The organism is Streptomyces sp. SID5643 (assembly GCF_009872555.1).
GTDB classification, from domain to species: domain Bacteria; phylum Actinomycetota; class Actinomycetes; order Streptomycetales; family Streptomycetaceae; genus Streptomyces; species Streptomyces iakyrus.
Map to the genome: position 1 here is coordinate 57,672 of NZ_WWIC01000203.1, position 41,040 is coordinate 98,711.

At 71.5% G+C, this 41,040-nt stretch carries 42 protein-coding genes and 4 pseudogenes (1 of these 46 cut by a window edge); 27 read left to right on the forward strand and 19 right to left on the reverse strand.

The window, feature by feature from the left end:
• The 8 genes and pseudogenes from GTY56_RS22925 to GTY56_RS22955 all read left to right on the forward strand — a co-directional run.
• On the forward strand, positions 1–242 hold the end of the coding sequence (locus GTY56_RS22925; RefSeq protein WP_161367210.1) for a crotonase/enoyl-CoA hydratase family protein. Its footprint begins 559 nt before the window's first position; 242 of the gene's 801 nt are visible here — the last part of the coding sequence; its start codon lies beyond the left edge, outside the window; it ends in the stop codon at positions 240–242.
• 30 nt (positions 243–272) lie between these two features.
• Positions 273–1,214 carry a Zn-ribbon domain-containing OB-fold protein gene (locus tag GTY56_RS22930; RefSeq protein WP_161367211.1) on the forward strand — a complete coding sequence of 314 codons (942 nt, stop codon included), beginning with the start codon at positions 273–275 and terminating at the stop codon, positions 1,212–1,214.
• Positions 1,211–2,275 carry a thiolase family protein gene (locus GTY56_RS22935; protein ID WP_161367212.1) on the forward strand — a complete coding sequence of 355 codons (1,065 nt, stop codon included), beginning with the start codon at positions 1,211–1,213 and terminating at the stop codon, positions 2,273–2,275. Before GTY56_RS22930 ends, GTY56_RS22935 begins: the two co-directional genes overlap by 4 nt.
• Positions 2,272–3,438: a thiolase family protein gene (locus GTY56_RS22940; protein ID WP_161367213.1), complete on the forward strand. Its 1,167-nt coding sequence runs from the start codon at positions 2,272–2,274 to the stop codon at positions 3,436–3,438. The genes GTY56_RS22935 and GTY56_RS22940 overlap by 4 nt, the downstream gene beginning before the upstream one ends.
• Before the next feature lie 82 nt (positions 3,439–3,520).
• Entirely contained in the window at positions 3,521–3,763 is a 243-nt protein-coding gene (locus GTY56_RS22945; RefSeq protein WP_161367214.1) for a DUF397 domain-containing protein, read from the forward strand.
• A 186-nt stretch (positions 3,764–3,949) separates the two neighbouring features.
• Positions 3,950–4,852 (forward strand): universal stress protein, encoded by a 903-nt coding sequence (locus GTY56_RS22950; protein WP_161367215.1) that lies wholly within the window; start codon positions 3,950–3,952, stop codon positions 4,850–4,852.
• Positions 4,853–4,903: 51 nt separating this feature from the next.
• Positions 4,904–5,056, forward strand: a pseudogene (locus GTY56_RS41385) (hypothetical protein); the annotation flags it as partial.
• A 135-nt stretch (positions 5,057–5,191) separates the two neighbouring features.
• Positions 5,192–5,689 (forward strand): glycosyltransferase family protein, encoded by a 498-nt coding sequence (locus GTY56_RS22955; RefSeq protein ID WP_062931252.1) that lies wholly within the window; start codon positions 5,192–5,194, stop codon positions 5,687–5,689.
• 69 nt (positions 5,690–5,758) lie between these two features.
• Here GTY56_RS22955 and GTY56_RS22960 read toward each other — a convergent pair whose 3' ends face one another.
• The gene (locus GTY56_RS22960) at positions 5,759–6,898 is read right to left on the reverse strand and encodes an aminoglycoside phosphotransferase family protein (protein WP_161367216.1); all 1,140 of its coding nucleotides are present in this window, start codon (positions 6,896–6,898) and stop codon (positions 5,759–5,761) included.
• A 232-nt stretch (positions 6,899–7,130) separates the two neighbouring features.
• On the opposite strand from GTY56_RS22960, the gene GTY56_RS22965 reads away from it, so the two are divergent.
• Positions 7,131–8,624 (forward strand): DNA-binding protein NsdB, encoded by a 1,494-nt coding sequence (locus GTY56_RS22965; protein WP_161367217.1) that lies wholly within the window; start codon positions 7,131–7,133, stop codon positions 8,622–8,624.
• Positions 8,625–8,654: 30 nt separating this feature from the next.
• On the opposite strand, the gene GTY56_RS22970 is transcribed toward GTY56_RS22965, so the two are convergent.
• The 3 genes from GTY56_RS22970 to GTY56_RS22980 all read right to left on the reverse strand — a co-directional run bounded on the left by GTY56_RS22970 (position 8,655) and on the right by GTY56_RS22980 (position 13,075).
• Positions 8,655–10,064, reverse strand: a complete 1,410-nt coding sequence (locus GTY56_RS22970; RefSeq protein ID WP_161367218.1) for a PP2C family protein-serine/threonine phosphatase — start codon at positions 10,062–10,064, stop codon at positions 8,655–8,657.
• Positions 10,065–10,358: 294 nt separating this feature from the next.
• Positions 10,359–11,453, reverse strand: a complete 1,095-nt coding sequence (locus GTY56_RS22975) for a baeRF3 domain-containing protein (RefSeq protein ID WP_161367219.1) — start codon at positions 11,451–11,453, stop codon at positions 10,359–10,361.
• Positions 11,454–11,503: 50 nt separating this feature from the next.
• Positions 11,504–13,075 carry an alpha/beta hydrolase gene (locus tag GTY56_RS22980; protein ID WP_161367220.1) on the reverse strand — a complete coding sequence of 524 codons (1,572 nt, stop codon included), beginning with the start codon at positions 13,073–13,075 and terminating at the stop codon, positions 11,504–11,506.
• 247 nt (positions 13,076–13,322) lie between these two features.
• On the opposite strand from GTY56_RS22980, the gene GTY56_RS22985 reads away from it, so the two are divergent.
• Positions 13,323–14,000 (forward strand): chaplin, encoded by a 678-nt coding sequence (locus GTY56_RS22985; protein WP_161367221.1) that lies wholly within the window; start codon positions 13,323–13,325, stop codon positions 13,998–14,000.
• Positions 14,001–14,009: 9 nt separating this feature from the next.
• Here the strand turns inward: GTY56_RS22985 and GTY56_RS22990 are convergent, their stop codons facing one another.
• The 3 genes from GTY56_RS22990 to GTY56_RS23000 all read right to left on the reverse strand — a co-directional run bounded on the left by GTY56_RS22990 (position 14,010) and on the right by GTY56_RS23000 (position 19,683).
• The gene (locus GTY56_RS22990) at positions 14,010–14,744 is read right to left on the reverse strand and encodes a class I SAM-dependent methyltransferase (protein ID WP_161367222.1); all 735 of its coding nucleotides are present in this window, start codon (positions 14,742–14,744) and stop codon (positions 14,010–14,012) included.
• Positions 14,745–14,751: 7 nt separating this feature from the next.
• Positions 14,752–19,029 (reverse strand): aminotransferase class I/II-fold pyridoxal phosphate-dependent enzyme, encoded by a 4,278-nt coding sequence (locus tag GTY56_RS22995; protein WP_161367248.1) that lies wholly within the window; start codon positions 19,027–19,029, stop codon positions 14,752–14,754.
• Between the two features lie 168 nt (positions 19,030–19,197).
• Positions 19,198–19,683: a nucleoside deaminase gene (locus tag GTY56_RS23000; protein WP_161367249.1), complete on the reverse strand. Its 486-nt coding sequence runs from the start codon at positions 19,681–19,683 to the stop codon at positions 19,198–19,200.
• Positions 19,684–19,832: 149 nt separating this feature from the next.
• On the opposite strand from GTY56_RS23000, the gene GTY56_RS23005 reads away from it, so the two are divergent.
• Both GTY56_RS23005 and GTY56_RS23010 read left to right on the forward strand, forming a co-directional pair.
• A complete protein-coding gene (locus GTY56_RS23005) occupies positions 19,833–20,609 on the forward strand; it encodes a GNAT family N-acetyltransferase (protein WP_161367223.1) in 777 nt (258 codons plus the stop codon).
• A gap of 60 nt (positions 20,610–20,669) precedes the next feature.
• Positions 20,670–21,596 (forward strand): NAD-dependent epimerase/dehydratase family protein, encoded by a 927-nt coding sequence (locus GTY56_RS23010; RefSeq protein ID WP_161367224.1) that lies wholly within the window; start codon positions 20,670–20,672, stop codon positions 21,594–21,596.
• A gap of 78 nt (positions 21,597–21,674) precedes the next feature.
• On the opposite strand, the gene GTY56_RS23015 is transcribed toward GTY56_RS23010, so the two are convergent.
• Complete coding sequence (locus GTY56_RS23015; protein ID WP_161367225.1) at positions 21,675–22,115, reverse strand: SPW repeat protein; 441 nt, start codon at positions 22,113–22,115, stop codon at positions 21,675–21,677.
• A gap of 239 nt (positions 22,116–22,354) precedes the next feature.
• Between GTY56_RS23015 and GTY56_RS40015 the strand changes: the two genes are divergently transcribed.
• The 3 genes and pseudogenes from GTY56_RS40015 to GTY56_RS41610 all read left to right on the forward strand — a co-directional run bounded on the left by GTY56_RS40015 (position 22,355) and on the right by GTY56_RS41610 (position 23,402).
• Entirely contained in the window at positions 22,355–22,519 is a 165-nt protein-coding gene (locus GTY56_RS40015; protein WP_490723321.1) for a DUF8839 family protein, read from the forward strand.
• A gap of 369 nt (positions 22,520–22,888) precedes the next feature.
• Positions 22,889–23,113, forward strand: a pseudogene (locus GTY56_RS23020) (NADPH-dependent FMN reductase); the annotation flags it as partial.
• Positions 23,004–23,402 carry a serine hydrolase gene (locus GTY56_RS41610; RefSeq protein ID WP_524540129.1) on the forward strand — a complete coding sequence of 133 codons (399 nt, stop codon included), beginning with the start codon at positions 23,004–23,006 and terminating at the stop codon, positions 23,400–23,402. The pseudogene GTY56_RS23020 and the gene GTY56_RS41610, both read left to right, overlap by 110 nt.
• Positions 23,403–23,545: 143 nt before the next feature.
• Here the strand turns inward: GTY56_RS41610 and GTY56_RS23030 are convergent, their stop codons facing one another.
• Entirely contained in the window at positions 23,546–24,595 is a 1,050-nt protein-coding gene (locus GTY56_RS23030; protein ID WP_161367226.1) for an acyl-CoA dehydrogenase family protein, read from the reverse strand.
• Here GTY56_RS23030 and GTY56_RS40020 point away from each other — a divergent pair.
• Together GTY56_RS40020 and GTY56_RS23035 are read left to right on the forward strand one after the other, a co-directional pair.
• Positions 24,594–24,824 carry a hypothetical protein gene (locus GTY56_RS40020; RefSeq protein ID WP_202510595.1) on the forward strand — a complete coding sequence of 77 codons (231 nt, stop codon included), beginning with the start codon at positions 24,594–24,596 and terminating at the stop codon, positions 24,822–24,824. The genes GTY56_RS23030 and GTY56_RS40020 overlap by 2 nt on opposite strands.
• Before the next feature lie 248 nt (positions 24,825–25,072).
• Positions 25,073–25,906 carry a PIG-L family deacetylase gene (locus GTY56_RS23035; protein ID WP_161367227.1) on the forward strand — a complete coding sequence of 278 codons (834 nt, stop codon included), beginning with the start codon at positions 25,073–25,075 and terminating at the stop codon, positions 25,904–25,906.
• 81 nt (positions 25,907–25,987) lie between these two features.
• Here the strand turns inward: GTY56_RS23035 and GTY56_RS23040 are convergent, their stop codons facing one another.
• The 4 genes from GTY56_RS23040 to GTY56_RS23055 all read right to left on the reverse strand — a co-directional run bounded on the left by GTY56_RS23040 (position 25,988) and on the right by GTY56_RS23055 (position 29,000).
• Positions 25,988–26,812 carry a M57 family metalloprotease gene (locus tag GTY56_RS23040; protein WP_161367228.1) on the reverse strand — a complete coding sequence of 275 codons (825 nt, stop codon included), beginning with the start codon at positions 26,810–26,812 and terminating at the stop codon, positions 25,988–25,990.
• Positions 26,802–27,062, reverse strand: a complete 261-nt coding sequence (locus tag GTY56_RS23045) for a hypothetical protein (protein ID WP_161367229.1) — start codon at positions 27,060–27,062, stop codon at positions 26,802–26,804. Before GTY56_RS23045 ends, GTY56_RS23040 begins: the two co-directional genes overlap by 11 nt.
• 35 nt (positions 27,063–27,097) lie before the next feature.
• Entirely contained in the window at positions 27,098–27,445 is a 348-nt protein-coding gene (locus GTY56_RS23050) for a hypothetical protein (protein ID WP_161367230.1), read from the reverse strand.
• Positions 27,446–27,875: 430 nt separating this feature from the next.
• The gene (locus GTY56_RS23055) at positions 27,876–29,000 is read right to left on the reverse strand and encodes a substrate-binding domain-containing protein (RefSeq protein WP_161367251.1); all 1,125 of its coding nucleotides are present in this window, start codon (positions 28,998–29,000) and stop codon (positions 27,876–27,878) included.
• An 81-nt stretch (positions 29,001–29,081) separates the two neighbouring features.
• Between GTY56_RS23055 and GTY56_RS23060 the strand changes: the two genes are divergently transcribed.
• The 4 genes from GTY56_RS23060 to GTY56_RS23075 all read left to right on the forward strand — a co-directional run bounded on the left by GTY56_RS23060 (position 29,082) and on the right by GTY56_RS23075 (position 33,092).
• Entirely contained in the window at positions 29,082–29,519 is a 438-nt protein-coding gene (locus GTY56_RS23060; RefSeq protein ID WP_161367231.1) for a MarR family winged helix-turn-helix transcriptional regulator, read from the forward strand.
• 294 nt (positions 29,520–29,813) lie between these two features.
• Positions 29,814–30,704 (forward strand): glycoside hydrolase family 19 protein, encoded by an 891-nt coding sequence (locus tag GTY56_RS23065; protein WP_161367232.1) that lies wholly within the window; start codon positions 29,814–29,816, stop codon positions 30,702–30,704.
• Between the two features lie 36 nt (positions 30,705–30,740).
• Positions 30,741–32,141 (forward strand): phosphoinositide-specific phospholipase C-related protein, encoded by a 1,401-nt coding sequence (locus GTY56_RS23070; protein WP_524540128.1) that lies wholly within the window; start codon positions 30,741–30,743, stop codon positions 32,139–32,141.
• A gap of 42 nt (positions 32,142–32,183) precedes the next feature.
• Entirely contained in the window at positions 32,184–33,092 is a 909-nt protein-coding gene (locus GTY56_RS23075; RefSeq protein ID WP_161367234.1) for an oxidoreductase, read from the forward strand.
• A gap of 7 nt (positions 33,093–33,099) precedes the next feature.
• On the opposite strand, the gene GTY56_RS23080 is transcribed toward GTY56_RS23075, so the two are convergent.
• Positions 33,100–33,558 (reverse strand): pyridoxamine 5'-phosphate oxidase family protein, encoded by a 459-nt coding sequence (locus tag GTY56_RS23080; RefSeq protein ID WP_161367235.1) that lies wholly within the window; start codon positions 33,556–33,558, stop codon positions 33,100–33,102.
• A 39-nt stretch (positions 33,559–33,597) separates the two neighbouring features.
• On the opposite strand from GTY56_RS23080, the pseudogene GTY56_RS23085 reads away from it, so the two are divergent.
• A pseudogene (locus GTY56_RS23085) lies at positions 33,598–33,699 on the forward strand (IS5/IS1182 family transposase); the annotation flags it as partial.
• A 92-nt stretch (positions 33,700–33,791) separates the two neighbouring features.
• On the opposite strand, the gene GTY56_RS23090 reads toward GTY56_RS23085, so the two are convergent.
• The gene (locus GTY56_RS23090) at positions 33,792–34,124 is read right to left on the reverse strand and encodes a hypothetical protein (protein ID WP_161367236.1); all 333 of its coding nucleotides are present in this window, start codon (positions 34,122–34,124) and stop codon (positions 33,792–33,794) included.
• A 261-nt stretch (positions 34,125–34,385) separates the two neighbouring features.
• Entirely contained in the window at positions 34,386–34,619 is a 234-nt protein-coding gene (locus GTY56_RS23095; protein ID WP_202510596.1) for a hypothetical protein, read from the reverse strand.
• A 369-nt stretch (positions 34,620–34,988) separates the two neighbouring features.
• Between GTY56_RS23095 and GTY56_RS23100 the strand changes: the two genes are divergently transcribed.
• Entirely contained in the window at positions 34,989–35,162 is a 174-nt protein-coding gene (locus GTY56_RS23100) for a hypothetical protein (protein ID WP_161367237.1), read from the forward strand.
• 526 nt (positions 35,163–35,688) lie between these two features.
• Here the strand turns inward: GTY56_RS23100 and GTY56_RS23105 are convergent.
• Positions 35,689–36,102, reverse strand: a complete 414-nt coding sequence (locus GTY56_RS23105) for a peptidase inhibitor family I36 protein (protein WP_161367238.1) — start codon at positions 36,100–36,102, stop codon at positions 35,689–35,691.
• A 158-nt stretch (positions 36,103–36,260) separates the two neighbouring features.
• Between GTY56_RS23105 and GTY56_RS23110 the strand changes: the two genes are divergently transcribed.
• From GTY56_RS23110 to GTY56_RS23125, 4 genes and pseudogenes are all read left to right on the forward strand, one after another.
• Positions 36,261–37,268: a LysR family transcriptional regulator gene (locus GTY56_RS23110; protein WP_161367239.1), complete on the forward strand. Its 1,008-nt coding sequence runs from the start codon at positions 36,261–36,263 to the stop codon at positions 37,266–37,268.
• A gap of 24 nt (positions 37,269–37,292) precedes the next feature.
• Positions 37,293–37,490: pseudogene (locus GTY56_RS41615) on the forward strand (transposase); the annotation flags it as partial.
• 97 nt (positions 37,491–37,587) lie between these two features.
• Positions 37,588–37,980, forward strand: coding sequence for a VOC family protein (locus tag GTY56_RS23120; protein ID WP_161367240.1), 393 nt, complete (start codon positions 37,588–37,590; stop codon positions 37,978–37,980).
• A 45-nt stretch (positions 37,981–38,025) separates the two neighbouring features.
• On the forward strand, positions 38,026–39,105 hold the full coding sequence (locus GTY56_RS23125) for an adenosine deaminase (protein WP_161367241.1): 1,080 nt from the start codon (positions 38,026–38,028) through the stop codon (positions 39,103–39,105).
• On the opposite strand, the gene GTY56_RS23130 is transcribed toward GTY56_RS23125, so the two are convergent.
• Complete coding sequence (locus tag GTY56_RS23130) at positions 39,087–39,602, reverse strand: mycothiol transferase (RefSeq protein ID WP_161367242.1); 516 nt, start codon at positions 39,600–39,602, stop codon at positions 39,087–39,089. The two genes, GTY56_RS23125 and GTY56_RS23130, sit on opposite strands and share 19 nt — an antisense overlap.
• A 27-nt stretch (positions 39,603–39,629) precedes the next feature.
• A partial coding sequence (locus tag GTY56_RS23135; protein WP_161367243.1) for a carotenoid oxygenase family protein occupies positions 39,630–41,040 on the reverse strand: 1,411 nt, incomplete at its 5' end.

Sequence of the window (41,040 nt, forward strand, 5' to 3'; positions counted from 1 at the left end):
ACGTCGTCCCCGACGGCACGGCACTCGACGCAGCCCTGGAGATCGCCGAGCGGATCAACTCCTGCGGCCCGCTGGCCGTCGAAGCCGTCAAGGCCTCCGTCTACGAGACCGCCGGGATGACCGAGTCCGACGGCCTTGCCGCCGAACTCGCCCGCGGCTGGCCGGTGTTCGACACCGCCGACGCCAAGGAGGGCGCCCGAGCCTTCGCGGAGAAGCGACCGCCCGTCTTCAAGCGAGCCTGACCGCGCGCCCGAGAGAAGGAGCCCTCCGGCATGCCCGAAGTCCTCAAAGCCCCCCTCGTCGTCGAGTTCCCCTTCACCCGCTCCCTCGGCCCCGTCCAGAGCGCGTTCCTGACCGGCCTGCGCGAGCGCGTCGTCCTCGGCGTCCGCACCGCCGACGGCCGTGTCCTCGTCCCGCCCGTCGAGTACGACCCCGTCACCGCCGGGGAACTCGGCGATCTGGTCGAGGTCGCCCCCACCGGCACGGTCACCACCTGGGCCTGGAACCCCGCCCCCCGCCGCGGCCAGCCCCTCACCACCCCCTTCGCCTGGGTCCTGGTCCGCCTCGACGGCGCCGACACCGCCCTCCTGCACGCCCTCGACGCCCCCGGCCCCGCCGCTGTGCACACGGGCATGCCGGTCCGCATCCGCTGGGCGGGCGAACGCACCGGCGCCATCACCGACATCGCCTGCTTCGAGCCCCACGACGGCCACCGGGCCGGACCCACGGGACACACGGGCGAGTTCGAGGACCCCGTCACCGGCATCGTCGCCGCCGCCCGCCTCGACTACACCTACTCGCCGGGGCGCGCCCAGACCGCCTACATCAACGCCCTCTCCGGCCGGCGCACCGTCGGCGAACGCTGCCCGTCCTGCCGCAAGGTGTACGTCCCCCCGAGGGGCGCGTGCCCCACCTGCGGGGTCGCCACGTCCGAGCAGGTCGAGGTGGGTCCGCGCGGCACGGTGACCACGTTCTGCATCGTCAACATCAAAGCGAAGAACCTCGACATCGAGGTGCCGTACGTCTACGCCCACATCGCCCTCGACGGCGCCGGCCTGGCCCTGCACGGACGGATCGGCGGCATCCCCTACGACGAGGTCCGCATGGGCCTGCGCGTCGAACCCGTCTGGACCGAGGGCGCCCGCTATCCCGACCACTACCGGCCCACCGGCGAACCCGACGCGGACTACGACACCTACAAGGAGCTGCTGTGACGAGCGCACCGCGGGACCGCGAGATCGCCGTCGTCGCCTTCGCCCAGACCGGCCACCGGCGCACCAGCGAGGAGCTCTCCGAGGTGGAGATGCTGATGCCGGTGCTGCACGAGGTCCTCGACTCCACCGGCCTGAAGACCGCCGACATCGGCTTCACCTGCTCCGGCTCCAGCGACTACCTCGCCGGCCGCGCGTTCTCCTTCACCCTCGCCCTCGACGGCGTCGGCGCCTGGCCCCCGATCTCCGAGTCGCACGTCGAGATGGACGGCGCCTGGGCCCTGTACGAGGCCTGGACGAAACTCCTCACCGGCGACGCCGACACCGCCCTGGTCTACTCCTACGGCAAGTCCTCGCCCGGCTCGGTCCGCGACGTCCTGACCCGCCAGCTCGACCCCTACTACGTGGCACCCCTGTGGCCCGACTCCGTGGCCCTCGCCGCCCTCCAGGCCCAGGCCCTCATCGACGCCGGCGACACCGACGAACCCGCCCTGGCCTCCGTCGCCTCCCGCAACCGCGAGGCGGCGACCACCAACCCTCACGCACAACTGCGCGGCCCCGTGCCGCAGGGCGACCACATCGTCCACCCCCTGCGCACCGGCGACTGCCCGCCCATCGGCGACGGAGCGGCGGCCGTGATCCTCGCTGCGGGCGACCGGGCCCGTGACCTGTGCCCACGACCCGCCTGGATCCGCGGCATCGACCACCGCATCGAGGCCCACGGCCTCGGCGTGCGCGATCTGACCGACTCGCCGTCCACCCGTCTGGCCGCCGAGCGGGCCGGAGCCTTCGAGCGGCCCGTGGACACCGCCGAACTGCACGCGCCCTTCTCCTCACAGGAGATCGTCCTGCGCAAGGCCCTCCGGCTGGGCGAGGACGTGGACGTGAACCCCTCCGGCGGCGCCCTCGCCGCCAACCCGATCATGGCCGCCGGCCTCATCCGCATCGGAGAAGCCGCCGCCCGCATCCACCGCGGCCGGTCCGACCGCGCCCTCGCCCACGCCACGTCCGGCCCCTGCCTCCAGCAGAACCTGGTCGCCGTACTCGAAGGGGAACCCCGATGAGCAAGGAGCCCGTGGCCGTCGTCGGCATCGGCCAGACCAGGCACGTCGCGGCACACCGGGACGTCTCCCTCGCCGGACTGGTCCGGGAAGCGGCCCTGCGCGCCCTCCAGGATGCGGAACTGACCTGGGCCGACATCGACGCCGTCGTCATCGGCAAGGCGCCCGACTTCTTCGAGGGCGTCATGATGCCGGAGCTCTACCTCGCCGACGCCCTCGGCGCCGTCGGCAAGCCCATGCTCCGCGTGCACACCGCCGGCTCCGTCGGCGGCTCCACCGCGCTGGTCGCCGCGAACCTCGTCGCGGCCCGCGTCCACGGCACGGTCCTCACCCTCGCCTTCGAAAAGCAGTCCGAGTCCAACGCCATGTGGGGCCTGTCCCTCCCCATCCCCTTCCAGCAGCCCCTGCTCGCCGGGGCCGGCGGGTTCTTCGCACCGCACATCCGTGCCTACATGCGCCGCAGCGGCGCGCCCGAGACGATCGGCGCCCTCGTCGCCTACAAGGACCGCCGCAACGCGCTCAAGAACCCCTACGCCCACCTGCACGAACACGACATCACCCTCGACAGGGTCATGGCCTCGCCCATGCTGTGGGACCCGATCCGCTACTCGGAGACCTGCCCCTCCTCCGACGGTGCCTGCGCCATGATCCTCACCGACCGCTCCGGAGCCGCCCGGGCACCACGGCCGCCGGCCTGGATGCTCGGCGGCGCGATGCGCAGCGAACCGACCCTCTTCGCCGGCAAGGACTTCGTCTCCCCGAGGGCCGGGCAGGACTGCGCCGCCGACGTCTACCGGCAGGCCGGGATCACCGACCCCCGCCGCGAGATCGACGGCGCCGAGATCTATGTGCCGTTCTCCTGGTACGAGCCGATGTGGCTGGAGAACCTCGGCTTCGCCGGCGAGGGCGAGGGCTGGAAGCTCACCGAGTCCGGCGTGACCGAGCTGGACGGCGACCTGCCCGTCAACATGTCGGGCGGCGTACTGTCCACCAACCCCATCGGCGCCTCCGGGATGATCCGCTTCGCGGAAGCGGCGCTCCAGGTGCGCGGGCAGGCCGGAGAACACCAGGTGGACGGTGCGCGCCGGGTCCTCGGACACGCCTACGGCGGCGGATCGCAGTTCTTCTCCATGTGGCTCGTGGGCGACCGTCCCCCGGCCTCCTGAAAAGTCCCCCTCACGTGCCCTGTTGGCCGTGGGACGCGATCGCTAGGCTGGCCGCGGACGACGAACCGGGAGGAGCACGGACGTGGCCGAGACCACCACCCAGCAGCGCGCGCTCACAGGCTGGGACAAGCCGGAGCTGGACCTCACCAACGCACAGTGGCAGTCCAGCAGCCGAGGGCGGGGGGATGTCCAGATCGCCTTCGTCGAGGGCTTCATCGCCATGCGGAACAGTGGCCGCCCGGAGAGCCCTTCGCTGATCTTCACCCCCGCCGAGTGGGGCGCGTTCGTGTCGGGAGCGCGGGAAGGAGAGTTCGACCTCACCTGAGGACGGGCCGGACTCTCCTCGCTCGAGGACGGACCGGACCCTTCCGGACGGCCGGGAGCCGACGGCCCATCCGTGGGTGTTCCGCTCCCATTTCCGGACACGCGACCGGAGGGGACGTCCCGGAGCGACCGCCTGAGTCAGGCTGGCTCCCAGGAGGGGACGGCCGGATCCCGGAGGTGAGGACCCATGAGCACCCTGCCCGTCGTCGCGGCGGTCGACGGTTCGGACGACAGCCTGCGCGCCCTGGAGTGGGCTGTCGACGCCGCTCGCCGGCGCGCGGCACCCCTGCGCGTGGCGCACGTCCGCCAGTACGCCCACTGGGCACAGCCCGAAATCCTCGCCGCCGGGCCCGCGAACCCGCAGGACGACCCCGTTCTCACCCAGGTCCGCACCCACCTGGAAGGCCGTGCCGACCAGCCGGACACGGAGTACGTCGGCCTGGAGGGCGCGGCCGGTGCGGTCCTGCCCGAACTGGGTGCCACCGCCCAACTGCTGGTGCTCGGTTCCCGGGGCCGCGGCGGCTTCGCCAGTCTGCTGCTCGGCTCCAACAGCATGGCCGCCGCACGCGACGCCGAATGCCCCGTCGTCGTGGTGCCCCGGCCCGGACGCGAGGTCCACGGCGAGGCACCGGGCGGTCCCGGCCCACGCGTGGTCGTCGGTCTGAAGGTGGACGGCCCCGACGAGGCCACCTTGGAGTTCGCCTTCGCCGAGGCCGCCCGGCGCGGTGCCCGGCTCCAGGCGGTCGCCGCCTACCCCTGGCCGGCGCAGCCCTGGATGATGCCCGGGGAGATGCCCCCGCCGATCGTCGACCAGGACCTCATCGAGGAGGAGACCCGCGTCCTCGCCGACGGTTTCCTCGCCCCGTACCGCGAGCGGCACCCTGACGTCCCGATCCAGCTGATCCCGGCGGCGGGCGACGCGGCCGGCCACCTCGTCGCGGCCTCCCGGGACGCCGGCCTCGTCGTCGTGGGCCGTCACCGGCGGCGTCTGCTCTCACCCGTGCGCATGATGGGCTCGGTCACCCACGCCGTCCTGCTGCACGCCGCGAGCCCCGTCGCCGTGGTCCCGCCGGCGGCTTCCGCGGGCTGACCTCGCCCTCCATGGAGACAGCCGTACCTGTGATCGACCGCAGGCCGCCTCATGCCGTGGCAGGAACCGCTACGGCTTCCCGACGGCGCCGCCGCCGGCAACGGTGGCCCTCGTACACGCCCCGACCGCGTTCTCGCGAGCCCCGGCCGCGACCGGCCGCGGGCCTGCCACGCGCCACGTCGTGTGCGGTACTTCCTCACGGAGCACCCGCGCCGTTCGTGGTGCGCACCCCGCTGCGGCAACCGCGCCCCGAGCGGCCCGCCACCACCGACGGCACAAGGCACCGCTCTGAGCCGCCCGCCCCGCACTTCGCAGGCCGGGACACGTACCATGGGCGACATGTCGTTCCTCCGCCGCCGCAGCGCCACTCCCGCCGGGCCCGACTTCGACGTACTGGCCATGGACCCGGGCGACTGGCCCGGCAACCTCGGTGCGGGACTGCTGCCCGCGCCCGACGGCACCTGCCAGGGCGTCTTCCTGCGCTACGACCTGTTCGGCGGTCGCGGCCCCGCGATGATCATCGGCAATCTGCCGGAGGGTTCCCCGGCCCGCGAGGTCCCCGAGGGCGAGGTCCCCTTCGAGGTGGCCCAGCTGCTGCTGGCCCTGGAGAACGACGAGGAGGTCACCGTCGTCAGCACCGAGGACGTACCGGTGATGCAGGGCGACAACCTCCTGATCGTGCGGCGCGTCAAGCTCTCCGAGAGCCGGATCTCCTGCGTGCAGTTCGACCGCAGCGACAACGTCCTCGTGACCATCGCCGCCTGGGACCGCCCCATCACGGACGACCTCTACGCCCTTCTCAAACCGCTGCCCGCGGAACTCTTCCAGCAGGGCTGAGCCGAACCGACCGCATACGAAAGGGCCGCTGCACGCCTCCCCCGGCGTGCAGCGGCCCTTTCGTCCCCGTCAGCGAGTGCCGACCGCCGCGCGCACGGCGCGCCGGGCCAACTGGCAGTCGTCGTGCAGCCGCCGCAGCAGCAGCCTCTGCTCCTCGCCGGACGGCGCAGCAGCCGGGTGGGCCGTGCCCGGTGCCGCCGGGGCCGCGTCGTGCATGGAACGCTGCACGGCCGTCTCGTAGGTACGGATCTCACGGGTCAGCACCAGCATCAGGTTCACCAGGAAGGCGTCCCTGGACGCGGGCCCCGCCGACTGGGCGATCTGGCTGATCTGGCGGCGGGCGACCGGTGCGTCCCCGAGCACCGACCACAGCGTCGCCAGGTCGTAACCCGGCAGGTACCAGCCGGCATGCTCCCAGTCCACCAGCACTGGACCGGCCGGTGACAGGAGGATGTTCGACAGCAGTGCGTCGCCGTGGCAGAACTGGCCCATGCCCTGCCGCCCGGCCGTCTGCGCGATGCCGTGCAGCAGCTTCTGCAGGTCGCCCAGGTCCCGGTCGGTGAGCAGGCCCAGCTCGTGGTATCGGGAGATCCGGGCCGCGTAGTCGAGCGGGGCGTCGAACGTGCCCGCCGGTGGACGCCAGGCGTTCAGCCGGCAGATCGCGCCGAGTGCCGCTCTGATGTCCGCCCGGGGCGGCGCCTCAACCGGGTGCCGCTGGAGCGCCGCCACCCGGCCCGGCATCCGCTCGATCACCAGGGTGCAGTTGTCCGGGTCCGCCGCGATCAGTCTCGGCGCCCGCACGGGAGGGCGGTGCCGGACGAACGAGCGGTACGCCGCTATCTCGTGGCGGATCCGCTCGGACCAGGCGGGGGAGTGGTCGAGTAAACACTTGGCGACAGCCGTGCTCCGACCGGTCGTACCGACCAGGAGCACGGACCGTCCGTTGCGGCGCAGGACCTGCACCGGGGCGAACTCCGGGCAGATGCGGTGCACGGACGCGATCGCCGTGCGCAGCTGCGCGCCCTGGGGGCCGGACAAGTCGAGTCTCCCGCTGAGCGGTTGGGTGCCGATGACCGCGCCGCGCCTGGCCCTGCCCGCACCGAGCACGGGAGCCGCCGGCCGCGCGGGGGCGAGGTAGGGGCCGCTGTCCGTGGGACGCGGGTGCAGCGACCGGGGCGGTGCGGACACGGAGGACGATGCTGCGTACATGGGCGAAACAGATCCCTTCGTGTGCCTGCGACGACAGCGCACCACCCGGCCCGGAGGCCCGGGAGAACCCTGGGGAGTGTCCCTGGCGACCGGGTCGGGGTGGCGCGTTCCTACCTGACACCGGATGGCCCGTGGCACACCATGTGGCGCACCCTGGCGAACCCTGGCGAATAGTCGCCCGGCAAGTCTCCTCGGGCTACTGTCAACTCAGCCGAGAACCTGGGGGCTTGACGTGAGCGGACAACCCAACACCCGGCTCGCGGACCTGTTCGGCCTGGCCGGCTGGTCCAAAGGCGAACTCGCGAGGCTGGTCAACCGGCAGGCGGCGGCCATGGGCCACCCCCAGCTGTCGACCGACACCTCCCGGGTGCGGCGGTGGATCGACACGGGAGAGATCCCGCGCGATCCGGTGCCGCGGGTGCTGGCGGCCCTGTTCACCGAGCGTCTCGGCCGTGTCGTGACCATCGAGGACCTCGGTCTGGTCCGGCACGGGCGTGCGGGGAGACGGCAGGGCGGCGGGAGCTCCGAAGCTCCTGACGGCGTGCCGTGGGCGCCCGAGCGGACGGCTGCGGTCCTCACCGAATTCACGGGAATGGACCTCATGCTCAACCGACGCGGCTTGGTGGGCGCGGGCGCCGCGCTCGCCGCGGGATCCGCACTCAGCAGCGCCATGTACGACTGGCTGCACACCGACCCTTCCCTGGCTGCCGACGCCCCCGACCTCGACCATCACCTGCACGCCGACCCCGCTGGGTTCGACCGCTACGAGGCCGCCCCCATCGGGTCGCAGGAGATCGAGGAACTGGAGCGCTCGGTCGAGGTGTTCCGCGCCTGGGACGCGGCCCGCGGCGGCGGGCTCCAGCGCAAGGCCGTGGTGGGCCAGCTCAACGAGGTGGGCGGCATGCTCGCCTACCGTCACCCACCCCATCTCCAGCGGCGCCTGTGGGGCGTAGCCGCCAACCTCGCCGTCCTCGCGGGCTGGATGTCGCACGACGTCGGTCTGGAGCCCACGGCCCAGAAGTACTTCGTCATCGCCGCGCACGCGGCCAGAGAGGGCGGGGACCGCCCCCGCGCGGGCGAGGCCCTGTCCCGCGCGGCCCGCCAGATGGTGCACCTGGGCCGGCCGGACGACGCTCTGGACCTGATGAAGCTCGCCACGTCCGGCTCCGGTGACGATGTGCTGCCGCGCACCCGGGCGATGCTCTACACCATCGAGGCCTGGGCGCAGGCGTCCATGGGCAAGGGCCAGGCGATGCGCCGCACACTCGGGCGGGCGGAGGACCTGTTCGTCTCCGACAAGGCCGACGTGCCGCCGCCGGACTGGATGCAGACCTTCAGGGAGGAGGACCTCTACGGCATGCAGGCCCTGGCCTACCGCACGCTCGCCGAGTTCGAGCCGGGGGCCGCCGCCCATGCGCAGCACTACGCGGAGAAGGCCCTGGCCCTGCGGGTCGACGGCCGGCAACGGTCGAAGATCTTCGACTACCTGTCGATGGCGTCGGCCTGCTTCATCGCGGACGACCCCGAACAGGCGGACCGGTACGCGCGACTGGCCCTGGTGTCGATGGGCTCCAACTCCTCCCACCGCACCTGGGACCGGCTGCGCCAGATGTACCGGCTCACCGCCGAGTACTCGGGCTATCCGAAGATCCAGGAGCTGCGGGAGGAGATCAAGCTCGCCCTGCCGAAGACGAAGGGCAGGGGAAGCAACCGCGCGCAGGCCTGAGTTCCCCGGTCGGTCCGGGTTCTGGTTTCCCTACGACACGACCTTGGCGACGAGCAGACAGGCGTTGTCCTCGCGCTCGCCCTCACCGAACTCCTGGACCACGGTGCGCACGCAGTCCTGCGCGGTGCGGTTCCCGGCCAGGCGCGGTGCCAGGCCGAGGAGGAGGTTCGCCGCCGCCGATCCGGTGTGCCCCGGCACCAGCCCGTCGGTGTGCAGGAGCAACAGGTCGCCCACCTGGAGCGTCTCTTCGGTCTGCCCGTAGACGGCGCCCGAGGTGGCGCCGAGCAGGACGCCGTCCGGTGCGTCCAGGACGCGCCCCGTCCCGTCGCGGAACAGCAGCGGGGCGGGGTGTCCGGCCTGCGCCCACACCAGGGTGCGGTCGGCCGGCCGGTAGCGGCAGCAGAGGGCACTGCCCAGGGCGGGTTGCACGGTGGCGTCGAGTAACTGGTTCAGCCAGGCCATCACCTGTCCCGGCTGCCCACCGGCCATGGCCATGCCGCGAACGGCACCGAGCAGCATGGCCATGTTCGACGTCACGCCGACTCCCTGGCCGGTGAGGTCCCCGACGCCGATGAGCGTTTCGCCGTCGGTCAGTTCGAGGGCGTCGTACCAGTCGCCGCCGATGAGGGTGCGGGAGGACGCCGGCAGGTGGTGGGACGCGAGGTCGAGGGCCCTGGCGCCCCGGTGCGGGAGCCGCAGGGAGCCGCGCCACGGAGGCAGTACGGTCTCCTGCAACTCGACCGCGAGCCGGTGCTCGCTCTGCGCGGCGTCCTGCCGGTGGTGCAGCGAGTCACGGGTCTCGCTCACCACCCGCTGGCTGCGGCGCAGTTCGCTGACGTCACGCAGCACGGCCCACATCGAGGCGGTGCTGCCGTCGGTGTCGAGCACGGGTTCACCCATCATGTGCACGGTCCGTACGTCGCCGGCCCGGCGGGCGATGCGGAACTCGCCGTCGATGGGCCGGGCGTCGACGAGGCAGTCGGTGACCATCGCCGTCAGCTTCGGCCGGTCCTCGTCCACGACCAGCGATGGCAGTTCGTCGAGGGTGAGCGGGGGAGCGGCCGGATCGCGGCCCAGGATCCGGTAGAGCTCGCCGGACCAACTGGCCTCGTCCGTCAGCAGGTTCCACTCGGCGCTGCCGACCCGGCTGAGCAGGGAACCCTGCGCGGGGCGGGGGGCTTCCGGGGCCGCCGCCGTGGGCAGGGGCCCGTCCCGCAGCTGGGCCAGGTGCTCGTCGAGGTCGTTGAGCTGGTGCAGGGCCAGGTCGTACAGGGCACGCTGCCAGCGCTCGCGCGGGTGGTCCGAACCCACGTCCTCGGAGTCGCGGCGCACCGCGTCCACTTCGCCCTTGAGCCGCCGCGTCTGCGATATGAGCGCGTCGACCGAGCCGCGTCCGGGCGGCTGGGCGGCTGGGCGGTCCGCGGAGAGGTGGGACGGCATGACGCACTCCGATGCGGGGACGGTTCGACCAAGGCGGACGGAGGGACCGTTACGACTGTTGCACAGCCCGCGACGGCCTGTAAGGGATTCGGCGACACACGATACGGTGGTGCTTCTGGCATATGCCACAGTCTCGCGGAGCTACTCCGGGGTAGGTGGGGAACATCCTCGCCGTAAGCTCAAGTCGTAGGTTACACAGGGCATTTGACGGCCCATCGAACACCCGCACAAGGCGCATGAAAATGTTCGATGGTTCTGTGTTCGAGTCGTGGTGGGTGCCGCGGCCCACCCCGGTCAGTACCGCAGCACCCCGGCCATGCCGTCCGCCTCCCCGAGCGTGCCGTCCGGGACGAAGCGGACATCGGCCCCGGTCTCCAGGCACTGTTCGACGATCTCGTCCACGATGTCCTCGCGGGAGTCGAGGTCGCCGCTCTCGGCGAGGACCAGATGGTCCCCGGCGTCGCGGACCGTCACACGGTAGTTCTCCTCGACGGCCAGCAGCCGGACGCGGCCGTCCCGGGCGCTCTGCCACAGCTCGTCGACACCGGCGGCGAACTCCCGTCGGCCGCGGGCCGTTTCGAGGGCGCGGGTCACGGCGTCCGTGCTGCGGCGGGCTTCCGCCTCGACCACCGGGCGCACGGCCTGCCAGACGGTCTCGTGGGTTCCGTGGGCGAGTCCGCCGTGCGGGACGTGCACCGCGCCGCGGGCGGTGCCGACGACCTCGTCCAGCAGGGACAGTGCGGCCGGCTCCCCCGTGACGTACAGCTGCCGCGGGTGGTCGCGCAGTACGGCGGTCATCGCGGTGCCCGCCTCGCGCAGGAACTGGCGGGTGCGTTCCTCCCGGAAGGCGCTCGGCGTGTCTCCGATCCGCTGCTGCCGCTCCGGGTCGAAGTTCTCCACGCGCCGGGTCATCGGGAAGCCGCCGACCCGGGCCTCGGCGACCCGGTCGACGCCGCCGTTCCACAGGGTGACGCGGTCCGCGGCGAGCGACAGGACCCAGAAGGGCCGTCCGGCCGTCTGGGCCGAGACGAGGTTGCGGGTGAGGAAGGTGTCCGAGAGCACCACGCGTTCGGGTACGGACCTCGCCACCGACCACACCTGGTGTTCGCCCGGAGCGGCGAAGATCACCAGGCCGTCCTCGGCGTGTGTCAGGTCCACCTCGGTCATGGCCCGGTCCAGGTGCCCGGCCACCTCGGTGCGCCGCTCACGGGTGACGGCCGGATCGGCCTCCAGCTGCCTCTTGGCCTCGGCCACCGCATTGCGCAGCCGAACCTGGTCCTGGGCGTTGTAGGGATCGCGCCGATGGGTCGGCGTCAGCACGGAGACCGCGGGGTAGGGGCGCGGGCGCCGCAGCTCGGCAAGGGTCGCGGGACTCAGAACGCTCTCCATGACAGAACGATAGAGCGAATTCGCCTTTAGGGCATTTGGGGCAATCGATCTCACTCGTCGTCGCGGTCGGAGCCGCAGGAGCTGCCGTCCGGCGGGAGGGTTCCGTACAGCAGGAAGGCGTCGACCTTGCCGTGCACGCACTTCGACGAGCCGTAGCCGGTGTGCCCTTCGCCGCGGTTGTCGAGCACCACGGCCGACGGGCCGAGCCGCCTGGCCGTCTCCACCGTCCAGCGGTACGGCGTGGCCGGATCGCCCCGGGTGCCGACGAGCAGCATCCTCGGCGTGTCGACGTCCTTGACCTCCTCGCGGATGTAGTCGGTGCCCTTGGGGCGGCCGTAGCACATCAGCACCTGGGTGAGCCGGTAGCGCCCGAAGACCGGTGAGGCCTGCTCGTAGCGGGCACGCAGCCGGCCGAGGTCCTCGGTGACCTCGGCGGCGGCGGGGCGGTCCGGATCGTCCGCGCAGTTGACGGCCATCAGCGCCGCCGGCAGGTTGTCGAGCGGCACGTCGGCGGGGTCGGTGAGCCCGGCGTGCGGGCCGCGCCGCGGCGGGAGGGTGAAGCCCCCGGACAGGAACGCCTCCAGGCCGCTCGGGTCGCCGTCCTCCAGCAGCCGGGCGACGGCCCGCTGCAACGAGGGCCACAGCTCCCTGCTGTAGAGGCCCTGCCCGAGGGCGCCGGCGAAGTCCTGGCCGGAGAACACCTCGCCGAAGTCGTTCGGCAGCGGATCCTTGTCGAGCGACTCGACCACCTGTACGACGTGCTTGCGGGCTTCTCGCGGATCCCGTCCGAACGGGCAGGCGATGTCCTCGGTGCACCAGGTCAGGAAGTTCTCCAGTGCGGTCTGCTGCCCCCGGGCACTCGCCACACCCTGGTCGGACAGGGGCTCGGTCAGCGTGTCGACACCGTCCAGCACCATCCTGCCGACCTTGTCGGGATGCTGGGCCGCGTACACCGCGCCGAGCCGGCTCCCGTAGGAGAAGCCCAGGTAGTTGAGCTTGTCGTCCCCGAGCGCGTCGCGTATGACGTCCAGGTCGCGGGCGGCGTTGACCGTGCCGATGTGGGGCAGAACCGGGCCCGAGTGCTCGGTGCACTCGGCCGCCGCCGTGCGCAGCTCTTCGAGTACGGCCCCCGGATCGGTCACGTCGGCGTTGCCGTCGGTGGCGTCCAGAGCGCTGTCCGAGGCGTTCCCGCAGCTGACCGGCGAGGAGCGGCCGACACCGCGCGGGTCGAAGGAGACCACGTCGTAGCCGTTCGTCAGGCCCAAGAAGTCCTTGCCGCCCATGGCGAGTTGGGCCACTCCCGGCCCGCCGGGGCCGCCGAAGTTCAGCAGGACCGATCCCCGCGAGGTGCCCGTGGCCCGGTAGCGAGCGACGGCGACGTCCAGGGTGCCCTGCCCGGGCTTGGCGTAGTCGAGCGGGACGGTGACCTTGCCGCACTGGAGATCCTTCGGCATGTCCATGCCCGCGCACTTCGACCAGGTGACCTTCTGGCCGTAGAAGCGCGTGAGGCCGGGCGGCGGGCCGTCGGCGACCGGCAGTGCCGTGCCCAGCAGGGCGAGCCCGGCCGTACCGGTGACCGCACAGCGCCGGATCGAGGGGCGCGTGGACAGCTTGGCCAGCATCGATGCCTCCAGGGCGCGGGGCGTCCCGCAGCGGACCGGGACCGGCGCCCTCGCTCACCATAAGCGGGCCCCGGAAGCCTCGCCTCCGGGCGGGCGGAGCCGGTATACGAAGGGCTTTACCGCTAGTTCGACAACCGGGCCGCTCGATGGAGTGAAAGGCCGATAAGCCATAACTCGGACCGGTCGCCCCGCGTTCTGCCCGGTGCGGGCGAGTGCCCGCGACACGATGTCTGGAAGGCAGGGGCCCATGAGACGCCTTACCCGAAACGGAGTGATCGCCGTCGCCGCCGCCTCGGGCGCGATGGCCGTGACCGTCCCCGCGTACGCCGGTTCCGGTGCGGACGGCTCGACGGCCGGTTCGCCCGGGGTGGTCTCCGGCAACACCGTCCAGCTGCCCGCACACGTTCCGGTGAACGTGTGCGGGAACACCGTGAACGTGGTGGGACTCCTGAACCCCGCCGCCGGCAACAGCTGCGCGAACCAGGACGAGGGGCCGGCGGGCCGGAAGGGCACGTCCGGTGGCGCGGCCGCCGAGGCCGGCGCACAGGATTCACCGGGCGTGATCTCCGGCAACGGCGTGCAGGTGCCGGTCGACCTCCCGGTCAACGTCACGGGCAACTCCGTGAACGTGGTCGGCGTCGGCAACCCGTCGACCGGCAACGAGTCCAGGAACACCCCCGGTGACCAGCGCCCGGTACGCCCCCAGCACCCGCCGAAGCCCGTCCCGGAGCGGACCCCGCCGCCCCGGCCGAATCCGGCCCCCGAACCGGCCCCGCACAGCGCTCCGCACACCGTCCCGCACGCCACCGGCGCCCTGGCGCACACGGGCACGGACCACACCCTCCAGGCCGTCGCGGCGAGCGCGGCACTGGTCGCCGGGGGAGTGGTGCTGCGCCGCAGGTTCCGCCCGGGATCGGACGGCTGAGGAACGGCGCTACACCGCCTTCGCCACCCCCGTGAGCAGCACCATTCCCGAGTCCCCGTAGTCGGGCAGCGTCGGGTCCACGTCGATGTGGGTCACGTCCAGGTCCCGGGTCAGGGGTGTGAAGACCTCCGTCACGGTCGCCGGGTTCACCGGGCAGCCGGGCCAGCGGGAGGCCGGACCGATGCGGTACGTCGGCATGTTCTCCATGAACGCGGCCACCAGGTGGCCGCCCGGCCGGACCGTGCGGACGAAGGCGCGGCAGAAGTCGGCGAACTCCGCGAAGTCCTCCGTGACGCTCTCGGCGACGAAGTGCATCGAGGCGAGTCCGTACGCGCCCGGCGGCAGGGTCCGCACGTCGGCGTGGACGATGTTCACCGGGGCCAGCGCCCCGGCGAGGGTCGCGGGCACCTCCGGGTTCAGCCGTCGGCACAGGGTGTGGAAGGGCAGCCAGCTCGCGTCGAGCCGGTGGCAGATCTGATCCTCCAGGTAGGCGATGTTGCTCGCTCCGGCCTCCACGGCGTCGATCCTGCGGCACGCGGCGGACGCCAGTATGAGCGGGTACAGATTGGGTCCCGCACCGAACTCCACCGAGCGGTCGATCCGGCCGGGCGGGAGGCCCCGGTAGAACGCGGAGTGGTGCGCGATGACCGCCGCGTCCGACGCGTGCACCTCGCGGTAGTTCTCCGCGAGGTAGTCGGAGACCGGCCAGCGGTCCCAGTCGACGTCGTCGTTGTGCGTCGTCATGGCCGTCTCAGCCCTTCAACCGCAGCGGGAAGCGTTCGGACAACCGGGTCAGGGTCCCGTTCAGATGGTCGATGTCCTCCTCCGAGTTGAGGGCCGTGAGCTGGACGCGGAACCCCACCCGGTCCCGGGGAACCAGCGGGTAGGCAGCCAGCGTCACGTAGACGCCCTCCCGCCACAGGAACGCGGCGACCGCGTCCAGGTCCGCGGGGTTGGCCAGCGGCACCTCCACGATCGGCAGCCGGTCCGAGTTGAGGGTGCTCACCCCCATGCCCTCCAGGTGGTCCAGGACCCGGACCGTCTTGCGGTACAGGTCCGCCCGGATCGCGTCACCCCGGCGCTCGTTGACGTCCAGACCGGCCAGCGCGGTCGCCAGTGACGCCGTCGGTGACGGCCCCGAGTACAGATAGGGCGCCGCCGCGGTCTTCAGCCGGTTCTTCAGCTCCGACGGCAGGGCGAGGAACGCCAGCAGGGACGAGTACGCCTTGGAGAACCCGCCCACGAGCACGATCCCGTCGTACGACTCCCCGGTGTGCCGCACCACGCAGTTGCCGCGCATGCCGTACGGGCACGTTTCGCCCGGCCCGCGCTCGCCTATCACGCCGAAGCCGTGGGCGTCGTCGACGTACAGCGTCGCCCCCTCCGAGCGGCACACCGCCGCCAGGGCGGGCAGGTCGGGGATGTTGCCGCTCATGCTGTTGACTCCGTCGAGACACACCAGCCGAGGCGTGCCCGGCGGGACCCGGGCCAGCAGGGCACGCAGTTCGTCGAGCCGCTCGGCGTGGAAGCGGTGCAGGGTGGCGCCCTGCGCCCGGGCCACGACGCAGCCGTCGTAGACCGTGCGGTGCGCGGTCGCCTCCACGAAGACGTGCCCGTCCTCGGCGATGGCCGGGATCACCGAGGAGTGCACCAGCGTCAGCGTGGGCAGCAGCAGTGTGTCCGGCGCGCCCAGCAGCGCGGCCAGCCGCTCCTCGATGTCGGGGTACAGCCGCGGACTGCCCAGCAGCCGCGACCAGCTGGGGTGCGTGCCCCACCGGCGGACCGCGGGATCGACCGATCCCATGACCTCCGGGTCCCAGTCGAAGCCCAGGTAGTTGCACGACGCGAAGTCGATCAGCCAGTGGTCACCGCTGCGGATGTGCCTCCCGCGCACCTCGTCCAGGACCGCGTCGCTCATCGGGCTGGTGCGCCGCAGGTGCTCCAGGTCCGCCCAGCGCGCTTCGCGGCGTCCGCGGGCGGCGTCGACACGGGGCTTGGGGGTCTGCGGGGGTGCGAAGGGGCGGGCGGTCGGCTCCCGCAGGACGTGCGCGCTCTGCTCCACCGTCAGCGGCCGGGCGAACAGGAATCCCTGCCCGAACCGGCATCCCATGCCGGCCAGCAGATCCCGCTGTGCGGTGTCCTCGATGCCCTCCGCGATGACTTGCAGGCCCAGGGTGTCGGCGATCCGCACGATGCCCTCGACCAGGGCGACCTGCTGGGCGTCCTGCGCGATGTCGTCGATGAACGACTTGTCGATCTTCAGCACGTCGATGGGGAAGTCCCGCAGGTAGCGCAGCGAGGAGAAACCGGTGCCGAAGTCGTCGACCGCGATGTGCACCCCCAGTTCCTTCAGTGTGTTCAGCACCGTCTGGAGCCGGTCGTCGCGGTGCAGCAGGACCGTCTCCGTGAGCTCCAGCTGGAGCGATCCCGGTTCGAGCCCAGGGGTGCTCAGCGCCTGACCGACCTGCTCGATGAACCCGGCGTCGCGGAACTGACGGGCGGAGACGTTCACGCTGACGTACGGCGGACGGCCGGGGCCCGGCAGCCGTTGCAGCCCGATGATGTCGCTGACCGCGTTCTCCAGCACCCACGAGCCCAGCGGGGCGATGTGCCCGGTCTCCTCCGCCAGGCTGATGAACTGCTCCGGGGCGACGGGCGGCCGGTGTTCGTGCGGCCAGCGGACCAGCGCCTCGAACCCGACGACCTCGCCCGCCGTGATGTCCACGACCGGCTGGTAGCGCAGCGCGAACGCCTTGTCGGCGACCGCCCGGGCGAGCTGGGACTGAAGATCGTGCCGCTCGACCATGCGGCTGCGCAGCAGCGGCTTGAAGCGGCGCCACTGCCGCTTGCCCGCCGCCTTGGCCGCGTACAGCGCGAGGTCGGCATGGCCCAGCAGTTCCTCCGCGTCCGTGCTGTCGCGCGCGGTGGCCACGCCCACACTGGCGGACACCGTCACCGACTCGTCGCCCAGGTCGAAGGGCCTGCCCAGCGTCTGGATCACCTGGGCCGCGAGCAGCTCGGCGTCCAGCGGCTGCTTGGCGTCCTCCATCAGCACCGCGAACTCGTCGCCGCCGAGCCGGGCCGCGGTGTCGGTGCGCCGCAGCGTCCGGGACAACCGGTTGCCGACCGCGACCAGCAGCTGGTCGCCCGCCCGGTGCCCCATGGTGTCGTTGACGAGCTTGAAGTCGTCGAGGTCGATGAAGAGCAGACAGGTCAGGGACGACTCGCGACGGCCGCGCAGCAGGGCGCGTTCGATCCGCTCCAGCAGCAGCGTCCGGTTGGGCAGACCGGTCAGCGAGTCGTGGAAGGCCCGCTGCGTCAGCTCCTGCTCCAGCCGTCGCTGCTCGGTCACGTCCCGCAGGGTCACCACGAGACCGGACACGGTCCGCTCGTCCCGGAAGTCGCTGAAGCGGACCTCCACCTCGACGCGCCTTTCGCGGCGCCGCACCCACCAGTGGTCGTGGCCCGCCCCGGAGCCCCGCTCCCGTACGGCGGCCAGCTCCCGGGCCGCCCGCTCCCGGTCACCGGGGTCCACCAGCTCCGCCAGGGACACGCCGATCAGTTCGTCGGTGCCGAAGACGGACCGCGCGGACGGGCTGGCGTACCGGATGGTGTCGTTGTCCTCCAGGATCAGGATCACGTCGGAGGCGTTGCGGACCAGGGTGCGGAAGTACGCCTCGTTCTCCCGCCGGAAGACCTCCTTGCGCAGCGCGACGCGCTCCATCGCCAGACCCGCGTGCGAGGCCAGGATCTCCAGGGAGCCCCAGGTCTCGTGGAGCTGCCGCTCGGGGGCGGCGACCAGCAGGATGCCCGGCACGGCGCCGGAGGGGCGGTCGGGATGGGTCATGGGGCACACCAGCACCGACGGCAGGCCGCCGAGCGCAAGGGCGACCTCGGGATCAAGGGCGGCCGGGCTGACCAGCCGGGTGCCGTGGGCGCCCAGGTCCGTCGCCCGCTCCGTGGGGAGCAGCAGCGTCCGATGCGGGATGTCCGGGCCCATCAGCCGGTCGACCGCCCGGTGACAGGACTGGTCGACCTCTTCCTGCCGGAAGGCGGAGACCAGCGACGCGGCGGCTCCGCGCAGGGCCAGCTCCCGCGTCACCGCGTGACGGTGCGCCACGACCATCCCCGCCAGCCGGAGAATCACCAGCAGGAACAGCACTCCCGAGAAGGCCGCGATCACGGCGGCGTCCCGGGTCTGGCCGCTCAGCCCCTCCCAGAGCAGGATCCCCGGCGCGATGAGCGTGGCCACGGCCAGCATGACCAGCCGGCGCGGCGGCGGCAGCAGGGACTCCCGCTGTGGCACGGAAGCCGTCAGCTCGACCATGGAGGGTTGCAGTGCCGCCAGGCCCCAGGCGGTGTAGAAGACGACCCAGCCGAGATCCAGCAGGCTGCCGGTCTGCCAGACGTCGTTCAACTGAAGGATCCCGTACGCGATGTCCGTCACGAGCAGGGTCGCCGTCCCGACGACCAGCAGGCGTACGGCGCGATTCGAACCGTCGACCGGGCTGGGGGTGAGCAGCCTGACCAGCAGGGCCAGCACGAGGATGTCGCCGAGGGGGTAGGCGATGCTGATGGCCCGCTGCTGCCAGGTCAGGCCGTGCAGCACGGTCAGCGGCTGCACCAGGTACACCCACACCGGCAGCGCCAGGCCGGCGGTGACGATCAGCGCGTCGAGCAGGCTCGGCAGGTCGCGGTCGGCCCAGCGGTGGCGCACCAGGCCCGACAGACCGATCGCGATGAGCGGGTACATGGCCAGGTAGCAGGCGTCGGCCGGGGAGGGGAACGGGTTGGAGGTTCCCAGGTACTGCTCCATCACGAAGTAGTACGTGTCGCCCCCGATGAAGACGAGCAGGCCCGCGGCCAGGATCCACCAGGGCCAGGCGTGGGCGGGCCGGTGCAGGCGTGTGCCGATCAGCATGGCGGCGACGCCGGCCAGCCCCATCACGGCCCACATCACGGGAACCATCACCGGCACGGTCATGTACACGACGGTGACGACCGCAACCAGGGCGACGTAGACGGCCATGAGCCGACGTGCCGGCAGCGAGGACATGTGCCTCCCCCCGTCGGGGAGACCGGGGCGTACGCCTGGTCTTACACCTGGTCCAACTGGAATCGATCGTAAGTTCGCCCGAGCGGCCCTGCATCTCGGGCGGCCGCCCGTCGGGGCGCACCCCGCGTCTCCCCGGCTGGCTCAGCGGCGTCCGCGGTGGAACCTGATGTGCAACTCCCGCACCTGGAGGGTCAGTTCGGGCACGGGGCCGTCCACGGTGACACCGGGTGCGACCTCCTGTACGGGGAGTGGCCGGACCGGCGTCGGAGGAACGCCCAACTCGGCCAGCCAGGTGGTGAGTTGCTCGGACGAGGCGATGTAGACGATGCGCCCGAGCCCGACCCAGGCGTGCGCCGCCGCACACATCGGGCAGTGCTCGCCGGAGGTGTAGACCGTGGCGGCCGCCCGCTCCCCGGGAGTGAGGTGCGCCGCCGACCAGCGCGCCAGCTCGAACTCGGGGTGCCGGGTGTGGTCGCCCGAGGCCACCCGGTTGCGATCCTCGCCGAGGACGGTGCCGTCCCCGCCGACCAGGACCGAACCGAACGGCTCGTCCCCGGCCTCCAGCGCCTCGGACGCCAGTTCCACGCAGCGGCGCAGATGCGGCAGTTCCGTGTCCTTCACGACCATGGGCCCGGCCTTTCCCGTGACGAGTGCGATCAACAGGACCCTAAGGGTGCCGGGGTGCCGGGCGAAAGGAACGGCGGCCGCAGGCCGGGAGTGTGCCGCCGGCCGGATAACCGTTTGCCGTCCGGCCCGGCGGCTGCTGAAGTCTGCCCATGGATCATGCCGAGTTGCTCGCCCTGTTCGACCGTGACCTGCGTGCGGAAGCGCGGCCGGACGGCCCCGGCGCCCGGGTCGAGCGGACTGGCGGCGTCGTCCGCCAGGTCGCCTCCCCGCAGGGCTGGAACGGCATCGTCTGGTCCGCCCTCGACGAGGCCGGGGCGGACGCGGCGATCGCCGCGCAGATCGACCACTACACCGGCCTCGGCCTCGATTTCGAGTGGAAGCTGTACGGGCACGACCGTCCGGCCGACCTCGGGCGGCGGCTGTGCGCGGCCGGGTTCGCGCCCGGACCCGAGGAGACGCTGATGATCGGGGAGGCCGCCGGTCTGGCCCACGGCGCCGAAGCACCCGCGGGCGTGCGCGTCGAGCCGGTCACCGACCCGGCGGGCGTCGATCTCGTGGCCGACGTCCACGAGAAGGCCTTCGGCGCGGACAGCTCCTGGCTGCGCCATCAGCTCCTCGCCCGGCTGGCGGCCGACCCGGACACCGTCGTCGCCGTCGTGGCGATGGCCGGCGCCGAGCCGGTGAGCGCGGCCCGCATGGAGCTCGTACCCGGCACACCCGTCGCCGGGCTGTGGGGCGGCGGCACCGTCCAGGAGTGGCGTGGCCGCGGCATCTACCGCACGCTGGTGGCCCATCGCGCCCGCGCCGCCGCGGCCCGTGGCTACCGTTACCTCCAGGTCGACGCCTCCGGTCAGAGCCGGCCGATCCTGGAACGCCTCGGTTTCGTGCCGCTGACGACCACGACGCCGTACGAGTACACCTCGTAGCCGAACAAGGCGGGCGGGGGAGGATGTCACGTCCGGGGCCGCCCGGTCCGTCGTAGGGGCATGACGACGAACGGAACGAGCCAGAGCATCCTCCTCGCCGGCGCGAGCGGCGTCCTCGGCCGGCACATCACCCGCGCCCTGATGGATGCGGGCCACCAGGTCACCGGCCTCGGCAGGAGCCGGGAGAACGGCATCCGGGCCGACCTCATGGACCGCGACGTGCTGCTCCGCGCCGTCGACGGGCGCCATTTCGACACCGTGGTCCACGCCGCGACGGCCCTGCGCAAGCCCCCCATGCGGGACCGCGACCTGCACGCCACCGACGCACTGCGTACCGAGGGCACGGCCCACCTCGTCGAGGCGGCCCGCGTCACCGGCGCCCGCCGCTTCGTCGTGGAGTCCATGGCCTTCGGCTACGGCTACGGCGACCACGGCGACCGCCCGCTCACCGAGGACGACCCCTTCGGCCCCCGCGGCGCCACACCGCCGCTGGAGCGGCACATCGCCGGCATGCGGACCAAGGAGCGGCTCGCCCTCGAGGCGGAGGCCCTGGAGGGCGTCGCGCTGCGTTTCGGCCTGTTCTACGGCCCCGGCGGCACCGAGACACTGCTGCCCCTCTTGCGCGGACGGCGGCTGCCCCTGCCCGGTGACCGGGACCGCGTGCTGCCGTGGGTCGAGCTCACGGACGCCGCCCGGGCGGTGGTGGCCGCCGTGGAGCGTGGCCGGCCGGGGCAGGCGTACAACATCGCGGACGACACCCCCATGGGGTTCCGCGCGCACGTCGAGGAGGTGGCCCGGGTCTTCGGGCTGCCGAAGCCGGTGAACGTGCCGCTGTGGCTCTTGAAGCCCATGTCGTACGCGCACACCGTGATGTCGTCCCGGCTGCGCATGTCCTGCGCGAAGGCGGAGCGCGAACTCGGCTGGACGCCGCGCTACGCGTCGAGCCACGAGGGGCTCGCCGCACTGCGGCCGACGAGTCACCCCTGAACCCCGCGCGGCCAGGGGCGGACGCGGGCGGGCCGGTCCGGCGAGGCGGACCGGCCTTCGGCTCCTTTCCGGCAGCCGCTAAGGCCTCGCTGAGGCCTTCGCCGCCGTTCCGGCGCACACCAGCCCGAGGACCACGGCCAGTGCACCGATGATGATGTTGTTCCACACGACACCGGCGTCCGGGCTTTCGCCCACGATCCACGGCGAGATGATCATCCAGGCCCCGAGTGCACACATGGCCCAGCTCAGGCCGTACATGCGCTCCGGAGCACGGGTGAAGCCGAGCGCCAGCAGGCCGATCGCGATACCCATGATCAGATTGTGGGTCACGAGTGCCGGCTGGCTCGTCGTGTAGTGGACTATCCACGGGGAGGCGGCGCAGTACAGACCGAGCAGGAACACCGGTCCGTCCACGAGCGCCACATCGCGGCCACCGAGCACGCGGGCGTACCGGTCCCGCATCTCCGAGGCATCAGGGTGGCTGGTGATGTCACCTCTGGTGGGCGAGACGTTGGCCATGACTCGTCTCCTTCATGGTGCAGGGCGCCCGCGTCTGGAGGGATATGCGGTAAACGCCGCGTAAGCATCATTCTGCTCTTATGTCCCCCTTATGTGTAGAGGTCGGAGTGAGGCGGGGAATCTACCGGCGGTACATGTCCGGCCGGATCGGGGGCATCCGGATGTGTACGACAGCGACCGATCGACGTCGCCCGGCGGGCGGCGCGGGACAGGGGAGGGCAGCGGACGTGACAGCGGCCATCAGTGCGAAGGTGTTGGAGCGGTTCCCGGCGGGGTCTCCGCGCGGATCGTGGCCCGCGGAGGAGTACGCGGCCCGCCGCCGCGCCGAGGGCGAGGCCGCCACCGTCGTGATGGACCTGGAGTCGGACGCCTTCCTCGTGGTCGTCCCGGCGGACGAGGACTGAATTCCTCCGTCCCGCACGGTGGACGAGGGTCGCATTCCTCCGTCCCGCACGGTGGACGAGGGTCGCATTCCTCCGTCGCGCACGGTGGACGAGGACCGGAATACACCGTCCCTTACGGCCTTTCAGTCCGTCCTCCTTGAAATCCGCGGTCCGGCATACGAGATGGGCCGCGGATCTCCTGACGGGCGTCGTCCGCCGCTGCCGCGATCCATGGCATGACGATGCGACTGCACCTCACGCGGCGACGCCACGTCGGCCTCGCACGCGTCTCCAGCGCTTCCTGTCGCGCCGCAGCCTGATTCTCCGGCTCGCCGCTTCCTCTCACCGCCTCATCCGCCGCCGGACGGCTCCCGTCGTGCCGAGAGGACGACCGTCTCCTGCACCCCCTCCACTTCCTCCCGCACCAGCCGGCTGCTGCGCCACCTCGACCAGCGGCTGGCGGCCCAGGACCATGACGTGATCCCGCTCGACATCCGCACGATCCCTGCCGAGGCCCTGCTCGGCGGCGACTTCCGACCCCCCGCGGTCGTCGAGGTCACCGAGCTGTTCGCGCGGGCCGACGGCGTCGTCGCCGGCACCCCCGTCTACGAGGCGTTCTGCCGCCAAGGTCCATGACAGCGAGGCGAGTTGGTTCGGCCGGTCCGGCTACGCCGACACCTCGACCGGCCGCAAGCGATCGGCCGGTGACCACTTCCGCGGAGCCGGCATCACCAAGACGTTCGTCGCGACCGTCCTGCTCCAGCTGGAGGCGGAAGGCAGGCTCGCGCAGTGGCGCCTTCTCCTGGAAAAGAGAACCCATGGCCACCGTCCTGTCCCTGAACCTGGACGACACGGTCGAGCGATGGCTGCCCGGCCTGCTGCGCGGCAACGGCCACGACGGTGACCGGGTCACACTGCGCGCGACTGGCTGTCGGACTCCTCGCTCTCCATCGACGTCATGGAAGCGGAGTTCTGCGGGAAGATCCCGCCCCGGACGGACCGCACGCCGGCCGTGCCGCACCTTCCCAGGATCTCCGGACCGGGACACTAGCCGGACGCCAGCGCGCCCAGGTGCGTCCGGCGTGCCTCGGCCGTCTGGCCCTGCACCAGCAGGAACATCCCCTCGCGCGCCAGCCGCTGCGCCCGGCTGCCGAGGTCCATGGCGCGCCCGCCCCCGGCCACGATCGCCGCGGTGGTGGCCGCGCGAAGGAGGTCGTACGCGCGGGTCTTCACGGCCAGCCGCTCCGGTACGCAGCCGGGTGCGGCGGGCTGGTCGGCCAGCGCGTAGGCCTCCCGCCGGACCTCGTCGAGCCGGCCCCGCAGTGACCGGGCCGTCTCCTCGCCGTCTGGGGTCCGCGCCACCAGGTCCAGCGCCGCGTACGCGACGCCGAACACGGCCGGACTGGCGTTGGCGGCCCGGGGCAGGTCGACCTGAGCGAACTCCTGCTGCGACGTGCGCAGTACGACGGCCTCCTCCGGCACCCGCAGGCCGTCCAGCTCCAGGGACACCGTACGGGCGGCGGTGAGAGCCGCGAGCCGCATCGGCGCCGACGCCGTCAGGCCCGGCTGCTCGCGCGCCCCGGCGAACACGAACACCACCTCGGCCGTGTCCGTCACCCCGGCCAGCAGCATCACGTCGTTCAGTCCCCAGCCCGTGTACCAGGGCACCCGGCCCTCGAACCGCCAGCCGCCCTCCTCGGGAACAGCCCGCACGGGCACCCGGGGGAAGGCGCGGACATGGGCGAACGCGATGCCCGCCATCAGCTCACCGGTCGCCAGCGGGCGCAGCAGCTTCTCCCGGACGGGCGAGTCGTACGTGGCGAGCAGCTTCACTGGTGTGTGGTGCTGTGTCTGCACGAACCAGGTGGAGCAGCACGCCCCGGCCAGGATCTCCGCGGTCTCCCGCGCAACGCCCACGGGCGCGTCCGCCCCGCCGTACTCCTGCGGCGCGACCACACCGAGGAGCCCCGCCCGCTTCACCGCCTCGACATGGCTCGCCGGCACCCCCTCCTGGTCGACGCGCTCGGCCGTCGGGAGCAGCAGATCACCCGCCAGTCGCTGGGCGTGGGTGACGAGGGGATGGGGTGTGGTGGTCATGGGAGGGATTCTCGCGGTCGAACGGCGCGGGGCGCTGATCCGGGGGCGTGTCGTCGTCGGGCCCCGGCCGGCGCTGCTGCGGCCAGGCGGCCAGGCGGCCAGGCGGCGAGGTGGCGAGGTGGCCAAGCGGCCGGGCGGCCAGGCGGCCAGGCGGCGAGGTGGCGAGGTGGCCAAGCGGCCGGGCGGCCAGGCGGCCAGGCGGCGTGGCGGCCAGGCGGCCGGGCGGTGAGGCCGCCTGCAACCTGACGCTCATGCCGAGGGTGCCGCCTTCCGCCACGCTGCATATATGGCCTTTCCCGCCGTGCGGGGAACAGCCGGACCGGTCGGCGCGGTTGCATGGTCCGAGGGACCGGCGCCGCGCGGGCGGGGAAGCACGGAGACCGTGGGGTCGTCCACCCAGCGGGGAGCCGGGCCTCAGGTGTGTGGTGGCTCGCCGAGCCTTTTGATCACGACATATGTCTGCAGGAGGACTGCTTCATGACCGACCGGCCTTTGACGCTCATGGCTGTGCACGCGCACCCCGACGACGAGGCCACCGGAACCGGCGGTGTCCTCGCGCGGTACGCGGCGGAAGGCATCCGTACGGTTCTCGTGACATGTACCGACGGTGGTTGCGGTGACGGGCCGGGGGGTGTCAAGCCTGGGGGCCCCGGGCACGATCCGGCGGCTGTCGCCTTGATGCGCCGTCAGGAACTCCAGGCGAGCTGTGACGTGCTGAAGATCAGTGATCTGGAGATGCTGGACTACGCCGACTCCGGGATGGCCGGCTGGCCGGGCAACGACGCCCCGGGTTCCTTCTGGCAGACCCCCGTGCAGGAAGGTGCGGCCCGGCTCGCGGAACTCATGCGGCACTATCGGCCCGATGTGGTCGTCACCTACGACGAGAACGGCTTCTACGGTCACCCCGACCACATCCAGGCCCACCGCATCACGATGGCGGCGCTGGAGATGACCACGCTGTCACCGAAGGTGTACTGGACGACGATGCCCCGCTCGATGATGCAGCGGTTCGGTGAGATCATGAGCGAGTTCGGTGAGGACATGCCGGAGCCGGATCCTGCCGAGGCAGCCGCACTGGCCGAGATCGGCCTCCCCGACGATGAGATCACCACGTGGGTGGACACCACCGCGTTCAGCGGCCAGAAGTTCGACGCGCTGGCCGCGCACGCCAGTCAGGGCGAGAACATCTTCTTCCTCAGGATGGGCAAGGAGAGGTTCGGCGAACTGATGGGCATGGAGACCTTCGTGCGCGTCCAGGACACCACCGGCGCGGCCACACCCGAGAACGACCTGTTCGCCGGACTTCGCTGACCCGCCCGACCGTTGATGCGGGGTGTCCCGGCCCGTGGCCGGCGCTGACCGCGGCGCCATGGGGCGCCGCGGTCGAGTCCGTCAGGCGGCGAGGAGGTTGAAACCGGTCAGCGGAGGCCCGTAGACCTTCTGGGCACCCACCCGGTCGATCTCGGAGATGGCGAGTTCCCGCGATCCCAGCCCACCGCAGAAGTAGTGCATGACCGATTGCGGGTCGTACTGCGTCAGGTCCACCGTTCCCTCGGTGGATTCGTCGGGGCATACGGCGGGCGCGCCCGAGCGGATGTGTTCGTGTCGGAAGCCGATGGCATGGCCCAACTCGTGCCGTAGGACGCCTACGCGGTCGAAACTGGTGGTCTGGTACGACGGGTCGATGAAGACCCGCCTGCGGTTCTCCGGGTCATTGGGAAAGAACGCCGCAGCGATGAACTGGCCCCCGGAGTCGAGATGCCGGACCGGGAAGACGACTTCGGGCGGCCGCAGCGCATCACTGTCGTCGGCGGTTTCGACGTGCTCGAACTGCACACCGCAGGTCGCCGACCAGTCGTCGGTGGCGCGTCGCATGTTCTCGACGACCGACTCGTACCACTCCCGCTTCGGGAAGGTCTTGCGCAGGACGCAGTACTTCAGGACCGTGCCCGGTTCCCAGCGGACGATCCTGCCGTCCTGCATGATGCCGAGCAGACCGCTGCTCGGCTGCCCGAGTGGACTGATACCGCTGCCGATGGTGCCGACCCCTGTCTGTGCCAGCAGCCGGGCGGCCTCGCGCTGTGCCCGCAGTGCCTTCTGCGCCTCGATGTAGACATCGAGTTCGTCGGCGTCGAGCAGCAGGTCACCCTCTACCCGGTAGAACACCTGGCCGTCGATCACGATCTCGGGCCGCCGTACGTCGGAGCTATCTGTCATGTTCTGCACCTTCTTCGAACAGTTGCGGCCGGAAAAGCCTTATCCACTCCACCATCATTTGGTCGCGGTCCATAAGCTGGTCGCCCCGGGCCACCCGGAACGACTCCGCGTCCACCTCGACGAGGGGGAAGCTGTCATTCCAGGCGATGAATTCCGGCAGCGACGCGACGGAATCACGCAGCCCGGGGTGCCGGTCCAGCAGGCGGCCTTCCTGAGTTCGCTGTTCATTTGCGCCGTTCTCGTCGGGCACTAGTTCTCTCCGGGGGTTACGCACTCACATCTCGGTCACTGCCAGAGCACGCTGGCCCGCACCTTGATGTCTGAGTTCCACTGGATGGATCCCACTATTTCCAGGATTCCATCGTCGTGGGGAACGACGTTGGCGACGCTCATCGTGGCCAGCCCCCGGAAGGGGACATTGTTCCCGTCCACTTCGCAGAGCGACACGACCGCACGGCTGTAGGACTTGAGAGTGGGCCCGCAGATGAGCCGCCTCGCGAAGACGCCGTGCGCGGGAAAGAAGAAGGTGGTGTAATCGACGATCTGCTGCTCTCCGCCAGATTCGCCATCGGGTTCCAGGAGTTCGTCCCGGACGTCGATGTCGACCTGTTCCGGGGATGCGTACGAAACCATGAGATGCCCGCTTCCTGATGGGCGTCAACATCTCTTTACCGTGCCTCCTGCCGAGGCATGCGGCCGACCGCGCCGAGAAGTTGAAGCCGGAACGAGGTGATTTTGCGAAAGGTGAAGGAAATATGCACTTCCGCAAGTGCGGTCTGCTTTCAGATTACGCTCCGACCTGCAATCTTGCAGCACGGAACGCTGTCCGGCCCCGCCCCGCCGGCAGAGCGTCAAGCAGGGGATCCGCCGATATCTTGTCCCCTATTGAAATACCCGGCGGGGGAGTGGCACACGTCCGTCGAAGCCGAGACAAGGTCGAAGCCGGCAACACCGGTCTCGGCATTTCCCGACTGGCTGGACCGGTACAACTACCACCGACCCCGCACCGGAAGCAGTGGCCGGACACAGCCGGCCGCGTCACCAACCTCTCCGGTCAGCACACCTAGGCCCTGTCGCCCTGGGGACGCGCATCCAGCTCCGTGAGGACGTCGAAGTCCAGCCCGTCGGCCCGTGCCAGGTAGATCCGCTGGCGCACATGGGCGTCCCGGAGGCGGATCAGCCCGCGCGGGCCCTCGTACGACACCGCCCCCGCGCCGGCCGCCGCGCCGATCGCCGAGACGTCCAGGGCCCCGGCCCGCTTCAGCAGTGCGGCCAGCAACAGCACGCCCTCGTAGCAGGACTCGCCGAGGCTGCCGAGGGCGGGCGCCTCGACGCCGTAGCGGGCGGCGTACCGCCCGTGGAAGTCGAGGGTGTCGCGATTGGCCAGCGAGGCGAAGAACCCAGCCGTGCTGTAGAGATCCTCGGTCGCCGTGGGGCCGCTCGCCACCAGCATGTTCTCGTCCATCAGGGTGCTCAGCCGCAGGCAGCGCGCGTCCAGGCCGTACGCGGCGAACTCCCGGTTGAAGCGCACCGCGTCACTGCCGACGAGCAGCATCAGCACCGCGTCGGCGCCGGAGCGTTCGACGCGGCGCAGCACCGGCGCGAAGTCGTGGGTGCCGAGCGGGAGATAGGCCTCGCCGGCGACGCGTCCGCCGCAGCCCCGGGCGTACCCGCGGGCCGAACGGGCCGTGCGGCGCGGCCACACGTAGTCGTTGCCCACGACGAACCAGCGCCGCACCCCGCGCTCGCGCGCCAGCAGCTCCATCGCCGGCCGGAGCTGATCGTGCGGGGTCTCGCTCGTCAGGAACACCCCCGCCGTGTCCTCGCCGCCCTCGTACAGCGCGGTGTACACGTACGGGACGCGGTGGGCGATCCGCGGTGCCAGCGCCTGCCGTACGGAGGAGATGTGCCAGCCGGTGACGCCCTGCACGGCACCCAGGTCCACCAGCGCCCCGACCTCGTCGGCGATCTCGTGCGGCGCGCCCGAGCCGTCTACCGGCACCAGCCGCAGCTCCCTGCCGAGCACGCCGCCGTCCCGGTTGACCTCCTCGGCGGCCAGCCGGGCGCACAGCTCGCAGGCGGGCCCGAAGATCCCGGCCGGCCCCTGGAGGGGGAAGACGAGGGCCACGCCGAGCACGGAGTCGTCGGCCGTGAACCACTCGGGCGCGGGGAGCTCGTGCCGGAACATGGCGTCATGATTCCGGCTCCCCGGGACGAACTCCAGTGCGTCTCCTACGATGGACACCCCTCGGCACCTAGGAGAGCAGGGATGCCCAGCCCCACCCCGCGCCGGCCCGACGACCTCGTGCAGTTGCTGACGCGGGCCGAACGGCTCGCGGCGCGCCGATTGCAGGGCGTGCTGGAGGCGGAGGGCTGCTCGCTGGACGCCTGGCGGGTGCTCGCCGCGCTGTCGGACGGCGAAGGGCACCACATGACGGGGCTGGCGGAGGCCGCCTTCCTGCCGCCTCCGACGCTGACCAAGCTGGTCGACCATCTGGTCGACCAGAACCTCGTGCACCGCAGGGTCGACCCGTTCGACCGCCGCCGCATCCTCGCCCACCTCACTCCGCGCGGCCAGGAGCACTGGCAGCGCCTCGACCGGGCGGTCCGTGCGGACCGGCCCCGGCTCGGCGGCGGCGACGAGGACCTGCTGCGGTCCCTGCTGGGCCGGCTGACGGCGTCGCTGGAGGACCCGGCGCACGTGTGAGCGCGACGCCGCACGCCGCACGCCGGGCGGACGCCGGAGCGCGCGGGAGGGTCGCCGATCGCCCTCGCCCGACGGGGAATGACGAGGCGTCAACCAGCACGGACGCCCACTGGTCTATTACCTGACTGGTCTACACCCTTGACTGGTACAGACCAACGCGGTTGAGTATGGCTCCACAGCCCCCCACCACGGCCGCCCTCACACCGTGACCGGTCCACCCGGCGCGTGCGGGCAAGGGCCTGCTTCGCCCTGCCCGCGTCGGGGTGCGGCCGTGCTCCGCGAAGGAGTTGAACCGTGTCGAGACGCCGCATCTCCGCAGTCCTGGCCACCCTCGCCCTCGCCGGCACCGCGCCGGTGCTCCTGCCCGCCTCGAACGCCTCGGCCGCCGCCTGCTCCAGCTACCCGAACTGGACGGCCGGGAAGCCGTACAACGCCGGTGACATCGTCCGCTACACCGACGGCAAGGCGTACATCGCCGAGCACGCCAACCCGGGCTACGACCCGGTCATCAGCACCTGGTACTGGGAGCCGTACGCCTGCGACAACGGCCCCGGCACGCCCAACGCGCGCTTCGTGGTGAGCGAGGCCCAGTTCAACCAGATGTTCCCGAACCGGAATTCGTTCTACAGCTACAGCGGGCTCACCGCGGCCCTGAGCGCCTACCCCGGGTTCGCCAACACCGGCAGCGACACGGTGAAGAAGCAGGAGGCCGCCGCCTTCCTCGCCAACGTCAGCCACGAGACCGGCGGTCTGGTGCACGTGGTGGAGCAGAACTCCGCCAACTACCCGCACTACTGCGACTGGGGGCGCCCCTACGGCTGTCCGGCCGGGCAGGCCGCCTACTACGGTCGCGGCCCGATCCAGCTGAGCTGGAACTTCAACTACAAGGCCGCGGGCGACGCGCTCGGCATCGACCTGCTGAACAACCCCTGGCTGGTGCAGAACGACTCGGCCGTCGCCTGGAAGACCGCCCTGTGGTACTGGAACACCCAGACCGGTCCCGGTTCCATGACCCCGCACAACGCCATGGTGAACGGCGCCGGGTTCGGCCAGACGATCCGCAGCATCAACGGCTCCCTGGAGTGCGACGGCAAGAACCCGGCACAGGTGCAGAGCCGCGTGAACAACTACCAGCGGTTCACCCAGATCCTCGGCACGTCCCCCGGAGGCAACCTGTACTGCTGACGCGGGACCGTGTGGCGTGGTCTCATGCCAGATGTCATGAACCTGACAATTGACCGAAGGGCTTCCCTCATGCACCCGCGCACCCCCCACGCCCTGCTCGCCACGGCCGCGGCACTGGCCGCCGCGGTCGTGGCCCCCCAGCCCGCTGCCGCCGCCGTTCCGGCGCCGGGCGCGTACTACGTCCAGAGCGCCACGACCGGGCTGAACGCGGCCGACAACGGCGGCGCGGTCGAGCAGCACAGACCCCGCGGCAACGAGGACCGTCAGCAGTGGCAGCTGAAGCCGAGCGGCTCCTCGTACGTCCTGGAGAGCACCGACGCGGCCGGCAGCTGTCTCGGCCGCAGCGGCGACCTGGCCGCGACCGTCGCCTGCGCGAGCGTCGACGCCGAGTGGGAGGTCGGCCCGGCCGGCGCCGACCGCTACACGCTCAAGGCCCCGGGAACCACCCGCCACCTCACGGTCGCACCCAAGCCGCCCGGCGCCACCTACCCGGCCCGGCTCGCCCTCGGTGGATCCGGCGACCTCGCAGCCTGGTACCTCACGCCGGTCACGCCCGCCACCCGGCCCATGCCGCCGCAGGACCGGCTCACCCTGGACCAGGTCACGTTCCTCACCACCCACAACGCCTACGCCAACGGCGTCGACGGCGGCTTCGCCCCGCCCTTCGTGAACCTCGTGCCCAACCAGACCCGCGGCATCGAACGCCAACTTGCCGACGGTGTCCGCGGATTCATGCTGGACATCCACCAGACACCCGACGGCGCGATCCTCTGCCACAACAGCTGCACCCTCGTCAGCAGGCCCGTCGCCCTGTGGGTCGACCTCCAGCGCATGGTCGACTTCCTCAAGGCCCGCCCCGACCAGTTCGTCACGGTCTTCCTGGAGGACTACGTCGATCCGGCCGTCCTGCGCGCCGAACTCGCCCGCGTGAACGGCCTGTCGGACGTGCTCTACCGGCCCGACCTCACCGGCGTACGGCAGAACGGCTGGCCGACGATGGCGGAACTGGCCGCCTCGAACGACCGGCTGCTGATCTTCACCGACCACAGCCGCGCCGCAGACCAGGCCGCGGGCCTCACACGGGACAGCTTCGGGGTCATGTACCAGCGCGAGTGGACCGTCGAGAACTACTGGTCGATGGGCTCGGGCCTCGGCGCCTCCGACTGGTCCTGCTACAGCCGTTGGTACGGCGCCGACACCAACATCCCGCTGACCCGCACGGAACCCGGGTTCCGCCCGCTGTTCGTCATGAACCACTTCCGCGACGTCCCGCTCACCGGTACGGCCGGCACGGACAACACCAAACTCGCCGACCGCGCCCAGCGGTTCTGCCAGCCGGCCGCCCGCAAGAAGCCCAACTTCCTCGCCGTGGACCACTACGACCGCGGCAACCCGGCCTCCGCCGTCACCACCCTCAACGCGTACACGTATCCGTGAACCGGCTTCGCCGGTCCGCGTGCCGTGTGTGAGACTCCGCCGATGAGCTCACAGACGATCACCGCGGACGCCGCGGGCACCTGGAAACTCGGCGACCTGCCCGTCCATCGCCTCGGCTTCGGCGCGATGCGGCTGACGGGCAGCGCCGCCTTCCATCACGGGACACCGAGCGACCGCGACCGGTCGATCGCCGTCCTGCGCAGGGCGATCGACCTCGGCGTCAACCACATCGACACGGCCGCCTTCTACTTCTCCTCGCTGCGCTCCGCCAACGAACTGATCAACAGAGCACTCGCGCCCTACCCCGACGACCTGGTCATCGTCACCAAGGTGGGCCCGTACCGTGCCTACGACGGGGAGTGGGGCACCTCCGCCCGGCCCGAAGACCTGCGCGGCCACGTCGAGGAGAACCTGCGCCAGCTCGGCCGCGACCACCTGGACGTGGTCAACCTGCGCCGGATGCCGACTTACGACTCCATCGCCGAGCACTTCGGCGCCCTCGCGGAACTGCGCGAGGCGGGCCTGATCCGGCACCTCGGCATCTCCAACGTCACGCCTCGCCATCTCACCGAGGCCGCGGCCATCGCCCCCGTCGTCTGCGTCCAGAACCGGTACGCCCTCGACCGCCCCGACCCCGACAGCGACGAACTGCTGCGCCTCTGCGGCGAACAGGGCATCGCCTTCGTGCCGTTCTACGCCGTCGCGGGCGAGGCCGCCGAGCGGGGCGCCACCGCCGCCCACGACGAGGACGTCCGGGCCGTTGCCCGGGCCCATGGCGCGAGCCCCGCCCAGATCCGCATCGCCTGGACCCTGCACCAGGGCCCCCACGTCCTCGCCATCCCCGGCACCGGCAACCCCGACCATCTCGCCGAGAACGTCGCAGCGGCCGCGATCCGTCTCACCGACGAGGAGCTGACCCGGCTCAACAGGCCGCGCCAGGAAGCCGGTTGACCCACCCCTACACAGCCCAGACGCCCTCCCGCATGAGATGCCTGCGCGGCAGCTCGTGCACCTCGCACCACGCCTGCACAGCGCGCGGACGTACCCGGAAGAACGCGTAGGACGCGTGATCCTCGCGCGGATCCCAGCCGGTCTGCGCGCGGAACGCCTCGACCGCCGCGGGCGGCACGTCCCCCATCGGATAGGTGCTGACCTCACCGTCGACCAGCACGACGTCCCGGGTGTCCCCGAGGGCCAGCCGGGTCCGCCCGCCGTCCCGCAGATTGCGGCCGGTGGGGTTGGTCAGCCGGGTGCACAGCCACACGGCCTCCTCGTGCCACACGAACCACAGCGGCACGAGACAGGGCACACCTTCGGTGTCGGCCGTCGCGACCCAGATGTCCATCTCGCGCTCCAGGCGCCCCAGCAGGTCCGCCTTGCGCTGCTCGGGGGTGCGGGGCGGCTCGGTGATCTTCATGCGCCCGACGATAGCGAGCAGCGGCGCGCGGCGCCCGGGGCCCGGATGAAGAACTGGAGGATCCTGCGCGACTGCCGCCAACGGGGCGACGGCCTCCAGCACGCCGTCGCCACCATGCACAACCTCGCCATGGCAAGGTGAGACGACAGGTCAGCGATCACCCAGACCGGCCACCATCAAGCCTTCTGCAACACCCTTGGGGGCTCCTGACGGATCTGGGCGTCCCGGGACGCTCAGCCGCCGTACTCGATCGCCACGCCGCCGACGCCGCTGCTCAACGGGCCGCAGCCGATACTGACAGTGGTGGTCCCGCCCGGCGCCACATATGCCCAGTTCGAGTAGGCGTCGGGGGACCAGCCGCAGATGGCGTGTACGGAGAACGCATGAAGCTGCGTCCCGGGGTTGTAGCACTCGCCGTAGGCGCGATTGTCCGCGACCCAGGCGCTGCACCGCAGCACATTTCCCTCCGCGGCCGCCGCGGGTGAGGCGGTCACAAGACCGGCTCCGCCGGCGAGGGCGATGCCCGCTGCTCCGGTGGCGAGTGCGCGTTTCCAGAGGATCTTCATGTCCTGCCCTTCTTGTTCCGCCCTGTGCCGGGCGTCCTGCGCGAAAGGGTAGGAGACAGGCAGGCAGGAGGGACCTGACAGATGTCAGGGCTCCCGAGCATGGGCACGGGGAGGCCCGGTGTGCTGCGCACGATGGTCACGGCAGTCCTTGATTTGAGGGCATCTGATCTAGGTAGCTACAAGACCGTCTATGACGACTGGGCGAAGCGGGAAGCGGACGGCACCACCCAGCAGGTCCACGACCTCTTACGCGGGCGTCGCTCAGGGGCGTTGCCCCACTCGGTCCACTACACCGTGGGCCGCCACGTACGACCACTGCTCGTAGGTCGTGGCTGCGTGCTTCCCCTTGCGCTGGTCGCGCATGCCCAGGTACTGGTACGTCTTCGCGTCGAAGATCAGCACCTGTTCACCGTCCGCCCAGGGGGTTCCGGGCGGACCCACGTACTGGATGCCGACGCCGGCGCGGCCGTCCACGTCGGTCCGGCCGGGCAGCACCTCATCGATTCACCGCTTCGAAATCCTGTGCTCTCACCGGTACTTCGCCGCCCGTGGCGATCCGGTTCCCCATCTCGCGACCGCGGCGTGCTGGGTGACCTGAGCGTGGACGCCGGTCGAGGGTCCCCTGAGAACACGAGCCGGGCAGAGGCCGTCGACATCGCGCTCTGCACCACCGCGTCCATCGATGTGGTGGTTCGCGAAGGGGGGGCAACCGTCACGCCCCGGCGCGAGTCGAACCCTGCGAGGTGCTCAAGGGGGGAGACCGGAATGGCACGGTCGGACAGTGCACGGTCGGACAGGGCACGGCGGTGGGCTCGGTGGCTGGCGGCTCACCGGTGGTGGCAGCACGGGCTGCGGTGGCTGCTGATGGCCGTTCTCACGGTGATCGTCGTCACCATCGCCCCCTTCGCCGGACTGCCCCAGTGGGCGCTGATGATCGGCATCTTTCTCATGCTGGTCATGGACGACGCGGTGGCCTGGTACGTGAAGCGGTGGTCCGCCGACCCCGACCGTCCCGGCGGTGAAGAGGTGTGCGCCTGACCACGGTTCGTTCGTCGTCTTGGTGACCGAGAGCCGGTTTCCCTCGGCGGCCAGGCGGTAGCCGGCGCCGCCGGCCATGTCGTGGACGGCCGTCGGGTCGGGTTCGCAAGCAGGTCCGCGGGTATGCGCGCAGATCCAGGACCGCCGCGGCCGCGACTGCCGACCTTCAGCGACGAGCGGCGGGCGAGGACATCAGCAGTGCGCGAAGGCAGCAGGTGGAGCGGGCACCGACTGGCTGGCCACCGGGATCCTGACATCCGTCAGGACCATGTGCCTCGCACGCCCGCGTACTCTGCGGCGGGCAATGGAGTGACGGGGAACACGGGGAACACGGGGACACGTCATGAGTCGCATGCGCGCCGCGCCGGGGCGGTCGCACGGTGCCGGTTCACCGGCGGTACCAGCCGCCGGGGCGAGGCCTCAGGGCGGCGGGGGTCCCGGGCGCACACACCGCGGTCCCGAAGCTCGCGACTTCGGGACCGCGGCCGCCGACTGCGCCTGGAGTCGAACCTCGTGCAGGACGGGGTCAGCAGGGGCGGGCGTACCAGATGGGGGCGTAGTCCCACGACGGGGTGGCCGTACCCGGGGAGATGGAGAGGTTCACGGTCCAGTTCTGGTTGTAGAGGGTGCCGACGGCCCCTCCGGTCTGGTTGTTGGCGACGGACCCAAAGCCGTTCCAGTTGTAGAGGTTGTAGGTGCCGCAGTTGTACAGCGGGAACATCGTTCCGCTGTAGTCCCTGCCCGTGTACAGGCACAGGTTGCCCCGCGGGCAGTCACTCGGATTCCCGGTGGCCGGGACGCCTCGTACTCCGCCGACGGTGGCGCCGTTGTTGTTCGCGGACGCCGCGCCGGCGGGAGTGGTGGCCATGCCGAGTCCCACGGTGGCCAGCGCCGTCACGGTGGCAGCGGTCAGTGCCCTCTTGATGCCTCGACGGTTCATCGGTCTTCCTCCCCGTTGGATGAGCGCGAGACCCCAAGGACTACAGGGCGCGGGGTCTCGCATGCGGTCGAAGTGACGTCCCGATACTGCGGTCGCCGACGGCCGCGCGGTAGCGGAACGACTGTGCCAAGGAGTGCCAGAACGATGAGGTGTTGTGCATGAGTGCCGGTCGGAGCGCCGAGGGCGCCGTCGCCACCCGCATCGGGGCCCCGGCGGCTTCACACCGTGACCCCACCACGCATCTGCTGCGGCTGTTCCTGACGGTCGCTGACGAGTTGCATTTCGGCCGGGCCGCCGCCCGGCTGTACATCACGCAGTCGGCACTGAGCCGGCAGGTCCGTACGCTGGAGCAGCACCTCGGTGTCGCCCTGTTCGAGCGGGACAGCCGTACCGTGTCCTTGACCCCGGCCGGCCGGGACCTCCTGCCCCGCTGCCGGGCCGCGGTGGAGGCGATGGCGCAGGTGCGGCACGCCGCGGCGTCGCACCGCCGCAGAGTCGGCGGCCAGTTGGTGCTCGGGGCCATCGGCGCCGAGGCGTCGATGCCGTACGCCCATGCCGTTCTCACGGAATTACGTGGCCGGCATCCCGACATCACGGTCACGGTACGCAGTCTCGGTTTCGCCGCGCAGTTCCGCTCCGTCATCTGCGGAGAGGTGGACGCGGCGTTTCTGTGGCCGCCGCTGCCGACCGGACTCCAGGGTCTGGCGCTGTCGACCGAACGGCGAGTGGTGTGTCTGTCCGCCGACGACCCGCTCGCCCGCTCGTCGCGCCGTTCCCCGCTCCGGCTCGCGCGGCTGGCTCGGCATCCCGTGGCGGACGTCCCTGCGGGCGTGCCGCGCGTGTGGTGGGACGGCTGGGCTGTGAACCCCCGCCCGGACGGCACAGGGGTGCGGCCCGGACCGGTCGTCGATGACATCGAGGCGATGTTGCACACCGTGGCCCGGGGGCAGGCCATCGCCTTCGTCCCGGCGGCGTTCCGCCGGCTCTACCCACGGCCCGGCGTGAGCTACGCGGACGTGTCCGACCTTCCTCCGGTCACCGCGGTGCTGGCCTGGTCACCCGCACGCCGCGACCTGCCTGTGGTCGCAGGCCTGCGCCAGGTGGCCCACGATGTCGTGCACGCGCACGCGCCTGCGTCGACCGGAGGACCAGGCCGAGCGCGCTGAGCCGGTTCTCCATCCCGTCGCGGTATGCCTGGTGGACGGTGCCGCCAGGCCGTTTCCTTCGGAACGTCCGATAGTTGGCCTGGTGTGTCGTTGACTGACGCCCAGTGGTCCCGCATCGAGCCGCTGTTGCCGGATCGGACGCCGAAGCGGGGTGGGCGGTGGCCTGATCACCGGCAGGTGATCGACTCGATCGCGTTCACGTACCGCACTGGCACGCCGTGGATGGACCTGACCGTACGGACCCTCGCGCGGATGATTGGCATCCCCCGGGTTTTACGTATAACCTCTCCGGTCAACCGCCCGCTCCGAGAGGCTCCCGATGAGACGCATCGCCCTGGTCACCCTCGTCGTCGACGACTACGACGAGGCGATCCGCTTCTACACCGGCGCCCTCGGATTCCGGCTCGTCGAGGACGCGCCCCGGCCCGACGGATCACGCTGGGTCGTCGTCGAACCCGGCGCCCGGGGGGCCGGCACCGGCCTGCTGCTGGCCCGCGCCAAGGGGGGCGCCCAGGCCGCCCGGGTCGGGGACCAGACCGGCGGACGGGTCGGGTTCTTCCTGCACACCGACGACTTCGCCCGCGACCACGCCCGGATGGCCGCCGCGGGCGTGCTCTTCCTGGAAGAGCCGCGGCACGAGCCGTACGGGACCGTCGCCGTCTTCCAGGACCTGTACGGCAACCGCTGGGACCTGCTCCAGCCCGCCGGCTGACCCCGTCCCACCGCTTCGAACCACCCGCCCGAGGAAAGACCCGCCATGACTGCTACGCGCGTAGACGCCGACCTGATCCGCCGCCTCCCCAAGGCCGTGCTGCACGACCACCTCGACGGTGGCCTGCGCCCCGCCACCGTGGTGGAGCTGGCCGACGCGGTCGGCCACACCCTGCCCACCACCGACCCGGACGAGCTCGCCGCCTGGTACTACGAGGCCGCCAACTCCGGCGACCTGGTGCGCTACATAGCCACCTTCGAGCACACCCTCGCCGTGATGCAGACCCGCGAGGGCCTGCTGCGCACGGCCGAGGAGTACGTTCTGGACCTGGCCGCCGACGGTGTCGTATACGGCGAGGTGCGCTATGCCCCGGAGCTGAACACCAACGGCGGGCTGACCATGGCCGAGGTCGTCGAGACCGTCCAGGAGGGCCTGGCGGCGGGCATGGCCAAGGCGGCCGCCGCGGGCACGCCGGTGCGGGTCGGCACCCTGCTCTGCGGCATGCGGATGTTCGACCGGGTGCGCGAGGCCGCCGATCTGGCCGTGGCCTTCCGCGACGCCGGAGTCGTCGGCTTCGACATCGCCGGCGCCGAGGACGGCTTCCCGCCCGCCGACCACCTCGCGGCCTTCGAGCACCTGCGCCGCGAGAACGTGCCGTTCACCATCCACGCCGGCGAGGCGCACGGCCTGCCCAGCATCCACCAGGCCCTCCAGGTGTGCGGCGCCCAGCGCATCGGGCACGGCGTGCGGATCACCGACGACATCCCGGACCTCGCGGTGGGCAAGCTCGGCCGGCTCGCGGGCTGGGTGCGCGACCGGCGCATCGCCCTGGAGATGTGCCCGACGTCCAACCTCCAGACGGGCGCCGCCACCTCCATCGCCGGGCACCCGATCACCGCGCTCAAGGACCTCGGCTTCCGCGTCACCCTCAACACCGACAACCGGCTGGTGTCGGGCACGACGATGACCCGCGAGATGTCCCTGCTGGTCGAGCAGGCGGGCTGGACCGTCGAGGATCTGCGCACGGTCACCGTGAACGCCCTGAAGAGCGCGTTCATCCCCTTCGACGAGCGGAACGCGCTCATCCGGGACGTGGTGCTGCCCGGTTACGCCGCCGCGCTCTGAAGCAGCCCGCGCAGGTAGGCGGCCTGTCCGACGTGCTGGAGATCGTCGGACAGGACGCTGACCAGCCGGACGCCCAGGGTGACCGGCGGGTCCCAGCGCTCGTCGACGACCCGCTCCAGGTCCTTGGCGGCGAGGCCCCGCAGGGCATCCAGGCTCTGGTCGTGCACGGCGTCGTAGTAGCCGGTCAGCAGCTCGCCCGAGGCGACCCGGACCCGTGCGACCTTGGCGGGACTGTGGCCGTAGCCCGTGTCGCGGCGGGGCAGGTCGAGACCGAAGCGCTTCTCCCAGTCCTGGGACAGCCACACCTGTTCCAGGCCGAAGGCGTCGGCCATGTGGTCGTCCTGGACCCGGGTGAGGTGCCAGACCAGCCAGGCGATCGAGTTGGTGTCGGGGGAGGGACGGGCGGTCAGCTCGTCCGGCCCGAGCCCCTCGACGGTGGCGTGGACTTCTTCGCGGATACGGCTGAAGCCGTCGATGAGGATGTCCTTCGCGTGCATACGTCCACCATCGCGCATGGCCGGGGATCACGCGTCGGGAATCCAGCTCCCGTGGAAGCCCAGCGGTACCCGCCCCGGCAGGTGGATCCGGGCCACCGGCTCCCCGGTGAAGTCCTGGGCCGCGAGGATCACCAGGTCGGACGCCCCGCGGTCGGGGTTGTGCACGTACGCGACCGCGTACCCGTCGTCCTCCGCGGCCTGCCCGTCGCACGGGTCGGACGGCACGAAGACGGCCTCGCTCGCCGCCGCGCCCCCGGGCAGCCGGTGGACCTCGGACGTGCCGCGCAGCAGGTCGTGCTTGATGAGCGCGTCGGCGAAGGCCCCGTCGGGCGGTGGCGTGCCGTCGACCGCCTGGTAGGCGAGCGACATCTCCGCGGCCGCGGCCGAGTAGCCGTACCGGTGCCGGCGGGACACCAGAGCCTCGTTGACCCGGGGGAACTCCTGCGGGCGGTCGTCGAGGGTCCTGGTCCGCACCCGCCCCTGCCGCAGGTCGACCGTCCAGCGGTCGAGGCGGGGAGTGCCCGCTCCGTAGGGGCCGCCCGAGCCGTTGCCGGCGACGAGGAACGGCGCGTCGAAGTTCGTCATGTCGACGACGATGCGCGGCCCCTCCTCGTACGCGTTGAGGGTGTGCGAGTAGTAGACCGGGTCGACCTCGAACCAGCGGACGGCGCCGCCCTTGCGGGGCAGCACACCGACCCGTGCCGGATGCCGGTCGTTCCAGACGTACGGGACGATGTCGCCGCGCCCGGCGCCCGCCGGGTCGAAGGTGACCGGCATGTCGAGGATCACCACGTGGTTCTCGGTGAGGGCGAAGTCGTGGATCATCGGCGCGTCCGCCACCGGGATCCGCGTGGTGCGCACGACCCGGCCCGTCGGGCCGAACACCAGGTGCCGGACGTGGTCCCAGGTCGGGTAGTAGGCGATCGCGTGCAGTTCCTCGGCGTGCACGTCGAACTTGGTGTGAGCGGTGAGCGGGCCCTTCAGGCTGCCCCGGAAGTCGTACGGCGCGACGGTGTTCAGCTCGTCGTCGAGCTCGTACGGCAGCGGCCCGCTCTCCTGGAGGGCGAGGATCCGCCCGCGGTAGGGGATCACATGGGTGTTGCACGGGAAGTCGTCCGGCGGCACCGGACCCGGGTAGGGCTCCCCGAGCTTCTTCGCCACCTGCGAGGACCTCACCCAGCGGTTGCGGTACCACTCCGCCCGGCCCTCGCGCAGCCGCACCCCGTGCACCATGCCCTCGCCGAGCATCCAGTGGTGGGCCCGCGGGTCCTCCAGCCCCAGGACATTGGGGCCGTTGCGCAGGTAGCGGCCGTTCAGCGCGCGCGGAATGCGGCCGGTGACCGGTAGGTCGAAGGCCGTCAGCTCCTCGGTGACCGGCTCGAACGCCCCTTCCAGGAAGGGGAAGCGGCGCGGCGCGGCGGGTGCTGCCACGGCCGGG

Coding starts and splice junctions, on each gene's coding strand:
- GTY56_RS23080 (WP_161367235.1), bottom strand. CDS start 33,558: ATGAAGATCACCGAGCCGCCCCGCACCCCCGAGCAGCGCAAGGCGGAC.
- GTY56_RS23010 (WP_161367224.1), top strand. CDS start 20,670: ATGACGACGAACGGAACGAGCCAGAGCATCCTCCTCGCCGGCGCGAGC.
- GTY56_RS23105 (WP_161367238.1), bottom strand. CDS start 36,102: ATGAACCGTCGAGGCATCAAGAGGGCACTGACCGCTGCCACCGTGACG.
- GTY56_RS23040 (WP_161367228.1), bottom strand. CDS start 26,812: ATGACAGATAGCTCCGACGTACGGCGGCCCGAGATCGTGATCGACGGC.
- GTY56_RS23035 (WP_161367227.1), top strand. CDS start 25,073: ATGACCGACCGGCCTTTGACGCTCATGGCTGTGCACGCGCACCCCGAC.
- GTY56_RS23015 (WP_161367225.1), bottom strand. CDS start 22,115: ATGGCCAACGTCTCGCCCACCAGAGGTGACATCACCAGCCACCCTGAT.
- GTY56_RS22985 (WP_161367221.1), top strand. CDS start 13,323: ATGAGACGCCTTACCCGAAACGGAGTGATCGCCGTCGCCGCCGCCTCG.
- GTY56_RS22955 (WP_062931252.1), top strand. CDS start 5,192: ATGTCGTTCCTCCGCCGCCGCAGCGCCACTCCCGCCGGGCCCGACTTC.
- GTY56_RS23075 (WP_161367234.1), top strand. CDS start 32,184: ATGAGCTCACAGACGATCACCGCGGACGCCGCGGGCACCTGGAAACTC.
- GTY56_RS23050 (WP_161367230.1), bottom strand. CDS start 27,445: ATGGTTTCGTACGCATCCCCGGAACAGGTCGACATCGACGTCCGGGAC.
- GTY56_RS23030 (WP_161367226.1), bottom strand. CDS start 24,595: ATGACCACCACACCCCATCCCCTCGTCACCCACGCCCAGCGACTGGCG.
- GTY56_RS23005 (WP_161367223.1), top strand. CDS start 19,833: ATGGATCATGCCGAGTTGCTCGCCCTGTTCGACCGTGACCTGCGTGCG.
- GTY56_RS22930 (WP_161367211.1), top strand. CDS start 273: ATGCCCGAAGTCCTCAAAGCCCCCCTCGTCGTCGAGTTCCCCTTCACC.
- GTY56_RS23120 (WP_161367240.1), top strand. CDS start 37,588: ATGAGACGCATCGCCCTGGTCACCCTCGTCGTCGACGACTACGACGAG.
- GTY56_RS23130 (WP_161367242.1), bottom strand. CDS start 39,602: ATGCACGCGAAGGACATCCTCATCGACGGCTTCAGCCGTATCCGCGAA.
- GTY56_RS23125 (WP_161367241.1), top strand. CDS start 38,026: ATGACTGCTACGCGCGTAGACGCCGACCTGATCCGCCGCCTCCCCAAG.
- GTY56_RS23090 (WP_161367236.1), bottom strand. CDS start 34,124: ATGAAGATCCTCTGGAAACGCGCACTCGCCACCGGAGCAGCGGGCATC.
- GTY56_RS22950 (WP_161367215.1), top strand. CDS start 3,950: ATGAGCACCCTGCCCGTCGTCGCGGCGGTCGACGGTTCGGACGACAGC.
- GTY56_RS22970 (WP_161367218.1), bottom strand. CDS start 10,064: ATGCCGTCCCACCTCTCCGCGGACCGCCCAGCCGCCCAGCCGCCCGGA.
- GTY56_RS23060 (WP_161367231.1), top strand. CDS start 29,082: ATGCCCAGCCCCACCCCGCGCCGGCCCGACGACCTCGTGCAGTTGCTG.
- GTY56_RS22975 (WP_161367219.1), bottom strand. CDS start 11,453: ATGGAGAGCGTTCTGAGTCCCGCGACCCTTGCCGAGCTGCGGCGCCCG.
- GTY56_RS22990 (WP_161367222.1), bottom strand. CDS start 14,744: ATGACGACGCACAACGACGACGTCGACTGGGACCGCTGGCCGGTCTCC.
- GTY56_RS23000 (WP_161367249.1), bottom strand. CDS start 19,683: ATGGTCGTGAAGGACACGGAACTGCCGCATCTGCGCCGCTGCGTGGAA.
- GTY56_RS22940 (WP_161367213.1), top strand. CDS start 2,272: ATGAGCAAGGAGCCCGTGGCCGTCGTCGGCATCGGCCAGACCAGGCAC.
- GTY56_RS23055 (WP_161367251.1), bottom strand. CDS start 29,000: ATGTTCCGGCACGAGCTCCCCGCGCCCGAGTGGTTCACGGCCGACGAC.
- GTY56_RS22995 (WP_161367248.1), bottom strand. CDS start 19,029: ATGGCCGTCTACGTCGCCCTGGTTGCGGTCGTCACCGTCGTGTACATG.
- GTY56_RS23100 (WP_161367237.1), top strand. CDS start 34,989: ATGGCCGTTCTCACGGTGATCGTCGTCACCATCGCCCCCTTCGCCGGA.
- GTY56_RS22980 (WP_161367220.1), bottom strand. CDS start 13,075: ATGCTGGCCAAGCTGTCCACGCGCCCCTCGATCCGGCGCTGTGCGGTC.
- GTY56_RS22960 (WP_161367216.1), bottom strand. CDS start 6,898: ATGTACGCAGCATCGTCCTCCGTGTCCGCACCGCCCCGGTCGCTGCAC.
- GTY56_RS23070 (WP_524540128.1), top strand. CDS start 30,741: ATGAACCTGACAATTGACCGAAGGGCTTCCCTCATGCACCCGCGCACC.
- GTY56_RS23110 (WP_161367239.1), top strand. CDS start 36,261: ATGAGTGCCGGTCGGAGCGCCGAGGGCGCCGTCGCCACCCGCATCGGG.
- GTY56_RS40020 (WP_202510595.1), top strand. CDS start 24,594: ATGGGAGGGATTCTCGCGGTCGAACGGCGCGGGGCGCTGATCCGGGGG.